Source organism: Mesorhizobium sp. B3-2-1, from assembly GCF_006439515.1.
Taxonomy (GTDB): domain Bacteria; phylum Pseudomonadota; class Alphaproteobacteria; order Rhizobiales; family Rhizobiaceae; genus Mesorhizobium.
On record NZ_VFTI01000012.1, the window covers coordinates 56,292 to 112,106 of the forward strand.

57 protein-coding genes (2 of these 57 running past the window's edge) are annotated in these 55,815 nt (G+C 64.3%); 31 read left to right on the forward strand and 26 right to left on the reverse strand.

The features are described from left to right. From FJW08_RS14500 to FJW08_RS14535, 7 genes are all read left to right on the forward strand, one after another. Positions 1 to 340: the final stretch of an ABC transporter permease gene (locus tag FJW08_RS14500; RefSeq protein ID WP_140811138.1), read on the forward strand. 455 nt of this gene lie to the left of the window's left edge; 340 of the gene's 795 nt are visible here — the last part of the coding sequence; its start codon lies off the left edge, out of view; it ends in the stop codon at positions 338 to 340. Further along, complete coding sequence (locus tag FJW08_RS14505; RefSeq protein WP_140811139.1) at positions 337 to 1,422, forward strand: ABC transporter ATP-binding protein; 1,086 nt, start codon at positions 337 to 339, stop codon at positions 1,420 to 1,422. The genes FJW08_RS14500 and FJW08_RS14505 overlap by 4 nt, the downstream gene beginning before the upstream one ends. 16 nt (positions 1,423 to 1,438) lie before the next feature. Then, positions 1,439 to 2,713 (forward strand): glycosyltransferase, encoded by a 1,275-nt coding sequence (locus FJW08_RS14510; protein ID WP_140811140.1) that lies wholly within the window; start codon positions 1,439 to 1,441, stop codon positions 2,711 to 2,713. Between the two features lie 232 nt (positions 2,714 to 2,945). Then, a complete protein-coding gene (locus FJW08_RS14520) occupies positions 2,946 to 3,296 on the forward strand; it encodes a cupin domain-containing protein (protein WP_140761563.1) in 351 nt (116 codons plus the stop codon). 28 nt (positions 3,297 to 3,324) lie between these two features. Then, the gene (locus FJW08_RS14525; RefSeq protein ID WP_140811141.1) at positions 3,325 to 3,666 is read left to right on the forward strand and encodes a cupin domain-containing protein; all 342 of its coding nucleotides are present in this window, start codon (positions 3,325 to 3,327) and stop codon (positions 3,664 to 3,666) included. Positions 3,667 to 3,688: 22 nt separating this feature from the next. Next, positions 3,689 to 4,033: a cupin domain-containing protein gene (locus tag FJW08_RS14530; protein ID WP_140811142.1), complete on the forward strand. Its 345-nt coding sequence runs from the start codon at positions 3,689 to 3,691 to the stop codon at positions 4,031 to 4,033. Between the two features lie 20 nt (positions 4,034 to 4,053). Then, entirely contained in the window at positions 4,054 to 5,562 is a 1,509-nt protein-coding gene (locus tag FJW08_RS14535) for an aldehyde dehydrogenase family protein (RefSeq protein WP_140811143.1), read from the forward strand. Between the two features lie 139 nt (positions 5,563 to 5,701). On the opposite strand, the gene FJW08_RS14540 is transcribed toward FJW08_RS14535, so the two are convergent. The 6 genes from FJW08_RS14540 to FJW08_RS14565 form a co-directional block, all read right to left on the reverse strand. Continuing rightward, the gene (locus FJW08_RS14540; protein WP_140811144.1) at positions 5,702 to 6,505 is read right to left on the reverse strand and encodes a hypothetical protein; all 804 of its coding nucleotides are present in this window, start codon (positions 6,503 to 6,505) and stop codon (positions 5,702 to 5,704) included. 285 nt (positions 6,506 to 6,790) lie between these two features. Next, positions 6,791 to 7,552 carry a glucose 1-dehydrogenase gene (locus tag FJW08_RS14545; RefSeq protein ID WP_140811145.1) on the reverse strand — a complete coding sequence of 254 codons (762 nt, stop codon included), beginning with the start codon at positions 7,550 to 7,552 and terminating at the stop codon, positions 6,791 to 6,793. A gap of 10 nt (positions 7,553 to 7,562) precedes the next feature. Continuing rightward, positions 7,563 to 8,375: an ABC transporter permease gene (locus FJW08_RS14550; RefSeq protein ID WP_140811146.1), complete on the reverse strand. Its 813-nt coding sequence runs from the start codon at positions 8,373 to 8,375 to the stop codon at positions 7,563 to 7,565. Then, on the reverse strand, positions 8,375 to 9,238 hold the full coding sequence (locus FJW08_RS14555; protein WP_140811147.1) for an ABC transporter permease: 864 nt from the start codon (positions 9,236 to 9,238) through the stop codon (positions 8,375 to 8,377). The genes FJW08_RS14550 and FJW08_RS14555 overlap by 1 nt, the downstream gene beginning before the upstream one ends. Positions 9,239 to 9,301: 63 nt before the next feature. Continuing rightward, complete coding sequence (locus FJW08_RS14560) at positions 9,302 to 10,465, reverse strand: spermidine/putrescine ABC transporter substrate-binding protein (protein ID WP_140811148.1); 1,164 nt, start codon at positions 10,463 to 10,465, stop codon at positions 9,302 to 9,304. Beyond that, on the reverse strand, positions 10,446 to 11,582 hold the full coding sequence (locus FJW08_RS14565; RefSeq protein ID WP_140811149.1) for an ABC transporter ATP-binding protein: 1,137 nt from the start codon (positions 11,580 to 11,582) through the stop codon (positions 10,446 to 10,448). The genes FJW08_RS14560 and FJW08_RS14565 overlap by 20 nt, the downstream gene beginning before the upstream one ends. Positions 11,583 to 11,695: 113 nt before the next feature. Between FJW08_RS14565 and FJW08_RS14570 the strand changes: the two genes are divergently transcribed. The 5 genes from FJW08_RS14570 (at position 11,696) to FJW08_RS14590 (ending at position 15,658) form a co-directional block, all read left to right on the forward strand. After that, entirely contained in the window at positions 11,696 to 12,511 is an 816-nt protein-coding gene (locus tag FJW08_RS14570) for a LuxR C-terminal-related transcriptional regulator (RefSeq protein ID WP_140811151.1), read from the forward strand. A 258-nt stretch (positions 12,512 to 12,769) separates the two neighbouring features. Then, complete coding sequence (locus FJW08_RS14575; RefSeq protein ID WP_140761542.1) at positions 12,770 to 13,651, forward strand: zinc ABC transporter substrate-binding protein; 882 nt, start codon at positions 12,770 to 12,772, stop codon at positions 13,649 to 13,651. A 10-nt stretch (positions 13,652 to 13,661) separates the two neighbouring features. Further along, entirely contained in the window at positions 13,662 to 14,456 is a 795-nt protein-coding gene (locus FJW08_RS14580) for an ABC transporter ATP-binding protein (RefSeq protein ID WP_140811152.1), read from the forward strand. Beyond that, positions 14,440 to 15,264 (forward strand): metal ABC transporter permease, encoded by an 825-nt coding sequence (locus FJW08_RS14585; protein WP_210241192.1) that lies wholly within the window; start codon positions 14,440 to 14,442, stop codon positions 15,262 to 15,264. The genes FJW08_RS14580 and FJW08_RS14585 overlap by 17 nt, the downstream gene beginning before the upstream one ends. Continuing rightward, on the forward strand, positions 15,251 to 15,658 hold the full coding sequence (locus tag FJW08_RS14590; protein WP_140811153.1) for a Fur family transcriptional regulator: 408 nt from the start codon (positions 15,251 to 15,253) through the stop codon (positions 15,656 to 15,658). Before FJW08_RS14585 ends, FJW08_RS14590 begins: the two co-directional genes overlap by 14 nt. 5 nt (positions 15,659 to 15,663) lie before the next feature. On the opposite strand, the gene FJW08_RS14595 is transcribed toward FJW08_RS14590, so the two are convergent. The 5 genes from FJW08_RS14595 to FJW08_RS14615 all read right to left on the reverse strand — a co-directional run bounded on the left by FJW08_RS14595 (position 15,664) and on the right by FJW08_RS14615 (position 22,368). Continuing rightward, positions 15,664 to 17,736, reverse strand: a complete 2,073-nt coding sequence (locus FJW08_RS14595; RefSeq protein ID WP_140811154.1) for a 3-hydroxyacyl-CoA dehydrogenase NAD-binding domain-containing protein — start codon at positions 17,734 to 17,736, stop codon at positions 15,664 to 15,666. A 119-nt stretch (positions 17,737 to 17,855) separates the two neighbouring features. Next, on the reverse strand, positions 17,856 to 18,803 hold the full coding sequence (locus tag FJW08_RS14600; protein WP_140811155.1) for an ABC transporter permease: 948 nt from the start codon (positions 18,801 to 18,803) through the stop codon (positions 17,856 to 17,858). A 3-nt stretch (positions 18,804 to 18,806) separates the two neighbouring features. Further along, positions 18,807 to 19,787: an ABC transporter permease gene (locus tag FJW08_RS14605; protein ID WP_181178714.1), complete on the reverse strand. Its 981-nt coding sequence runs from the start codon at positions 19,785 to 19,787 to the stop codon at positions 18,807 to 18,809. 1 nt (position 19,788) lies between these two features. Next, complete coding sequence (locus FJW08_RS14610; RefSeq protein ID WP_246682350.1) at positions 19,789 to 21,306, reverse strand: sugar ABC transporter ATP-binding protein; 1,518 nt, start codon at positions 21,304 to 21,306, stop codon at positions 19,789 to 19,791. A 48-nt stretch (positions 21,307 to 21,354) separates the two neighbouring features. Next, the gene (locus tag FJW08_RS14615) at positions 21,355 to 22,368 is read right to left on the reverse strand and encodes an ABC transporter substrate-binding protein (protein ID WP_140811156.1); all 1,014 of its coding nucleotides are present in this window, start codon (positions 22,366 to 22,368) and stop codon (positions 21,355 to 21,357) included. A 204-nt stretch (positions 22,369 to 22,572) separates the two neighbouring features. Between FJW08_RS14615 and FJW08_RS14620 the strand changes: the two genes are divergently transcribed. From FJW08_RS14620 to FJW08_RS14655, 8 genes are all read left to right on the forward strand, one after another. Beyond that, positions 22,573 to 24,999, forward strand: coding sequence for a glucan 1,4-alpha-glucosidase (locus FJW08_RS14620; protein WP_140811261.1), 2,427 nt, complete (start codon positions 22,573 to 22,575; stop codon positions 24,997 to 24,999). A 48-nt stretch (positions 25,000 to 25,047) separates the two neighbouring features. Beyond that, entirely contained in the window at positions 25,048 to 26,064 is a 1,017-nt protein-coding gene (gnd, locus tag FJW08_RS14625) for a phosphogluconate dehydrogenase (NAD(+)-dependent, decarboxylating) (protein ID WP_140811158.1), read from the forward strand. A 22-nt stretch (positions 26,065 to 26,086) separates the two neighbouring features. Next, positions 26,087 to 27,463 carry a glucose-6-phosphate dehydrogenase gene (gene zwf / locus FJW08_RS14630; protein WP_140811159.1) on the forward strand — a complete coding sequence of 459 codons (1,377 nt, stop codon included), beginning with the start codon at positions 26,087 to 26,089 and terminating at the stop codon, positions 27,461 to 27,463. Between the two features lie 14 nt (positions 27,464 to 27,477). Beyond that, positions 27,478 to 28,182, forward strand: a complete 705-nt coding sequence (locus FJW08_RS14635; protein ID WP_140811160.1) for an ROK family protein — start codon at positions 27,478 to 27,480, stop codon at positions 28,180 to 28,182. Positions 28,183 to 28,389: 207 nt separating this feature from the next. Next, a complete protein-coding gene (locus tag FJW08_RS14640; RefSeq protein ID WP_140811161.1) occupies positions 28,390 to 28,854 on the forward strand; it encodes a MucR family transcriptional regulator in 465 nt (154 codons plus the stop codon). A gap of 225 nt (positions 28,855 to 29,079) precedes the next feature. Beyond that, positions 29,080 to 30,180 carry an aminotransferase class I/II-fold pyridoxal phosphate-dependent enzyme gene (locus tag FJW08_RS14645; protein WP_140811162.1) on the forward strand — a complete coding sequence of 367 codons (1,101 nt, stop codon included), beginning with the start codon at positions 29,080 to 29,082 and terminating at the stop codon, positions 30,178 to 30,180. A 151-nt stretch (positions 30,181 to 30,331) separates the two neighbouring features. Then, on the forward strand, positions 30,332 to 31,570 hold the full coding sequence (locus tag FJW08_RS14650; RefSeq protein WP_140811163.1) for an MFS transporter: 1,239 nt from the start codon (positions 30,332 to 30,334) through the stop codon (positions 31,568 to 31,570). Positions 31,571 to 31,641: 71 nt separating this feature from the next. Then, positions 31,642 to 31,872, forward strand: coding sequence for a hypothetical protein (locus FJW08_RS14655; RefSeq protein ID WP_140811165.1), 231 nt, complete (start codon positions 31,642 to 31,644; stop codon positions 31,870 to 31,872). A gap of 61 nt (positions 31,873 to 31,933) precedes the next feature. Here FJW08_RS14655 and FJW08_RS14660 read toward each other — a convergent pair whose 3' ends face one another. The 6 genes from FJW08_RS14660 to hemC form a co-directional block, all read right to left on the reverse strand. Then, on the reverse strand, positions 31,934 to 32,650 hold the full coding sequence (locus FJW08_RS14660) for a glutamine amidotransferase (RefSeq protein WP_140763352.1): 717 nt from the start codon (positions 32,648 to 32,650) through the stop codon (positions 31,934 to 31,936). 15 nt (positions 32,651 to 32,665) lie between these two features. Continuing rightward, positions 32,666 to 33,145: a TerB family tellurite resistance protein gene (locus FJW08_RS14665; RefSeq protein WP_140811167.1), complete on the reverse strand. Its 480-nt coding sequence runs from the start codon at positions 33,143 to 33,145 to the stop codon at positions 32,666 to 32,668. A 54-nt stretch (positions 33,146 to 33,199) separates the two neighbouring features. Further along, on the reverse strand, positions 33,200 to 34,792 hold the full coding sequence (locus FJW08_RS14670; RefSeq protein ID WP_140811168.1) for a heme biosynthesis protein HemY: 1,593 nt from the start codon (positions 34,790 to 34,792) through the stop codon (positions 33,200 to 33,202). A 10-nt stretch (positions 34,793 to 34,802) separates the two neighbouring features. Beyond that, positions 34,803 to 36,272 carry a COG4223 family protein gene (locus FJW08_RS14675; RefSeq protein ID WP_140811169.1) on the reverse strand — a complete coding sequence of 490 codons (1,470 nt, stop codon included), beginning with the start codon at positions 36,270 to 36,272 and terminating at the stop codon, positions 34,803 to 34,805. Between the two features lie 109 nt (positions 36,273 to 36,381). Then, positions 36,382 to 37,098 (reverse strand): uroporphyrinogen-III synthase, encoded by a 717-nt coding sequence (locus FJW08_RS14680; RefSeq protein ID WP_140811170.1) that lies wholly within the window; start codon positions 37,096 to 37,098, stop codon positions 36,382 to 36,384. Between the two features lie 2 nt (positions 37,099 to 37,100). After that, positions 37,101 to 38,039, reverse strand: a complete 939-nt coding sequence (gene hemC, locus FJW08_RS14685; RefSeq protein ID WP_140811172.1) for a hydroxymethylbilane synthase — start codon at positions 38,037 to 38,039, stop codon at positions 37,101 to 37,103. 103 nt (positions 38,040 to 38,142) lie between these two features. Here hemC and tsaD point away from each other — a divergent pair, with 103 nt between their 5' ends. Genes tsaD through FJW08_RS14720 form a run of 7 tightly spaced genes read left to right on the forward strand, consistent with a single transcriptional unit; the run spans position 38,143 to position 42,927 of the window. Further along, positions 38,143 to 39,228, forward strand: a complete 1,086-nt coding sequence (gene tsaD, locus FJW08_RS14690; protein WP_181182926.1) for a tRNA (adenosine(37)-N6)-threonylcarbamoyltransferase complex transferase subunit TsaD — start codon at positions 38,143 to 38,145, stop codon at positions 39,226 to 39,228. Continuing rightward, positions 39,225 to 40,247 carry an NAD(P)H-dependent glycerol-3-phosphate dehydrogenase gene (locus tag FJW08_RS14695; protein WP_140763330.1) on the forward strand — a complete coding sequence of 341 codons (1,023 nt, stop codon included), beginning with the start codon at positions 39,225 to 39,227 and terminating at the stop codon, positions 40,245 to 40,247. The genes tsaD and FJW08_RS14695 overlap by 4 nt, the downstream gene beginning before the upstream one ends. A 38-nt stretch (positions 40,248 to 40,285) precedes the next feature. After that, on the forward strand, positions 40,286 to 40,582 hold the full coding sequence (locus tag FJW08_RS14700) for a YciI-like protein (protein ID WP_140811174.1): 297 nt from the start codon (positions 40,286 to 40,288) through the stop codon (positions 40,580 to 40,582). Positions 40,583 to 40,622: 40 nt separating this feature from the next. After that, positions 40,623 to 41,048, forward strand: a complete 426-nt coding sequence (locus FJW08_RS14705; protein WP_140811175.1) for an EVE domain-containing protein — start codon at positions 40,623 to 40,625, stop codon at positions 41,046 to 41,048. Further along, a complete protein-coding gene (locus FJW08_RS14710) occupies positions 41,045 to 41,716 on the forward strand; it encodes a methyltransferase (protein ID WP_140811176.1) in 672 nt (223 codons plus the stop codon). The genes FJW08_RS14705 and FJW08_RS14710 overlap by 4 nt, the downstream gene beginning before the upstream one ends. Positions 41,717 to 41,751: 35 nt before the next feature. Continuing rightward, positions 41,752 to 42,168, forward strand: coding sequence for a DUF1761 domain-containing protein (locus FJW08_RS14715; protein WP_140811178.1), 417 nt, complete (start codon positions 41,752 to 41,754; stop codon positions 42,166 to 42,168). Between the two features lie 15 nt (positions 42,169 to 42,183). After that, a complete protein-coding gene (locus tag FJW08_RS14720; protein ID WP_140811179.1) occupies positions 42,184 to 42,927 on the forward strand; it encodes a glycosyltransferase family 25 protein in 744 nt (247 codons plus the stop codon). A gap of 63 nt (positions 42,928 to 42,990) precedes the next feature. On the opposite strand, the gene gcvA is transcribed toward FJW08_RS14720, so the two are convergent. Further along, the gene (gene gcvA, locus FJW08_RS14725) at positions 42,991 to 43,923 is read right to left on the reverse strand and encodes a transcriptional regulator GcvA (RefSeq protein WP_140763313.1); all 933 of its coding nucleotides are present in this window, start codon (positions 43,921 to 43,923) and stop codon (positions 42,991 to 42,993) included. A 166-nt stretch (positions 43,924 to 44,089) separates the two neighbouring features. On the opposite strand from gcvA, the gene FJW08_RS14730 reads away from it, so the two are divergent. Next, positions 44,090 to 44,332: a hypothetical protein gene (locus tag FJW08_RS14730; RefSeq protein ID WP_140811181.1), complete on the forward strand. Its 243-nt coding sequence runs from the start codon at positions 44,090 to 44,092 to the stop codon at positions 44,330 to 44,332. Positions 44,333 to 44,423: 91 nt separating this feature from the next. Here the strand turns inward: FJW08_RS14730 and FJW08_RS14735 are convergent, their stop codons facing one another. Next, entirely contained in the window at positions 44,424 to 44,960 is a 537-nt protein-coding gene (locus FJW08_RS14735; RefSeq protein ID WP_181182927.1) for a L,D-transpeptidase, read from the reverse strand. A 144-nt stretch (positions 44,961 to 45,104) separates the two neighbouring features. Between FJW08_RS14735 and FJW08_RS14740 the strand changes: the two genes are divergently transcribed. Together FJW08_RS14740 and FJW08_RS14745 are read left to right on the forward strand one after the other, a co-directional pair. Continuing rightward, positions 45,105 to 45,788 carry a response regulator transcription factor gene (locus FJW08_RS14740; protein ID WP_027145512.1) on the forward strand — a complete coding sequence of 228 codons (684 nt, stop codon included), beginning with the start codon at positions 45,105 to 45,107 and terminating at the stop codon, positions 45,786 to 45,788. 121 nt (positions 45,789 to 45,909) lie between these two features. Then, positions 45,910 to 46,365 (forward strand): cyclic nucleotide-binding domain-containing protein, encoded by a 456-nt coding sequence (locus FJW08_RS14745; protein ID WP_140763306.1) that lies wholly within the window; start codon positions 45,910 to 45,912, stop codon positions 46,363 to 46,365. 232 nt (positions 46,366 to 46,597) lie between these two features. Here FJW08_RS14745 and FJW08_RS14755 read toward each other — a convergent pair whose 3' ends face one another. From FJW08_RS14755 to tesB, 7 genes are all read right to left on the reverse strand, one after another. Further along, a complete protein-coding gene (locus tag FJW08_RS14755) occupies positions 46,598 to 47,404 on the reverse strand; it encodes an exodeoxyribonuclease III (protein ID WP_140811185.1) in 807 nt (268 codons plus the stop codon). Positions 47,405 to 47,477: 73 nt separating this feature from the next. Next, positions 47,478 to 48,158, reverse strand: coding sequence for an outer membrane lipoprotein carrier protein LolA (locus FJW08_RS14760; RefSeq protein WP_140763300.1), 681 nt, complete (start codon positions 48,156 to 48,158; stop codon positions 47,478 to 47,480). A 134-nt stretch (positions 48,159 to 48,292) separates the two neighbouring features. Beyond that, positions 48,293 to 50,950 carry a DNA translocase FtsK gene (locus FJW08_RS14765; protein ID WP_140811187.1) on the reverse strand — a complete coding sequence of 886 codons (2,658 nt, stop codon included), beginning with the start codon at positions 50,948 to 50,950 and terminating at the stop codon, positions 48,293 to 48,295. Positions 50,951 to 51,158: 208 nt separating this feature from the next. Next, positions 51,159 to 51,434 (reverse strand): hypothetical protein, encoded by a 276-nt coding sequence (locus FJW08_RS14770; protein WP_140763295.1) that lies wholly within the window; start codon positions 51,432 to 51,434, stop codon positions 51,159 to 51,161. A gap of 330 nt (positions 51,435 to 51,764) precedes the next feature. Next, positions 51,765 to 53,120: an ammonium transporter gene (locus FJW08_RS14775; protein ID WP_140763292.1), complete on the reverse strand. Its 1,356-nt coding sequence runs from the start codon at positions 53,118 to 53,120 to the stop codon at positions 51,765 to 51,767. 31 nt (positions 53,121 to 53,151) lie between these two features. After that, positions 53,152 to 53,490, reverse strand: a complete 339-nt coding sequence (locus tag FJW08_RS14780; RefSeq protein ID WP_127280023.1) for a P-II family nitrogen regulator — start codon at positions 53,488 to 53,490, stop codon at positions 53,152 to 53,154. Positions 53,491 to 53,790: 300 nt separating this feature from the next. Beyond that, positions 53,791 to 54,651 carry an acyl-CoA thioesterase II gene (tesB, locus tag FJW08_RS14785; RefSeq protein ID WP_140811189.1) on the reverse strand — a complete coding sequence of 287 codons (861 nt, stop codon included), beginning with the start codon at positions 54,649 to 54,651 and terminating at the stop codon, positions 53,791 to 53,793. A 99-nt stretch (positions 54,652 to 54,750) separates the two neighbouring features. Here tesB and FJW08_RS14790 point away from each other — a divergent pair, with 99 nt between their 5' ends. Further along, on the forward strand, positions 54,751 to 55,815 hold the 5' portion of the coding sequence (locus tag FJW08_RS14790) for a ubiquinone biosynthesis hydroxylase (protein WP_140811191.1). It continues 195 nt past the right edge of the window; the window shows 1,065 of its 1,260 coding nt (coding positions 1-1,065); the start codon lies at positions 54,751 to 54,753; the stop codon falls past the right edge of the window.

Below are 55,815 nucleotides of genomic sequence, written 5' to 3' on the forward strand. Positions count from 1 at the left end.
TGCCCGGCTGAAAAGCTTCGACTGGTCGATCATCGAGGCCTCCACCGACCTCGGCGCCTCCCCGTTCACCACCTTCCGGCGGGTGACACTGCCGGTGATCCTGCCGGCTGTCATCGCCGGCGCGCTGCTCGCCTTCACGCTCTCGGTCGACGAGTTTATCATCGCCTTCTTCACATCAGGCGCCGGCCGCGCCTCGACGACGCTGCCGATGCAGATCTACGCCATGATCCGCTTCGGCATCACGCCGGAGATCAACGCGCTGGCAACCATCGTCATGGCGGTCTCGATCACCGCGCTGACCCTGTCCCAGCGGCTCAACCGGGGAATGATCGGCCAATGAGCGAACCCCGCACGCTGCTGGCCATCGATCATGTGTCGAAGAATTTCGGCCGGGTCACCGCCGTCGACGGCGTCTCGCTCGACATCAGGGAGAACGAGTTCTTTGCTTTGCTCGGCCCTTCGGGCTGCGGCAAGACCACGCTGCTGCGCATGCTGGCCGGCTTCGAGACGCCGAACGACGGGCGCATCCTGCTTGACGGCAAGGACATCGCCAGGACCCCGCCCAACAGGCGGCCGGTCAATTTGATGTTCCAGTCCTACGCGCTGTTCCCGCATATGAGCGTGCGGGCGAATGTCTCCTATGGGCTGGAGATGGAGCATTTGCCCGCTGCCGAAATCCGCTCGCGCGTCGATGCCATACTGGCGACAACTGAACTCGTCGCCTTCGCCGATCGCAAGCCGGAGCATTTGTCGGGCGGCCAGAAGCAGCGCGTGGCACTCGCCCGCGCGCTGGTCAAACGGCCCCGCCTGCTGCTGCTCGACGAGCCGCTCGGCGCGCTCGACAAGAAACTGCGCGGCGCCATGCAGCTGGAACTGAAACGCCTGCAGCACGAGGTCGGCATCACCTTCGTCATCGTCACCCATGACCAGGAGGAATCGCTTGTCATGGCCGACCGCATGGCGGTGCTCAGGGATGGCAAGCTGCTGCAATGCGACACGCCGCATGCGGTCTACGAACATCCGGCCGACCGTTTTGTCGCCGACTTCATCGGCGTGATGAATTTTGTCCCAGGCAAGGCGTCAGCCGATGGCGTCGTGGCGGTGAATGGCGCGCGCATTGCCGGCAAGGTTCCCACCGCGCTCACGCCGGGAGCATCGGCAGTGGCGTCGGTCAGGCCCGAACGCGTCCGGCTGTTCCCAGAGGTGTTCCCAGAGGCGCAAACCGCCAACCGCACCACGGGCGTGGTCGAGGCACTGGCCTATCAGGGGCTCGACCTGCAGCTGCATGTCCGCACGCCGCTATCGCCCAAACCGTTCCTGGTGCGTGTAACCGCCGACGCCGCAGACCGTCGGCCGGTCGCATCCGGCGACCACGTCGAACTCGGCTGGGACGCCGCCGATGTCAGAATTTTCGCAGAGTGAGTGGAGGAATAGCCTGATGGCGCAGAAGACGATCGCGTTTTTTCCCGAAGCCGCCTACGGCCCAGCGCTGAATTCCGTCGGCATCGCGCAAGCCGTGGAAGCGCGCGGACACAAAGCGGTGTTCCTGTCCGACCCGGGCTTCGTCGATGTCTACAAGGGCTATGGCTTCGAGGCACATCCGGTGAACCTCTCCGAACCAATGCCACCCGAGCAGATGGCCAAGTTCTGGGAAGATTTCATCAACGGCCACATCCCGAACTTCCGCAAATCGCCCTACGACCAGGTCGACAATTACGTCAAGGATTGCTGGACGGCGATCGTCGACAGTGCCAAATGGGCGCAGAAGGATCTGCCGCGCGTGCTTTCCGCCATAAAGCCGGATGTGATCTGCGTCGACAACGTCATCCTGTTCCCGGCGATCAAGCAGTTCGGCAAGCCCTGGGTGCGCGTCATCTCCTGCTCGGAAAACGAGATCGAGGACGAGGGCATCCCGCCGCATCTCTCCGGTTGCGGCGAAAACGACCACGCCGGACACCGGCGCTACCGCGACCATTTCAACGCGGTGATCAAGCCGATCCATGACGACTTCAATGCGTTCCTCACCACCAACGATGAGGCAGCCTATCCGATCGGCCAGTTCTTCGAGCCCTCGCCGTACTTGAATCTGCTGCTTTATCCCGAGGCGGCGAAGTTCAAGCGCACCCACCCGCTCGACCCGGCAAAATTCCAGTACCTCGAAGGCTGCGTGCGGCAGGAAAAGCCCTACACCGTCCCGACCTTCACAGAGAATAATGACGGTCCGCTGCTCTATGTCTCCTTCGGCAGCCTGGGCGCCGGCGACGTCGAGCTTTTGAAGCGCATCATCGCGACGCTGGGCAAGACCCGCTACCGCGCGCTGGTCAATGTCGGCGCCTACAAGGATCAGTACACCGACGTGCCCGGCAACGTCATCGTCGACGGCTGGTTCCCGCAGCCTTCCGTGATCCCGCAGGTCGATGCGGTCATCCACCATGGCGGCAACAACTCGTTCACCGAGTGCCTCTATTTCGGCAAGCCGGCCATCATCATGCCCTATGTCTGGGACGGCCACGACAACGCCACCCGCGTCGAGGAAACCGGCCACGGCTTCGGCATGCCGCGCTATGATTGGACGGATGCCGAGCTCGTTGCCAAGATCGAAGCCTGCCTGACCGATGCCAAGATGAAGGCGAGGCTGGCGAAGACGTCGGCACAGATGCAGGCGCAGAATGGGCCTGAGAAGGCGGCGGGTTTGTTGGAGGGGTTGCTGTGATTGGAATTGCAATGCCGAGCCCAGGCGCCCCCCTCTGTCCTGCCGGACATCTCCCCCTCAAGGGGGGAGATTGGCAGCTTAGCGGCCGGTTCTCCCTTGGCGATCTTGGTGATTGGCGAAAACCGGGACGACATCCGATCTCCCCCCTTGAGGGGGAGATGTCCGGCAGGACAGAGGGGGGCCTCGTAGAGCAGCAACGAATCCAGGGGGAGCACAACTATGGAGCCCGCTCATGACCTCCTCCGCCCCGCACCTCCGCCAAGCCTCGACCCGCACCGATCTCGTCGACTGGGGCACTCAACCTGACGCCCTGTCCGGCACCTCCCACTCCACCGGCAAGCTCGTGCACAAAGGTCCCAACAATCAGCCGGAATCCGGCATATGGGTCTGCACGCCAGGCCGCTGGCGCCTCTCGATCCCGCGCGACGAACTGTGCCACTTCGTCGCCGGCCGTGCGACCTACCGGTCGGATGTCGGCGAGGTGATAGAAGTCTCCAGGGGAAGCGTGGTCATGTTTCACGCCGACTGGACGGGCGAATGCACCGTGCATGAGACCATGCGCAACGTCTACATGCTGGCCTGAGCAAGAATCAGCCGCATGGGAGCAAGATATGTCGACACCGCATTGGCCTGATGCCTCGACCGTGGAGCTGGAGGATTGGGCCGCGGGCGCCAACACGCTCGCCGGCGCGCCGCGGGCCTCAGGCAAGACCCTCTCGAAAAATCCTGACGGATCGAGCGAGTGCGGCCTGTGGTCGTGCACGCCGGGCACCCGCAAGGTGACCTTTGCCGCCGACGAGTTCTGTCATTTCCTGTCGGGGCGCGGCAGTTATGTCAGGGACGATGGCGAAGACATTCCGGTTGGAGCCGGCACGCTCGTCTTCTTCCCCGCCGGCTGGACCGGCATCTCCATCATCACGCAAACGCTGACCAAGGCCTTCATGTGCCGGTGAGCACTTTACCAGGGAAATCCAAATGACCACGCCGATCATGCAATCGCCGCTTGCCGTCACGGACCTCGTCGACTGGGGCGTCATCCCGACGATGATCGAGGGTGAGTCCCATACGTCGGGCAAGCTGCTCTACAAGGGGCCGGAAGGACGTTCCGAATGCGGCCTCTGGGTCTGCACGCCAGGCAAGTGGCACTGCCACGTCACCCGCGACGAATTCTGCCACTTCCTCGAAGGCCGCTGCACCTATGTGCATGAATCCGGTGAGGTCATCGAGATCGAGCCGGACACGGCGGCCTTCTTTCCGCAGGACTGGAAAGGCGTCTGCACCGTTCATGAGACCATCAAGAAGGTCTACATGATCCGCTGAGCGGTTCTGAGAGGATGTCCATGCATTTCTCCCCTGACCGGCCGACTTTCTTCGTCAACCCGGACTACCGCCCGATGACCGGTGCGAACAGGCCGGTCATCGATCCGGCGACGCTGGAAACCGTCGGCGCGATTGCGGCGGCCAGCGACGGCGAGATCGACGCCGTGCTCACCGCCGCGACCAAGGCGCAGCTTGCCTGGAAAAAGCTCGATGCCAAGAGCCGGGCAAAACATCTGCACGCCGTCGCCAATGCCATCGAGGCGGCGGACCTCACGCGTTGCGCCGAACTGATGGTGCGCGAGATGGGCAAGCCTTATCCCGAAGCCATAGGCGAGATCGCCAATTGCGCGCCGATCTTCCGCTACTATGCCGAGATGGCGCGCGACGATGCCGGTAAGGTCGCCGGCACGACGCAGGCCGGTTCGTTCCAATATGCGCGCTACGAGCCCTACGGCGTCTCCGTCCATATCATGCCCTACAATTTCCCGATCCTGCTGATGTGCTGGACCGTCGCCGCCTCGCTCGCCGCCGGCAATGCCTGCATCGTCAAGCCGGCCGAAGCGACGACGCTGTCGACGCTGGAGTACATGACCGTCTTCCGCGCGCTGCCGAAAGGCTTGGTCTCCTGCCTGCCCGGCGGCGCGGCAACCGCGCAGGCGCTGATCGCCTCCGAGCGCACGCACGCGGTTGCCTTCACCGGCTCGGTCGCCGCCGGCAAGGCGGTTGCGGTGGCCTGCGCCGAACGCATGAAGCCCTGCGTCATCGAGGCCGGCGGCAGCGATCCGCTGATCATCAGCGAACACGCCCCGCTGGAGGTCGCGGCTGCCGGCAGCGTCACCGCCGCCTTCCACCTCACCGGCCAGGTTTGCACCTCGGCCGAGCGCTTCTTCGTCGTCGATGCCGTGCATGACCGCTTCGTCGAATTGTTTGCCGAAAGGACGCGCGCTCTGCGCATCGGCAACGGCATGCACAAGACCGAGATCGGCCCGCTGGTCAGCGAGGCGGCTCGCGCCAAGGTCATGCGCCTTGTCGACGATGCCATTGCCAATGGTGCCAAGGCCGTCACTGGCGGCCGCATCCCGCCGGCGCACAACACTGGATGGTTCTACGAGCCGACCATCCTGACCGGCGTAAACCCCGACATGGCGATCGCGCGCGAAGAGTGTTTCGGGCCGGTCGCCGCGATCTGCCGGGTGAAGGATTTCGACGAGGCGATCCAGCTCGCCAATGACAGCCCGTTCGGCCTTGGTGCCTCGGTGTTCACGACGAATCTGGCTGAAGCGCATGAGGCGGCCGAACGGCTCGAGGCCGGCATGGTCTGGGTCAACAACCCGCTGATCGACAATGACGCCCTGCCCTTCGGCGGCTGGAAGGCGTCAGGCCTCGGCCGCGAACTCGGCCGCCAGGGGCTCGACGCCTTCCGCCGCTCGAAGATGGTCATCATCGACCACAGGCCGGCAATCCAGGACTGGTGGTATCCCTACCCCGACAGCTGGTTCCGCGAGACCGGCGGTCGCAAACACGTATGAAAAATGGCGCGCGGCAACACCACGCGCTTGTTGTTTCTCAATCCCTTCGACCAGTGGCGCGAGCAGGAAAAGCGATGCCGCCGGACAACGTCCAGCGGCACCTCCTTTGACTGGCTACCGCCTTTTCAGCGACGAACCGCTACGGCGTCGTTCCCGCCTGAAGCTTGGCCGCCGTCTGGTCGATCTTGTCGGCAAGGACGCCTTGGGCCCAGGCCGTGACCTCGGCATCGACAGGCTTGTTGGCCATGTCCGTCAGCGCCGCGTCGAGCGCTGCCGGGTCGGTACCGACCGCCGCCGCGGTTGCAGCGTCCGCCGCCTGCTTAGCCGCCGCATTGTCGGCGTCGACCACCGCCTGCTGGGCGGTGATGTCAGCCTGCAGCGCCGCCGGTTGCTGTTCGGGTGGCAGGGCGTCGATCTCGGCCTGCGACAGCGACGCCAGCGCGGCCAGCTGCGAATTCAGTGCATCCAGCTGGGCCTGGGCGGCGGCGGCAGTGGCGGCGGCCGCGGCAGCAGCTGCCTGCGCATTTTTGGCTGTCGCCGATTGCGTTACGAATGCCTGAATGGCGGCGAACTTCTTGCTCTTGGAGTTCATATAGGCGTTGATGTTGCGCTGCAGCGAGTTCAGCCGGCCGAGTTTGGCGTGGATGTTCTTCTCCTTCGATACGGACGAGACCGTTGTGGTCGTATCGACCGTGGTATCGGTGGTTGTGTCCGTCTCCGACTTGGCCGCATGTCCCGGCGCCGTCGACGACTTGCCGTGCGAAGCGCCGCTGTTGCCGCCACCATTCCCGTGAGTTCCGCTATTGCCGTTGCCCCCGCCATTGCCGTTGCCGCCGCCGTTGCCATTACCGCCGCCATTGCCGTGCCCATTGCCGGCGAGCGCCGGAGACGCCAGAAGCGCCAATGCGGCCAGCGCCGCGAACAGTGTTTTCCGGTTTGTCATGGTAATCTCCTCGGGAATCGCGTTCTCGCCCACCGCTGAACCATCTCGGTATGAGAAATCGCTAATTATACCCGGTAAACTTTAGACAAACTCGGTCGCAATGCGAGAGCAGGCGCCGCCAAAAACTCGTATCCACTTGAAAAGAAAGGGAAATTACCGCCTTGGCCCTGCCATGGCACTGAAGTCCCATGCCAACCAGACCATGGTCCTGTGCCGTCCGGCACCACGCGAAACCGCAGCAAAAAGGGGCTGAAATGGAAAGGTCGATAGATGAAAGCGGAGGTCTCAGCCGATACTTTCGCCGCCATCGATCACCAGCGCCTGCCCGGTCATGAAGGACGAACGGTCCGACACCAGGAACAGGATCGCCTCGGCGATCTCTTCAGCCACGGCCCAGCGCCCCATCGGGATCTTGGTGCGGACATAGGTTTCGATCGCCTCGCGTCCGCCCATCTGGGCGATGAACGGTTCGTTGAACGGCGTGTCGACCCAGCCCGGGCAGAGCGCGTTGACGCGTACATTGTGCCGGGCATAGTCGAGCGACATCTGCCTGGTCATCGCCACCACGGCATGTTTGGACGTCGCATAGGCGATCATTTCGCGGTCGTAGAACACACCTGAATTCGAAGCCGTGTTGAGGATGACGCCGCCCCCTTGCGCGATCATAGACGGCATGACGATCCTCGCCGCGAGGAACTGCGCCCGCACATTGACCCGCCAGGAGGCGTCCATGCCGTCGGTTTCGACCTCGGTCAGCGTGCCGCCGACTTGGATGCCGGCATGATTGTGCAGGATGTCGATGCGCCCATGCTTTTCCAGCGTGCCGGTAATGAGTTGCTCGACAGCCGCGTCCTCTCCGACATCGGTGGCGATGGCCTCGGCCAGACCGCCCAATGCCCGGATCTCTGAAGCTGTTGCCTCGCCGGCGGCCGCATCCCGGTCGGCGATGACGACCATCGCGCCTTCCCGACCCATGATCATGGCGCCGGCACGTCCGATGCCGGAGCCGGCGCCTGTCACCACGGCGATGCGGTCTTTGAGGATCATGGAGCGGCTTTCAGTTTGATGGCTTGCGCTGGCGCAGCTGCCATTGGGCAAGCACCACGAGCAGGACGGAAGCAACGAGCACGATCGTCGCGATGGCGTTGATCTCCGGCGTCACGCCGCGCCGGATGGAGGCAAAGACATAGATCGGCAGCGTCGTCTGCGCGCCGGCGACGAAGAAGGCAACGATGAAGTCGTCGAAAGAGAAGGTGAAGGCGAGCAGGAAGCCGGCGATCACCGCTGGCATGATCTGCGGCAGGACGATCGAACGAAAGGTCGTCAGCGGCGTGGCGTAGAGGTCGCTGGAAGCCTCGACGAGATTGCGGTCGAGGCTGCCCAGCCGCGTGCCGACGATCACCGTCACCAGCGCCATCGAGAACAGGCCATGCGCGGCGATGATCGAGCCGTAGCCGAGCGACAGGCGCGGCGGCTGGTCGCCGGGCCAGATCGAGGCGAGGAATGGATTGACGACGGCGAACAGCTGGACGAGCGCGACCAGCGTCGAGATGCCGATGACGACGCCCGGAACGACGATCGCCGCACCAAGCAACCCGTCGAAGATGGCACGGGTTCTGATGCCGACACGCGCCAAGCCAAGGGCCGCCGCGGTGCCGAACACCGCCGCCAGCAGGGCGCTGGTGGTGGCGATGAACAGGCTGTTCTTCAGCGCCTCGACCAGGAACGGGTTGGACAGCGCCTTCCCGTACCATTGCACCGAGAAGCCGGTGAACTCGCTGGCATGGTGGCCGGCATTGAAGGAGAACAGCACGACCAGCACGATCGGCAGATAAAGGAACGCGAAGATGGCGATGACGAAGGCGCGCATCAGATCAGGTCCACCCGGCGGGCGCCCGCAACCCGGTTCGAAATGCGGTTGGCGGCAATCAGCACCACCACCGAAACCAGCACCAGCGTGATTGCGATGGCCGAGCCGAACGGCCAGTTGCGCGACTGCAGGAACAGGTCCACCAGCGCATTGCCGATGAAGAATACCTTGCCGCCGCCAAGCAGCGTTGGGATCAAATATTCGCCAAGCAGCAGGATCATGACCAGCGAGAAGCCGGTCATCACGCCCGGCAGCGACAGTTTCAAGGTCACGCCCAGAAAGGTTGACAATGGCGTCGCACCGAGATCGGCGGAGGCTTCCAGCAGCCTTCGGTCGAGCCGCTCGAGGCTGACATAGATCGGCAGGATCATCAGCGGCAGATAGCCGTAGATGATGCCGAGCAGGACGGCGCCCGGCGTGTTGATCAGCCTGACATCCTCGATGCCGACAAAGGCGAGCAGCGCCGGTATGCCGCGTCCGCCCAGAATGTACATCCAGGCATAGGTGCGCATCAGAAGGCTGGTCCAGAACGGAATGACGACCAGCGCGAGCAGGATCAGCCGCCAGCGCTGCGGCGCCTGCAAGGCAAGGTAATAAGCGACCGGATAGGCGACGAGCAGGCAGGCGAGCGCTCCCACCGGCGCCAGCACCATCGTGTTCCAGAACGCGGTCGCCCGCGCCGGAAGATTGGCGTATTGCGCCAGTGTGAAGGCCGCCTGGTAGCCGCCCTCGGGCGCCCGCTCGCCGACGCTGAACACGGCAATGGCGATGAACGGCAGCACCAGGAACACCACCAGCCATACTGTCGCCGGAGCGAGCAGCAAGGCGGTCAGGAAATTACGCCGAAATCTGTTGCCGTGCATTGAAACCGTCCCGGTGCCGGCGGACACGAGCCCGCCGGTCGATTGTCTTTGTCCAGGCCAGTCTCAAGCCGATTTGAAGCGCGCCATCAGTTCAGCGCGGCCGGGGTCGGTCAGCGTCGCCGCCGCGCCGAATTCGAGTGGCGTCAACAGGTCCGCCGCCGGGTAGAGGATCGGATTGTCGAGCACTTCCTTGGGCAGCAGCTTGTTGACGCGCGCGTCGGTGGAAGGTGCGCCATTGGCCAGGTGCTCCTTCACCGCGACCTGCGGGTTCATCAGATAGTTGAGCAAGGCATAGCCGGCGGGCTTGTTCGGCGCGTCCTTCGGGATGGCATAAAAATCGGTCCAGATCTCGCCGCCTTCCTTGCCCAGCACATAGGCGATCTCGGGGATGTCGCGATGCAGCTGCGCGCCGTCATTGGTCCAGCACATGGTCATCCAGGCGTCGCCCGCGCGCATGCCCGGCTGGTAGTCGGACGAGACGGCGAACAGATGCGGCTTGACCTTCAGCAGCAATTCCTCCGCCTTGGCGAGCTCATCCTGCTTCAGCGAATTGAACGAATAGCCGTAATATTTCAGCGCGCTGCCGATGGTCGTGAGCTGGTAGTCATGCACCATGGTGCGGCCATCGCCTTCGGCCATGGCGGTATCCCAGAACTCCTTCCAGCTCGTCATCGGCTTGCTGAGCTTCTTGGTGTTGACGGCAAAGCCTGTCGTGCCCCAGTTCTTCGGCACGGCGTAGATCACCTTGTCGATCGTGCCCTCCGAGGTGAAGCGCGGATCTTCCTGGGTGCCGTCGAAATTCGGCAGCTTCGCCATCTCCAGCGGCTCGATGATGCCGAGCTTCTTGTAGGTCGAGATCGTATAATTGGTCGGCACGAACAGGCTCCAACCCGAGGCGCCGGCCTGCAGCTTGGCCAGCATCTCCTCATTGGAGCCGAACACGTTGACCTCGACCGCGACGCCGGTGTCCTTCTTGAAGTTCTCGAAGGTCTGCGGGTCATGGTAATTCGGCCAGGTGGCGATCGACATGCGGTCGCCAAGGCTCTCGGCGGCAAAGGCCGGCGTCGGCATGATGCCGATCTCGCGCGCCATCACCGCCGTGGCGATACCGAGGCCGGTGAGACCGAGGAAGTCGCGGCGGCCGATCGAGCCGCGCTTCAAACGCATCAGCTGGTCGACGAAATTCTCGGAGCTTATCGGCAGTCCGTCACGATATGATTTCGACATGTTTGTTTACCCTCTGGTTGGTCCCGTTGTTCTTGGTTTCCGAAAACGCCAGCGGCGTTCCGGAGGCATAGCCGATGGCGACGGGTTCACCCGGCTTGAAGAGATTGCCGTTGCCGATCAGATGGTCGGCCTTGGCGAGTAATGTTCCGATGCCCTGGACCTCGATCGCGTATTCCGCCGTCGATCCCAGGAAAATCCGATTGCGGACGACGCCCTTGAGCGGACCGCTCTCAGGAGCGCCAAGGCTGAGTGATTCAGGACGCAGGCTGACCGAGACGACCTCGCCTTGCTGCAGGGTGGTGCGCTTGCGCGCCGCAATGACGGTGCCGTCCGCCAGCGCCACGTCCACCAGCTCGCCCGTATGCCCCGCGACCTTGCCGGCAAGCAGATTGGTCTTGCCGACGAAATCGGCCACGAACAGATCAGCCGGCTCGTCATAGATCTCGCTCGGCTGGCCGAGCTGGACGATGCGGCCGCCATTCATGACGCAGACGAAATCGCTCATCGACAGCGCTTCCTCCTGGTCGTGGGTGACCAGCACGAAGGTGATGCCGATCTCGCGCTGCAGGTTCTGCAGCTCGATCTGCATGTCGGTGCGCAGCTTCTTGTCGAGCGCCGCCAGCGGCTCGTCGAGCAACAGCACCGCCGGCTTGTTGACCAGCGCCCGCGCCAGCGCCACACGCTGCTGTTGGCCGCCGGACAGTTCGTGGATCTTGCGGTCGCCATAGCCGGCGAGCCGCACCATTTCGAGCGCTTCGCCGGCCCGCCGGCCTATCTCGCGCGACGACAGCCGTGGCCTCGCCTGGCGCAGCCCGTAGGAAACATTAGCTTCCACGTCGAGATGCGGAAACAGCGCGTATTGCTGGAACACCATGTTGACCGGCCGCCGGTAGGGCGGCGTGCCGGCCATGTCCTGGCCGCGGATGAACACCTGGCCTTCGCTCGGCTGCTCGAAACCGCCGATCATGCGCAGGCAGGTCGTCTTGCCGCAGCCGGAAGGTCCGAGCAGCGCAACGAAGGCGGAAGGCGGTATGGCAAGATCTATGCCGCTGACGGCGGTCACCGCGCCATAGCGCTTGGTGACGCCGCGAAACTCGATGTCGGGCACTGCGGTCAAGGCTGCGGGCTCCAGGACGATGCGATTTCAAGACGCTAGCAGAGCCAATGGCAGCTAGTATATACCTCGCAGGTGGTATATCTGATCTATTTTCTCGTTTAAGGGGGTATGGGTTGAGCGCTTCCCGCAACGACGAATACAGCCGGCTCGCCACCCTTGTCGCGGCGACGCGGGAGACGAGCGGCGACCTGTTCGGCCAAGCGATGGTCGATTGGCTGCGGCAGCATGTCGGCTTCGACCACTGCGTGATCTTCGGCTATCGCGGCGCCTCACGACCGCCACTGCTGTTCGAGACCTTCACACCGGCCGAAAGCCACGTCTTCGTCGCGCTCTACCAGGAAGGGCCTTACCTGCTCGACCCGTTCCACCACGCGGCGGTCGAGCGCAAGGAAGGCTTCTGGCGCATGCGGGAACTCGCGCCTGATCGTTTCTACGCCAGCGAATATTTTCGCTCCTACTACAGCCAGACCAAACTGGCCGAGGAGGTCGGCTTCTTCGTGCCGCTGCCTGGCAAGGACGCGCTGGTGCTGTCGCTGATGCGGCTCAGCGCTTCCGGCCCGTTCGGCACCGCCGATGCCAGGCTGCTGCGCGACATGGCGCCGGCGGTGATCAGCTTCATCCGATTGCGCTGGCCTGCCCTCCCCGCCGACGAACCGGCCGAGACGAAGCAGGACGCGGAAATAGCCGCGGTCAACGAATTCGACCGCGCCCATATCTGGAAAAGCCTGTCGCTGACGCCGCGCGAAAAGCACGTCGTCGACCTGGTGCTGCAGGGCCATTCGACGGAATCGATCGCCAGGGCGATGCGCATCGTGCCGGGAACCGTGAAGGTCCATCGCCGCAACATCTACCGCAAGCTCAAGATCAAGTCGCAGGCCGGCCTCTTCGCCCGCTTCGTCGAGATCATCGACGCGCGGATAAGGAATTGAAGGGGCGAATGCGTCCGTGCTGACGGACCGCATGCTTCGGCGACGGGCGGAGACATCGATCGCTTCGGCCAATCCCGAATGGCTTTGCCATGCTGACCGAGGTCACGGTTTTGTGTCCGCCAAACATGGCTGCATCGGAAAGTGCCATTGATCGTCTCGGATTTCTACCGTAAACGTTATACTGTAACGGATATGCCACAACGTGACACGCGTGGCGGTGTATTGAGTCCGCCCCCGACTTTCCAAAGGAGACCAAGGATGCGTTCCCTTCCCTTCCTGGCCGCGCTGCTGGTTGCGGCGCCGCTGCTGACCGGCACCATTGCCCGGGCAGAAGACAAGCTGAACATCGTTGCCGCCGAGAATTTCTATGGCGATCTTGCTCGTCAGATCGGCGGCAGCCATGTCGCCGTCACCAGCATCCTGTCCAATCCCGACGACGATCCGCATCTCTTCGAGACCAGCCCGTCGACGGCGCGCACCATCGCCGATGCCAAGGTCATCATCTATAACGGCGCCGACTACGACCCATGGATGGACAAGCTGCTCGCCGCATCGAGCAAGCCGGACCGCACGGCCATCGTCGCCGCCGACCTGATCGGCAAGAAGTCAGGCGACAACCCGCATCTCTGGTACAACCCGACGACGCTGCCGGCGGTCGCCAAGACGCTCGCCGCCGAGCTGTCGAAGCGCGATCCCGCCAACGCGGCGCATTACGAGGCCAATCTCAAGCAATTCCAGGCCTCGCTCGACGGCATCGACAAGGAAATCGCAGCCGTCAAGAAAGCCTATGCCGGCACCGAGGTGACCGCCACCGAGCCTGTGTTCGGCTACATGGCCGAGGCGCTCGGCCTCAAGATGCTGAACTATGATTTCCAGGTCACGGTGATGAACGACGCCGAGCCAAGCGCGACACAGGTCGCGGCATTCGAAAACAGCCTGAAGGATGGTTCGGCCAAGATCCTGTTCTACAATTCGCAGGTGACCGATCCGGCGACGACCCGGCTTCTCGACCTCGCCAAGCAGAACAAGGTCACCGTTATCGGCGTCACCGAAACGGAGCCCGCCGGCAAGACGATCCAGAGCTGGTTCGGCGGCCAGATCGACGCGGTCCAGAAGGCGCTCGCAGCCCGCACACAATGAACGTGACCGAATGAATGCAATTGAGTTCGCCAAGGTCACGCTGACCTATGGGGGACGCCGGGTTTTGTCCGACGTCTCCTTTTCGATTCCGCAAGGCGCCTTTGTCGGCTTGCTCGGCGCCAATGGCGCCGGCAAGACGACGATGCTGCGCGCCATCCTCGGCCTCATCAAGCCGGCCGGCGGCGCCATTTCGGTGCTCGGCAAACCGCCGACGCGCGGCAACGCTGATATCGGCTACATGCCGCAGGCGCGGCGTGCCCTGACCCAGACGGGGATCAGCGGCCTGGATTTCGTCCTCATCGCGGCCGGCGGCCACCGCTGGGGTTGGCCGGTTGCTTCCGCCACCGAGAAGGAAGCCGCCTGGAAAGCGCTCGAAGCCGTCGGAGCGAGCGACCTCGCCCGGCGTCCGCTGGCAGAGCTCTCCGGCGGCGAGCGCCAGCGCATCCTGATCGCCCAGTCGCTGATCGGCGACCCCAAGCTCCTGCTGCTCGACGAGCCGCTGATCAGCCTCGACGCGGCGCACCAGCGGACGATCATCGACCTCGTGCACGAGATCGGCGAGCGGCTCGGCATCGCGGTGCTGTTCTGCTCGCACGAGATCAACCCGCTCCTGCGCGCCGTCGATCGCGTGCTCTACCTCGGCAACGGCAAGGCCGCGATCGGAAGTGTCGACGAGGTCATCAGCGGGCCGGTGCTGTCGGAACTCTACAGCACGTCGATCAATGTCGTGCGGGTCGCCGGGCGCATCTTCGTGATGGCTGACGATGTGGAACTGGAAGGCGAGGCGCATGTCCACGATCTTTGACTATGAATTCATGCGCAACGCCTTCTATGCCTGCACGGTGGTCGGCATCGTCGCCGGCGCGGTCGGCTATTTCCTGGTGCTCAGGGGCCAGACCTTCGCCGGCCATGCGCTCGCTCATGTCGGCTTCCCCGGCGCCACCGGCGCCGGCCTCATCGGGCTGTCGCCGTTCTTCGGCCTGACCGTGTTCACCGTCGTCGCCGGCATCGGTATCGGCTTGCTTGGCGAGCGCGCGCATCGCGACGTCGCCATCGGCATCGTGCTGACGCTGTCGCTCGGCCTCGGCCTTCTGTTCCTGCATTTCTACACCGCCTTCGCCTCGCAGGCGACCAACGTGCTGTTCGGCAATGTTCTGGGCATCAGCCTGCGCACCGTCATCGTGCTCGCGGCGCTGGCGGTAGCGATCCTGGTCGCTTTGGTGCTGATCGCCCGGCCGCTGCTGTTCGCCAGCCTGCAGCCGGAACTCGCCGAGGCAAGGGGCGTGCCCCTCAACCTCGTCTCGACCCTTTTCATGGTGCTCGTCGCCTTCGCCACTTCGGAAGCTGTACAAATCGTCGGCGTGCTGCTTGTCTTCGCGTTGATGGTGGCTCCCGCCGCGACCGCGCTTCGACTGACGCAAGGGGTACTCGCCGGCATAACGATCTCGATGGCATTGGCCGTCACCATCGCCTGGATCAGCCTGTCGCTTGCCTACCTGACCGACTGGCCGACGAGTTTCTGGATCACCGCGCTGGGTACATCAGCCTATCTGGTCAGCGGCATCGCGCAACGCACGATGGCCCGACGCCCGGTCGCCGATGACAGATCCTGAACTCACCCGGAACCAGAAGCTGGTGCTGGCGGCCATTTCACGCGCCGGCAGGCCGGTCAGCGCCTACGACATTCTGAGCGATATCAGGCCGCATGGCATCAAATCACCGGTACAGGTCTACCGGGCGGTCAAGAAGCTCATCGAGAATGGCGCGGTTCACAAGGTCGAAAGCCTCAATGCTTTCGTGCCCTGCGCCGGTCGGCATGCCCATGGTCCGAGAACCACGATCCTGGCGGTCTGTGAACAATGCGGCCGGGTCACCGAATTCAGCGACGACATCACCGACCGCCGGCTCGCCGAATGGGCCGCGCGCGAACGCTTTGACATCGAGGCGACGAGCATAGAGGTCAACGGCCGCTGCGCCGACTGCATGCTCGAACGGGATCGGGGATAGCTCGGTCAGCCCGTCGCGTCGGTATCCCACGAGCCCGTCTCGGCCATGCGCCGAAGCAGCGGGGCCGGCTTGAAGACATCCTTGCCGGTCTGCCGATACCAATGCTCGAGCCGCTCGACGATCCTGGCCCCGCCTTCGAGGCCGGCCCAGAACATCGGACCACCCTTGCCGACGGGAAAACCGTAGCCATTGACCCAGACGACATCGATGTCGGAGGCACGGGCCGCGATCCCTTCCTCCAGGATCTTCGCCCCCTCGTTGATCAGGGGATAGAGTGTGCGTTCGATGATCTCGTCGGCGCCTATCGTGCGCGGCGCGATGCCCCTCTCGGCGGCCTTGTCGCGGATCAGCGCCTCGACCTCGGGATCGGGTACCGGCGTGCGCGAACCGTTCTCGTAGAGATAGAAGCCACGGCTGGTCTTCTGGCCGAAACGGCCCTGTTCGCACAGCGTGTCGGCGATGACGGCCGTCAAGCCGCGCGCCTTGCGGTTGCGCCAGCCGATGTCGAGGCCGGCCAGGTCGCCCATCTGGAACGGCCCCATCGGCCAGCCGAAATCGGTGAACGCCTTGTCGATCTGGCTGGGTGTCGCGCCTTCCAGCAGCAACGCTTCCGATTCAGAGCCGCGCGCGGCCAGCATGCGGTTGCCGACGAAGCCGTGGCAGACGCCGACGACGACAGCCACCTTGCCGATCCGCCGGGCGAGGTCGACCACGGTCGCCAGCGCATCGGGCGCCGTCTTCTCGGCGCGCACGATCTCCAGCAGCTTCATGACGTTGGCCGGCGAGAAGAAATGCAGGCCGAGCACATCTTGCGGCCGCGAGGTCGAGGCGGCGATCTCGTCGACGTCGAGATAGGATGTGTTGGTGGCAAGGATAGCGCCTGGTTTCGCCACTGCGTCGAGCTTGCCGAAGATTTCTTTCTTGACCGCCATGTCCTCGAACGCCGCCTCGACGATCAGCTCGCAATCGGCGAGGTCGGCGTGGTCGATCGAGCCTTTGAATTGGCCGAGCCGCTGCCGCTTGACGTCTTCGCTCAAGGAGCCGCGTGTGACCGAGACGGTGTAATTCTTCTCGATCGTGGCCAGCCCCCGCTGCAACGCTTCCTGGCTGGTTTCAAGCAAGGTGACGGGAAAGCCGCCATTGACGAAAGCCATGGCGATGCCACCGCCCATCGTGCCGGCGCCGATGACGCCGACGCGGGCGATCCTGCGCTTGATGATATCCTTGCCGGGAAGTTTTGTCGCCTCGCGTTCGGCGAAGAACAGGTGCCGCTGCGCGCGCGACTGGTCGCTGGCGACGAGTTTGACGAACAGCGCCCGCTCGGCCGCCAGCGCCTCGTCGAAGGGCAGCGTGACGGCATTGCGCACCGCCTGGGCACAGGCGATCGGCGCGTCGAGGCCGCGCGCCTTCCTGACCAAATCCGTCGCCTCGGCATCGAAGGCCGCCAGGTCGGCTTCCCTAAGTCCCTCATCGCGATCGCGCACCGGCGTGAAGGGACCACCCTTGCGGGCCATTTCGCGGGCGAAATTCACCGCGTGGGTGGTCAGATCGCCTTCGAAAACGGCATCCACCAGGCCGGCGCCGTGTGCCTCATCGGCACCGATCGGTGCGCCTGAAACGATCATCTTCAGGGCCTTGGCTGCGCCCACCAGGCGCGGCAGCCGCACAGTGCCGCCGCCACCGGGCAGGATACCGAGCTTCACTTCGGGAAGGCCGAGTCTGGCGCCGGCATCGGCAACGCGGAAATGGCAGCCGAGCGCCAGTTCCAGCCCGCCGCCGAACGCGGTGCCGTGGATGGCGGCGACGGTCGGCTTGGCGATGGCTTCGAGCACCGCCACGATGGCGCGCAATTCCGGCTGCTGTACCGGCTTGCCGAACTCGGTGATGTCGGCGCCGGCAACGAAGGTCCGCCCGGCGCAAGCAATGACGATTGCCGCGACCGATGTGTCATCGCGCAGAGCGACCAGCGCCTGCATCAGCGGCTCGCGGACGTGAAAACTCAGCGCGTTGACCGGAGGATTGTCGATGATGACGATGGCGACGCCACCTTCGTTCGCGACACTGACAGAACTGGACAAGCGGAGCCTCCCGAGACCGACTGACATCGCGGACCGGTTTACTAGGCCACGTTACAAATGGGAACCGGCTGGTCCAATTGTTGGCCCGACAGGCAGCGGGCGCGTCGTAGACGTTGCGGTCAGCGCACCGCCTTCTCACCACCGGCCGCCGTGATCACCCCTACGATGATCAGCCCCGTCAGCAAGAGCCGCACGCCGGCGCTGACGCCGAATGTGTTGAGCATGGTCAAAAGCAGCACCAGGAACAGCGCCGCACCCCAGACGCCGGGCACATTGGCCTTGCCGCCGGCCACCGACGTGCCGCCGATGACGACGACGGCGATCGAAGCGAGCAGGTATTCGTTGCCGATATCGACATTGGCGCCGCGGAAATAGCCTGCGAGCAGCGCGCCGTCGATGCCACCCAGCGTCCCCGACAGCGTGTAGGTGAGGAAGCGGATGCGCCCGACCTTGACGCCGGCGAGCCAGGCGGCGCGGATGTTCTGGCCGATCGCCAGCACCGAGCGGCCATAGATCATGCGCTGCAGGGCGATGGCCGCGCCGATGGTGAACAGCACGGTGAGGATCGCCAGCACGGGAATGCCCAGCACCTGCCAGTTGGTGAAATCGGCGAAGCCCGGCGGCGGCTTGATCTGCAGCCCGCGCCCATAACTGATATCGACCGACTGGATGATGAAGCTCGCCGACAGCGTCGCGATGATCGGCGGAATGCGCAGCGCCCAGATCAGCAGATAGTTGATGGCGCCGATCGCGGCACCGCAGGCGAGCGCCGCCAGCAATCCGACCACGATCATGGCATCGCTGCCGCCCATCACCTTCATCGCAACCGCGCTTGCCAGGCCGATATTGGCTGGCAACGACAGGTCGACATTACCGGGTCCGAGCGTGATGACGAACATCTGGCCGACGCCGACGATGACGGTGAACACGGCAAGCGACAATGCGGCCGTGACCATGCCGCCGCCGCCATAGCCGCCGGTGAAGGCGATCGTCGCCAGCCACACCAGCAGCGCGCCGACAAACGACCAGATCCAGGGTTTTGTGAGCAGCGTTTTCAGCGAAGCCATCGCTCACCTTTCCCTGCGGCTGATCAGCACCCGCGCCGCCAGCACGATGATCAGGATGGCGCCGTTGGCCGCCACCTGCCAGTCGGGCGGAATGTGCATGAAGGTGAGTAGCGGCGAGGCGGCCAGCGCCAGCGTCAGCGCGCCAATGACAGCGCCGATCGGCGAGACCCGGCCGCCGACGAACTCGCCGCCACCGAGGATGACGCCGGCGATGGCCAGCAGCGTGTAACCATTGCCGATATTGGCATCCGCGGAGGTGGTGATGCCGATCAGCGCCATGCCCGACAGCACGCCGAAGAGGCCGGCAAGCGCAAACAGCACGATCTTGGTCTTGAGCAGCGACCAGCCGGCCCGCCGCAGCGCCGCCGGATTGCCGCCGGAGCCGCGCAGGATCACGCCGTACGAGGTGCGCATCAGGCCGAAATGCACGACCGCCGCAATCAGCAGCGCGGCGATGATCGGGAACGGAATGAAGGGCGGCTTGAAGGACATGATCGCCAGCAGCCAGTCGGGCGCCTTGCCGCCGGGTTTGGGCAGGACGAGGATGGCCAGCCCCTGCCAGACGAAACTCATGCCGAGCGTCACCACGATGGAAGGCAGGTTGCGCAGATGGATCAGCGCGCCGAGCAGCGCATAGATGCCGATCGACCCGAGCAGTATCGCGACGCCGATAAGCGGTGCGTCCTTCAGCCATGTCGCGGTGACGCAGCCGACAAAGCCGACAAAGGTGCCGATCGAGAGGTCGAGCTCGTTGCCGGCGATGACGAACATCTGCGCGATTGTCGCCAGCGCGATCGGAATCGCCAGGTTCAGCATCAGGCTGAAGCCGAAATAGCTGATGGCGCGCGGGTTGAGCCAGGCGATTGCCGCCAACACCAGCGCCAGCGAAAGCGCCGGCAGCAGGCCGCGCAACAGCCGGGCCCGCGCCGCCGCGTTGCGTGCCGCCGATCCCTTGAAGCCATTGTCGATCGGCGTCGCCGTCATCTCAGGCCGCATCGCCGAAGGAGGACTGGATGATCTTCTCTTCCGTCAGCTCGTCGCGCGTCAGGTTGGCGACGATGCGGCCGTTCTTGAAGACATAGATGTGGTCGCAATTGTCGAGCTCTTCGGTTTCGGTCGTGTACCAGAGGAAGGTGCGGCCGCGGCCCGCCTCCTCGCGCACGAGGTCGTAGACCTCCAGCTTGGTGCCGATGTCGACGCCGCGCATCGGATCGTCCATCAGCACGATTTCGGCATCGGAGCCCAGCGCACGGGCAAACAGGGCCTTCTGCTGGTTGCCGCCCGATAGCGAGAAGATGTTGTTGTTCATGTCGGGCGTGCGGATGCCGATCTTCTTCTTCCAGGCATCGGCGAGCTCCGCCTCGCGGCGCGGCGAGATCAGCAACCCGTTACGCAGACGCGCCAGCGAACGGATGCCGATATTCTGTGCAATCGACCATTGCGGGAAAATACCGTCCGACTGGCGGTCCCCCGCCACCAGCGCCACCGGCGCCGTGACCTCGATGCCGGCCTTGGCGCGTGCGGCGGCGTCGAAGATCCGCAGCAGCAAGTCGGTCTGTCCGTGGCCGGCCAGCCCGGCAAGGCCGATGATCTCGCCCCCGCAGGCGACAAGGTCCTTGCCGTCGGTCTGCCCGGCGGGCCGCGCCCGGACGCGCAGCGGTCTGGCGCCTGGCTTGGCGGCAGCGGCCTGTGCGGCGGTCTTCTCGCGCGCCGCCGCCCCACCCATCACCGTCACCAGCCGGTCGCGATCGAAGGCACCAGCCGCGTCCGACGCCACCATCTTGCCGTCGCGCATCACCACGATCCGGTCAGCGTTCCGCAACACTTCACCCAGCACGTGTGAGATCAGGATGCAGCTTTTCCCGCCGGCGACGAAGCGGCGCACGAAGGCCAGCAGCTGGCCGGCCGTGTGCGCGTCGAGCGACGAAGTCGGCTCGTCGAGGATGACCAGGTCGAGCCGGTCCTGCGTCACGGTAAAGGCGCGCGCCACCTCGACCATCTGCCGCCGGCCGATCGACAGATCGCCGACAATGTCCCAGGCCGAGATGCCATGGTCCGGGAAGATCTCATCGAGCTTGGCGGCGATCAGCTCGGCGGCCTTGCGCCGCCAGCCGAAGCCGGAGAGCGACGCATGGTTGATGCGCGTGTTCTCGGCGACGCTGAGATTGGGACACAGCGACAGTTCCTGGAACACGCAGCGTATGCCGAGCTGCTGTGCCCGCGATACGGAATAATTGTCCTCGATGCCGCCATGCACGCCGATCGTCCCGCTGTCGGGCTTCGAGGTGCCGGCCACCATGTGCATCAGCGTCGACTTGCCGGCGCCGTTATGGCCAACGAGGCCGACGCATTCGCCGGGTCCGACATGGAAATCCACCCCGCCCAGCGCGCGAACGGCGCCGAAATGTTTTTCGGCACCGTTCAGTCTTACGATGTCAATATTGGCGGCGCCGAAATGTTTTTCGGCGCCGCCAAGTCTGATGTCCGTGTTGCCTGCGGCCATGCTCAACGATATCCGCTCAGTGATGCCCGGGCAACGCGTGTGCGACGTTCACTTGATGTTGGCTTTGATCGCCGCGATGGCATCTTCCTGCGTGTATTCGTGGGTGGCGACACCACCCTCCTTGATCTTCGGCAGGGCCGCCTCGAAATCGTCCTGGGTGAAGGCGAGATACGGCACCAGCAGGTCGTGCGGGATGTCCTTGCGGCCATCGAGCACCTGCTGCGCCACCCAGAAGGCGAGCGTCGACACGCCGGGCGCGATCGAGGCCGACCAGGTCTGGTAGCCGTCCTTCTCCTTCTGTTCCTTCCACCACTTCAATTCGTCCTGCCGGTTGCCCATAATGATGGTCGGCCGCGGCTTGTTGGCGGCGGCGAAGGCTTGCGCGGCGCCATAGCCGTCGCCGCCCTGGTCGACGACGCCGACGACGTCGGGCAGCGACGGCAGGATGGTCGCGACCGCTTTCTGCGCTGTGGTCTGGTCCCAGTCGCCGGTGACCGAGCCGACGATCTTGAACTCGGGATGCGCGGCCACACCCTCGAGGATGCCGGCATGGATGGCGTCGTCGATCGAGGTTCCGGCCAGGCCCCGGATTTCAAGCAGATTGCCGCCCTTGGGCTGGAACTTGGCCATATGCTCGACTTCCTGCTTGCCCATGTCCTTGAAGTCGACGACCACGCGGTAGGCGCAAGGCTCGGTCACCGTGCCGTCGAAGGAAACGACGGTGATGCCGGCGTCGCAGGCCTGCTTGATGGCGCCGTTGAGCGCATCCGGCGAGGCGGCGTTGATGACGATGGCGTCATAGCCCTGCAGGATCAGGTTTTGTACCTGCGCTGCCTGCGTCGGCACCTCCTTGTCGGCGGTGGTGAAGACATCGGCCGCGGCGACGATCTTGTCGTCGACCGCCTTCTTGGTGACGATGGCGTAGCTGTCGAGCATCGCCTGCCGCCACGAATTGCCGGCGTAATTGTTCGAGAATGCGATTTTCTTGCCGCTGGTGTCGGCGAGTGCCGTGCCGGCTGCGAGCACTGCTGCGAAGGTGCCCAGAACGAACAGTTTCTTCATGTCATACTCCTCCCGAGTGTTGCTGGTCTGCTACTGATGAGCGTCGCGATTGCGTACCTGTTTTTTATCTATTATCAGACAAAAGTGCAGCAGGGCCGGCGGGCTGTCAACTGCAATCCGCGAAAGGCCGGCGATCAACTTGCGGTGCAATGATTGAAAGCGCTTCGGTGAATGGGCTAGGCATGGCTCATGAGGCTGAAAAGCATGGCGGTGACGCCGATCGTTCCCCCTGGAGCCCCGGGAATTCCGGCGCGCTGGACGTCGAGCGCCAAAAGCGGCGTCGGAACTTCTCTCTCGTCGGCCGGCCCTGTCTGGTTCACGATCAGCCACGGCATCCTGAATGAGATCTATTATCCCGGCGTCGACAGCGCCTGCACGCGCGACCTCGGCCTGATCGTCACCGGCAAGGATGGATATTTCTCCGAGGAAAAACGCGATGCCACGCACGGCATCGAGCCGTTCGAGGACGGCGTGCCCGCCTACAGGCTGGCCAATACGGCTGATGACGGCGCCTACCGGATCGAGAAGCGCATTCTGGCCGATCCGGCTCGCCCGACCTTGCTGCAGGAGATCACCTTCACCCCGCTCGAGGGCGTTCCGGCCGATTACCGCGTCTACGCGCTTCTGGCGCCGCATCTGGTCAATGCCGGCATGGGCAACACCGCCTGGGTCGGCGAATACCAGGGAAAGCCCGTCCTTTTTGCCTCGGGGCGCGGCACCTACCTGGCGCTGGCCTCGTCGCTGCCCTGGCGGGATTGTTCGGCCGGCTATGTCGGCGTCTCCGATGGTTGGCAGCAATTGAACCATGCCGGCAAGCTCGATCCGGCATGCTGTCGCGCCGAGGACGGCAATGTCGCGCTGACCGGCGAGATCGGCTTCACCGCCACCAACACAAAAGCCGTGCTGGCGCTGGGTTTTGGGACGACGCCGGACGAAGCAGCCGAAAACGCCTTCGCCAGCCTGAAGCGGGGATTTGAACCGGCGGCGAAATCCTATGTCGAAAAATGGCGCGAATGGCAGGCCGGGCTGCTGCCACTGGACCGCGACCGGACGCCCGGAGTGCCGGGAGTGAACGGCTACCGCGTCTCCACCGCGGTGCTGGCCACCCACCGGTCATCGGTCATGCCGGGCGCGGCGGTGGCCAGCCTGTCGATCCCGTGGGGGTTCGACAAGGGCGACGATGATCTCGGGGGCTATCACCTGGTCTGGCCACGCGACCTGGTCGAAACGGCGGGCGGCTTTCTCGCCGCCGGCGATGCCGCTTCGGCCCTTTGGATCCTGGAATACCTCCGCTCCATTCAGCAGCCGGACGGCCATTGGCCGCAGAACGCCTGGCTCGACGGCACGGCCTATTGGCCCGGCATCCAGATGGACGAATGCGCCTTCCCCCTGCTGCTGGCCGATGCCCTGCATCGCGCTGGCCACTTGCCGAGTGCCAGGCTCAAGACCTTCCTGCAGATGATCGAGAGTGCCGCTTCTTATGTCGTGCGCAATGGACCCGTCACCGGCGAGGACCGCTGGGAAGAAGACGCCGGTTACAGCCCGTTCACGCTGGCCGTCGAGATAGCCGCACTGCTGGCCGCGGCCGACCTGCTCGATGCCTGCGGCAAGCAGGCCGCGGCAAGCTATCTGCGCGAGACCGCCGACTGCTGGAACGACCAGGTCGAGCGCTGGACCTATGTCACCGGCACCGCCCTCTGCAAGGCCGCCGGCGTCGCCGGCTACTACGTCCGCATCGCGCCGCCGGACAGCGCCGATGCCAGCTCGCCGAAGGACGGCTACGTGCCGATCAAGAATCGCCCACCCGGCGACACGGACCGACCGGCCGAGGAAATCGTCAGCCCCGACGCGCTGGCGCTGGTGCGCTTTGGCCTGAGGGCCGCCGACGATCCGCGCATCGTCGACACGATCAAGGTCATCGACGCGCATTTGCGCAGCGAGCTGCCGCAAGGGCCGCTCTGGTACCGCTATGACAGCGACGGCTATGGCGAGCATGAGGATGGCGCGCCTTTCGACGGCACCGGTCAGGGCCGGCCCTGGCCCCTGCTCGCCGGCGAACGCGCCCATTACGAGCTCGCGGCCGGGCGCAAGGACAAGGCGGCCAGCCTGCTCGACACGCTGGAACGCTCGGCCGGAACCGGCGGCCTGCTGCCGGAACAGGTCTGGGACGGCGCCGATATTCCGGGCCGCGAGCTGCTGCATGGCAAGCCGTCGGGCAGCGCCATGCCGCTGGTCTGGGCGCATTCCGAACATGTCAAGCTGCTGCGCTCCCTGCGCGACGGCGCCGTCTTCGACATGCCGCCGCAAGGCGTGAAGCGCTACATCGAGGACAAGACCGTGTCGCCCTTCAGGACATGGCGCTTCAACAACAAGATCCGCACGCTGCCCGAGGGCAAGACATTGCGCGTCGAGCTTCTGGCGGCAGCCACCGTCCACTGGAGCGCCGACAACTGGGCAACCGCCCACGATAGCCAGACGGCGGAAAACGCTTTCGACATCCACCTTGTCGATCTGCCCACGGCCAACCTCCCCAGCGGACGCACGCTGATCTTCACTTTTTTCTGGCCCGGAACCGGCGATTGGGAGAATGTCGACTTCTCCGTCATGTCAGGCGCTCAGGACAGCCAGTAGATCCTTCCTCGACAAACCCAGCAAATCTCTAGGAAACAGGACGAAACCATGCAGATCGGAATGATGGGACTGGGCCGGATGGGCGCCAACATGGTGCGGCGCCTGATGCGCGACGGCCACGAATGCGTCGTCTACGACATCAACCCGGCCAGCGTCGCCGCGCTGGTGAGCGACGGCGCGCTGGGGGCGGCTTCGATGGCGGAATTCGTCGGCAAGCTCGCCAAGCCGCGCTGCGTGTGGCTGATGCTGCCGGCGGCGATCACCGGCAAGATCATCGATCAGGTCGCGGCGCTGATGGAGCCCGGCGACATCGTCATCGACGGCGGCAATTCCTATTATCACGCCGCCGTCGACGAGGCCGCGAAACTGGCTGGCAAGGGCATCCATCTTGTCGATGTCGGCACCAGCGGCGGTGTCTGGGGGCTGGAACGCGGCTACTGCCTGATGATCGGCGGCCCCGACGTGGCGGTGCAGCACCTCGATTCGGTCTTTGCCACGCTGGCGCCTGGTCTCGATACCGGCGCGCCTACCCCGGACAAGACCGCGGGCACGGCGCCCTATGGCTACCTGCATTGCGGACCGAGCGGCGCCGGCCACTTCGTCAAGATGGTGCACAACGGCATCGAATACGGCGTCATGGCCGCCTATGCCGAAGGCATGAACATCCTGAAGTCGGCCAATGCCGGCAAGCGGCAACGGACGGCGGACGCCGAGACAAGCCCGCTTGAAAACCCGCAATACTACCAGTTCGATGTCGACCTTCCGCAGGTGGCCGAGGTGTGGCGGCACGGCAGCGTCATCGGCTCCTGGCTGCTCGATCTCACCGCCAGCGCGCTTAAGAGCGATCCGGGCCTGGCGCAATTCGGCGGCCGGGTCTCGGATTCCGGCGAGGGTCGCTGGACGCTCAAGGCGGCGATCGACACCGGCGTGCCGGCGCCCGTCCTGTCCTCGGCCCTGTTCGACCGCTTCTCCTCGCAAGGCGAATCCGAATTCTCCGACAAGCTGTTGTCCGCCATGCGCTATGCCTTCGGCGGCCACATCGAAAAACCGAAGGACGGCAAGTGACGGCGACAGGGGAGACGCACGCATGAGCCAGGAACGGTCCGACACGCTGGTGCTCTTCGGAGCGACCGGCGACCTCGCCCACAAGAAGATATTTCCAGCGCTTTACCAGATGGTCGCCAAGGGCACGCTCACCGAACCAGTGATCGGCGTCGCCTTCGACGCCTGGGATTTGAAGCAGTTGCAGGACCGCGCCCGCGACGGCATCGTCAACGCGCTCGGCAAGGTCGACGAGAAGGTGTTCGCCAAGCTGGCGTCGCTGCTGCGCTATGTCAGCGGCGACTATCGCGATCCGGCCACTTTCGAGAAGCTGAAGACCGCGCTCGGCAGCGCCCAACGGCCGCTGCACTACATGGCGGTGCCGCCGACCATGTTCGAGACTGTCGTGCAAGGGCTGGAGCAGTCGGGCACCACGCATGGCGCGCGGCTGATGGTGGAAAAGCCCTTCGGCCACGATCTGCAATCGGCGCGCTGGCTGAACCGGGTGCTGCACTTGGTGTTCGACGAACAGTCGATCTTCCGCATCGACCACTATCTCGGCAAGGAAGCGATCCAGAACCTGCTTTATTTCCGCTTCGCCAATTCCCTGCTCGAGCCGATCTGGAACCGCAATTACGTCGAGAGCGTGCAGATCACCATGGCCGAGGATTTCGGCATCGAAGGGCGGGGGCGGTTCTACGACGATGTCGGTTGCATCCGGGACGTCATCGAGAACCATCTGCTCAACATCCTGCTGCTCCTGGCCATGGAGCCACCGGTCGGCCGCTCCGCCGACGACCTGATCGACGAGAAGGTGCAGGTGCTGCGCGCCATCCGCACCTTGACCAAGAACGATGTCGTGCGCGGCCAGTTCACAGGCTATCTGGCCGAGCCCGGTGTGGCGCCGAACTCGCCGGTCGAGACCTTCGCGGCGGTGCGCTTCTTCGTCGACACCTGGCGCTGGCAGGACGTGCCGTTCTTCATCCGCGCCGGCAAGAACATGCCGGTGCATGTCACCGAGGTGGTGGTGCGGCTGAAGCGGCCGCCGCTGGACGTCTTCGACCCGATCAAGCCCGCCGACCAGAATTACGTCCGTTTCCGCATCGACCCGCAGGTGATGATCGCCATCGGCGCCCAGCGCAAGGCGCCCGGCGACGACATGATCGGCGAGCAGGTGGAACTCGCCGCGCTCGACGATTCGAAGGGCGACATGCCGCCCTATGAGCGGCTGATCGGCGACGCCATGAACGGCAATGGCCAGCTCTTCACCCGCCAGGACGCGGCCGAACTGGCCTGGCGCATCGTCGGTCCGGTGCTCGGCGATACCACGCCGCCGCATCTTTACGAGCCGAAGACATGGGGGCCGATGGACGCCATGGCCGGCTTCGGACCGCCCAATGGCTGGATCGACCCGGTAACATGAGCGGAGGGGACCAGATGGCCAAGGTGAATAAGCAGGCTGCGTCGAACACTGGGCAGGTCGTCCTTTCGATCGACATCGGCGGGTCGCACGTTAAGATCCTGACCAGCGACGGTGGCACCGAGCGCCGGACGGATTCCGGGCCTGACCTGACGCCACGGCAGATGATCGACAAGGTGAAAAAGCTCGCCGAGGGACTGTCCTATGACGTCATCTCGATGGGTTATCCGGGCCCGGTGCGTCACAACAAGCCGGTGCTCGACCCGATGAATCTCGGCAAGGGCTGGGTCGGCTTCGATTTCACCGCTGAGTTCGGCAAGCCGGTCAAGGTGGTCAACGACGCGCTGATGCAGGCCCTCGGCAGCTATGAGGGCGGGCGCATGCTGTTCCTCGGCCTCGGAACCGGCCTCGGTGCGGCGATGATCCTCGATAATGTCGGCCAGCCGATGGAACTCGCCCATCTCCCCTATAGAAAAGGCCAGAGTTTCGAGGACTATGTCGGCGAACGCGGCCTGGAAAAGCGCGGCAAGAAGAAGTGGCGCGGCTATGTCTTCGACGTCGTCAACCGGCTGCGCGCCGCCCTGCAGCCAGACTATGTCGTCATCGGCGGCGGCAATGTCGACAAGCTCGACGAATTGCCCGCCAACTGCAGGCGCGGTGACAACACACGCGCTTTCGAAGGCGGATTTCGTCTGTGGCGCGACAAGGCCCTGATCGTCTGATATTATTACAGTTTAGTATAGTTGTTCAAAATGGCGTGTGATGTCGCGCCGATAGATTGCATTGTGCAGGTTTGCCGACTAGGAAGTCAGCCCCACTACATCGCGTCGCGCGCGACGCACAAAGACGACGCACTTTAATTTTGCGCATCATCCTTTTTGAAAACGGCCCCATTTTCGAGGTCATGCGCCATGGATGGAGGAAATAGATTGACCGACGAAAACAGCCACGCCAGCAAGACCCTCGACCTTCTCGAACTGACAGCCCACATCGTATCGGCCTATGTCGAGAAGAATCGCCTGCCCGCGTCCGGCCTTCCCGAGCTGATCGCCAGCGTCAGCGCCTCGATCAGTGGGCTCGGCCAGCCGGTCGCTCCGGTGGCGGCACCGCTGGTCCCGGCCGTCAACCCGAAGAAGTCGGTGACGCCGGATTTCATCATCTGCCTCGAGGACGGCAAGAAGTTCAAATCGCTGAAGCGTCACCTCGGCGTGCATTTCGGCCTGTCGCCGGATGCCTACCGCGCCAAATGGGGCCTGCCGTCGGACTATCCGATGGTTGCCCCCAACTACGCCGCTTCGCGCTCGGAACTGGCGAAGTCGATCGGGCTCGGCCGCAAGGCCGTCGCCCCCCCGCCTGCCAAGGGCAAAGGCCGAAAGGCCAAAGTCCCGGCCTGAGCAATTCAGTCCTGAGCCAATACTTGGGACGACTGGAACAGAAGCCTGCCGGCGAAACTGCCTTGGCAGGCTTCATGTTTTTGTGGCTTGGATGAACCGGACAAGCTTTGAGCAATTCCAGGAAAAGTGTGAAACGGTTTTCCGTCCGGAATTGCGTCTAGACAAAGGGGATGGAGCTGTTTGCCGTTTCCGTGAAACGGTGAACCGCTCCGGGGGGGGGAAGCCATGAACTACACCAGGATGGTGATCGAGAAAGAGGCGCCGGAGGAATACGGCTATGACCGTATCCGCTACAATCTCTCCGAAAGCTCGATTGCCGACCAGAAGCTCTCCGACATCGGCCTCTCGCTGCCCGACCTGACGCTCTTTTACGGCGAACATCGCGGCGACAAGGCGCTGCGCGACCTGATCGCAGCACATGATGCCGGCATCTCGCCCGACGATGTGCTAGTCACCGCCGGTGCAGCCGGCGCGCTGTTCATCATCTCGACCTCGCTGCTGTCGGCCAGCGATCACCTCGTCGTCATCAGGCCCAACTACGCCACCAACATCGAAACGCCGCGGGCGATCGGCTGCGCCATCAGCTTCGTCGACCTCGCCTTCGAGGAAGGCTTTGCCGTCGATATTGAGCGCGTCAAGGCAGCGATGCGGCCGAATACGAAGTTGATCAGCGTCACTTGCCCGCACAATCCAACCGGCACCATGATGAGCCGTGCCGAACTCGACGCGCTGGTGGCGCTCGCCGAGGCCAGCGGCTGCCATCTGCTGGTCGACGAAACCTATCGCGACCTCTCCTATGGCAGGCGCCTGCCTTCGGCGGCCTCGCTGAGCAAAAAGGCCATCAGCGTCTCGTCGCTGTCCAAGGCCTTCGGCATTCCCGGCATCCGCATCGGCTGGCTGACTGCAAGGGATGCCGCCCTCCAGGAAAAATTCCTCGCCGCCAAGGAGCAGATCGGCATCTGTGGCAGCGTCATCGACGAAGGCATAGCGCGCGGCGTGCTGGAGCGCCGGGACGTGTTTCTGGCAAAGCTGCTGCCCGAGATGGCCAAGCGCCGTGATATCGTCCAGGCTTGGATCGACCGCGAGCCGCTGGTCGACTGGGTGCGGCCTGAGGGCGGTGTCGTCGGTTTCCCGCGCCTCGATGTCGAGCCCGGCTTCGACCTCGACCGGTTCTATGTCAGGCTGCTGAAAGACCACGGCACCTATGTCGGGCCTGGCCACTGGTTCGAGATGGAAAAGCGCTTCTTCCGCGTCGGCTTCGGCTGGCCGACGGAGGCCGAGTTGAAAGGCGGATTGGACGCGATTTCGGCCGCGCTGCGGCAGTAACTTCCGCGTGCTACCGAGAGCGCGGCTCGAAAGTCCCTTGATCCAGACCTGATTTTGAAGCATATGCGCGCCGAACTTTACCAAGTTCCATTGGTCGGACCAGCGCCCATTCGGGAAGTGCCCCGCCGGCATAGCAACGGGGCCTCACTCCATGAAACCTGAACAAACTTTACCGGAGCAGCGCTATGCGGCTTTCCGGCACAAAGCCTTCCTCAGCTACTGGACAGCGCGCTTTCTCACCACCTTCGCGACGATGATCGTTTCCGTCGCCGTCGGCTGGCAGATCTATGATCTGACGCGCGATCCGTTCGACCTCGGCATTGTCGGCATCGTCCAGTTCCTGCCTTCGCTGTTGCTGGTGCTGGTCACTGGCGTCGTCGCCGACCGCTTCGGCCGCCGCCTGATCATGGCGCTGGCAACGGTGGTCGAGGCAGGCTGTGCGCTCGTTCTCCTGTACTTCACGCTGCGCGGCCTCGTCAGTCCGCTGCCGATCTTCGCCGTTCTGGCGCTGTTCGGCATGGCGCGCGCCTTTTACGGACCGGCCTCGTCGTCGCTGTTCGCCAATCTGGTGCCGCCTGAAGATTTCGGCAACGCGATTGCGTGGAACTCGTCCGCCTGGCAGACGGCGACGATCATCGGTCCGGTCGCGGGCGGCCTGCTCTATGGCGTCTCGGCCGAAGCCGCATACGCTGTCGCCTCTGTGCTGATGCTGGTGGCCGGTCTGCTGATCTTCACCATTCCCAAACCCGCCCAGCAAAGCGCCACCGACAAGCCGACGATGGAAACACTGTTTGCCGGCTTCCGCTACATCTGGAGCGAGAAGATCGTGCTCGGCGCCATCTCGCTCGATCTCTTCGCCGTGCTCCTGTCCGGCGCCTCGGCACTGCTGCCGGTCTATGCGCGCGACATCCTGCAACTCGGCCCCTGGGGCCTCGGCCTGCTGCGCTCTGCACCGGGCATCGGCGCCGTCTGCGTCGCGGTCTGGCTCGCCGGGCACCCGATCCGCGACCGTGCCGGCAAGATCATGCTGAGCTTCGTCGCGGCGTTCGGCGCCTTCACCGTGCTGTTCGGTCTGTCGACCCTCACCTGGCTGTCGATCGTTGCTCTGGTCTTCCTCGGCGCCACCGACATGTTCAGCGTCTACATCAGGGAAACGCTGATCCAGTTGTGGACGCCGGACGAAGTGCGCGGCCGCGTCAACGCCGTCAACCAGGTCTTCGTCGGCGCCTCCAACGAAGTCGGCGAATTCCGCGCCGGCACCATGGCGGCGCTGATCGGCACGGTTCCGGCGGTCGTCATCGGCGGCGTCGGCGCCATCGCGGTTGCCGGCCTGTGGGCCTACCTGTTCCCGCAACTGCGCAGGGTTCGCCACCTCAATGGGCGAAACTGACGGCTTCATCGGTATCGGCGGAGCCGCGAATCTGTGCTAAGCCGCCGCCCAATCAACCAAGGACGACACTCATGAGCGAACCGACCGTGGCCGAGGCGACCGAGAATATCTATGCATCGCTCCGGGCGGACAATGCTGACATCGACGCACATATCGCGACGCTCAAGGCAGCGCTGGCACGAGAGGGGATAAAACAGGCGGTGTTCGATCCCACCAAATTGGCGCAGAACAACCGCTCGGGCCGCAAGTTGATGCAGGCCTACTTTCGGCAGCGCGGCGTGAGCGTGAGCTTTTCGGACTAGTTTTTACGCTCCGAAAGCCGACGTTCGGCCAGATTTGGCCATTCCGACCACTGGTCCGACTCTACCGCGCCACCGGCCCGCCAAAAATCATCCGCAAGAATTCGTCCAGCCAGCGCTTCAGGTGCATATCCCAGATCAACCGGCCGCCGAGATGGTCGCGGCCGGGCTGGGCGCCGGGGAGTTCGAAGCGATGGGCGCCGCGCACCACCCAGCGTTGCATCATCACCCGGGTGAGTTCGCCATGGAACTGGATGCCCCAGGCATTGTCGCCATAGCGGAAGGCCTGGTTGGGATAGGTCTCGTTCGTGGCCAGCAGCATCGCGTCGCCCGGCAGCGAAAAGCCCTCGCGATGGAACTGGTAGACCATTTCGGGCCAATGCATCAGTTTCTTGCCGGCCTCGGTCGCCTTCAGCGGATACCACCCGATCTCGACCAGTCCTTCACCATGGCCCTCGACCTTGCCGCCGAGATGGTTGGCCAGCATCTGCGCGCCCAGGCAGATGCCGAGCAGCGGCCGGTTTTCCCTGAGCGGAATTTCCAGCCATTTGGTCTCGCGGCGGACGAACTCGTCCTCGTCATTGGCGCTCATCGGCCCGCCGAACACCACCGCGCCGGCATGACCATCCAGCGTTTCCGGCAAGGCGTCGCCGAGCGGAGGGCGGCGGATGTCGAGATCGAAGCCTTCTTCCAGCAGCATGTGGCCGACGCGCCCGGGGCTCGAATTCTCCTGATGTAGAATGATCAGGATCTTTGGCTTCGGGCTCGTTCTGGGCGGCATGGAAAGGCGAAAATCCTACTCGTCGCTCGATGTTCCGGTGGCGCCCGGTACCTCGGCCGCAGCCTTGCGGCGCGCCTCGACCCGGTCGCGGCGCTCGACGCCGATCAGTTCGGCGACCCGCCACACCGTGTTGTCCTCGAGCTCATGCAGCTCGCCATCGGCATAGACGATCTCCCACATCAGGCCGATGAAGGCCTTGCGCCCCTCCGCGTCGAGATGGCGCTTGAGCACGCTGGTGAAGGCGTAGAGGTCGATCGCCTCGTTGTCGGCGCGCTCGCCGGCAGCGGCGAGCGCTTCGAGTTCGGCACCGTTGATCGAATAGCTCTGCGCCAGCACCGCCTTGAACCGCTCCCATTCGACGTCCTGGCGCACGCCATCGGCATTCATCACATGGTAGAGCAGCGCCGAAGCCGCGACGCGCGGATCGTCCGTGCTGGTGTGGCTGCCGGAGCCGGCCGGCAAATCCCTGAGAAACGACAGAACGCGCTCGAACATCAATTCATTCCCAAAACGGCCCGATGGCCAAGTCAAATCACCCGATGACCAAAATCAAAACAGCCGGAACCGGCGTGGCGACTTTTCCGCCTCGTCGTCCGGATCGACGCCTGGATCGTCCGGCAGGCGCGCCAGTTCTTCCGCCGGCTCGACGGCCTCGGCATCGGCCGGCACCGCGGCAAAGGCGGCGGCCGTGACCGGGGTGACATGATCCTCGCGGCTCTCGGCACCCCTGCTCGTCGCCTCGTTGCCCGGGGCGGCATGATCGATCACGTCGACCGGCTTTTCCGGCCTGCCCGGCGCCTCGATGGCCACTACCGGGGCATCCAGCTCATCGCGGCTGTCGATCAGTTGGCCAAGCCGCTCCATCGGCGCGCGCCATTCGAAGGCGTCGAGCCGGCCGGTGACCGGCGAGACCGGCGCCCAGCGCTCGGAGACGACGCCGTCGGCGACCCAGGCTGGATCGCGCTGCGCCCGCACCGCCTTGGAGAGCAGCTGCCGCACCTTGCCCTGGTCGCCGGTCTCGGCCTCCTCGATGTCGGCCAGGAGCAGATAGGCGCCCTCGCGGCGGTCAATGCGGATCGCGGCTTCGGCCTCGCGGCGAGCGGTCGACAAATCCTGTGCGTCGAGCGCGGCACGCGCCACCGTCATCGACGATTCGGCGTGGTTCTTCTTCATCTCCTGCAGCTTCTTTGCCCGGTTGAGCCGATCAAGCACGGCGTCACCCGGCCTTGCATGGGTGTAGAGCTCGGCAATTTCGGGATGCGGCTCGGCCTTCCATGCTGCTTCGAGGATCTTCGAGCCCTTGCGCACGTCGTTCTGCTTGAACAGCGCCGCCGCGGCGGCAATTGCGGCGGGGGCGAAGTCCGGCTGCAGTCTGTTGGCCTCGACCGCCGCTGTCCTGGCGGCCGCGGGATCGCTGTCGGCGAGCGACTGCGCCTTGGCGGTCAACAGCACCGCGCGGCGGCGGTTGGCGGCGTCGCGCTCGATCTGCCGCGTCGACTTCTGCGCGTCTACCAGCTTCAGCGCGCCGTCCCAGTCGCCGCGCGCGGTCAGCTCCTCCAGCGTCGATTCGGCCGCCCAGGCCAGTTGCGGCGCCACTGCGGCGGCGCGGCCGGCATAGTGCCGGGCGGCATTGCGGTCGCCCAGCCGCTCGGCTTCCAGATAAAGCCCGCGCAGGCCAAGCAGCCGCATTTCGGGGTCGTCGAGCATGCTCTCGAACTTTTGGCGCGCGCCGTCATGATCGCCTTCTAGCAGCGATGCCTGCGCTTCGAGCAGATGGATCAGCGGCTCCTGGTCGGAACGGATCAGCTTGGCCGCTTCCTTGGTTTTCTTACGGGCGAGCGCCCCGTCGCCGGCGCCGGCGGCGATCATGCCGGTCGACAGCGCCTGATAGCCCCGGTCGCGGCGGCGCACGCGGAAATAGCGCGAGATGGTGTAAGGGCTGTTCCACAGCGACTTGATGAGCCACCAGACGATCATCACCGCCGCGACGACGGCGACGACAGCCACCGCCGCCACCATCAGGCTGACCTGGTACTGGTAGCCATTGAAGGTGACGACCATGTCGCCGGGCCGGTCGGCCAGCCAGGCAAAGCCCAGCCCGAGCGCGAAGACGACGATGAGGAAGGCGAGCAGGCGGATCATCGTGTTGTCCTCATGCCTTCATCGCGCCGGAGATCAACGCGTCGACCTGGGTTTCGACCTCGATGCGCGCCTTCAGTTTGCCGGCAAAGTCGGCGCCCGCGGCCTTCACGGCTTGCGGCAGCCTGTCATATTCGCTGAGTGCCTTGGCATAGTCGCCCTGGGTGACCGCAACCTCCATGCGCGCCACGGTTTCTGGTGCCCCGGTGCCTTCGACGGCACCGATCGGCCGGACCTTGACCAGCGATTCGGCGCTCGACATCAGGTTCTGCAGAAAGCCGGCATTATGGTCGTCCGGCGTGGCCGCTGCCACCATGGCGTTCGCGGCGGCATCCATCTGCGAGGCAATCTCGGTGCGGGTCGGCACGCCCTTTTCGGCATAGGGGCGCAATGTCGCGAGCTGCGGCGCATCAGGCGAAATCGCGGCCAGCGTATCGAGTTCGGCCGAAAACGGCGCGCCACGGTCGAGCGCGGACTTCAGCGCCGAAGCCGCGATGGCGAGCGCGATCTTCGGCTGCGATGCCTGCGCATCGACCTTGCCGGAAAGCTGCGACACCGACTGCTCCAGCGCGGAGAGACGGCCCTCCTGCGCCTTCGCTGCCTCGCCTGTCGACTTCACCAGCGCATCGAGAGCCGCCATTTTTTCGTTGAGTGGACCGAGATCGACGGGCGCCGCGCTGCCGGCCTTGCCGAGGGCCGCCACCGTGGTTTCGATCTGCTTGACCTTGTCTCCCAGTGCGGCGAGCCCGGCATTGTCGCCGGCGCCGCCCTGTTCGACCGTCGATTTCAGCGCCGCGACATCGCTCTTGACCTGGTCCAGCGCCGACGACAGGCCATCGACCTTGGCCGATGCACCATTGTTGTTGCCGGCTTGCCTCATGTCCGCGATTTCGCTCTTCAGCGAGGCGATCTCGCCATTGACGCCATCGAGCGAGGCGCCGGGAGCGGAGCCCGGCGCGCCGAGCAGACCGGCAAATTGCAGGCCACCGGCGCCGACCAGCGCGATGACGCCGCCGATGATGCCGGCGGCGATGCCGTTGAGGCCGCCCCGCTTCGGCTGTGCTGTCATCGGTTCGCTCCTCGCGTCGGTTTTTCCGGGAGCCGCCTTGGTCTCGGCGGTTTTGGCGGTTGCATCCTCAAAATTGTAGTCGGAAGCCGTGGCGCGGTTGGGGGGTGTATCCGAACCGGGATAAGGCATTTCCGGCTCAGCGGATTTGGCCTCGGGCGCATCTGTCCCGGCCTGCCCCGCGGCGGCATCGTCATGCTCCCAGGGTTCTAGGTCGGTCTGATCGGCATGCACCGGCTCTTCCGGAGCCTCCGGCTGCGAGGCGTTCGCTGCTTCCTCGGCCTTCGCCTCGTCGGTCTGGGCGGTATCCTTGGCGGCATCCTCGTCGACGACGCGTGAGACGGCGCCCGGATCGAGATCGATGGTCACCGGCTCGCGGCGGCTCTTCGAGTGTCGCATCTTCGGCGTCTTGACCATGCATGGGCTCCGCAAAATTCGCTTCGTCTCAACGCCCGGCGGCGCGTGATGGTTCAGAAGGGTCTAGCACATCACCAAGCGGTGAAAAGGGGCGGTGTGATGACGCGGGTCAGGGCCGTTCCCGCAAAAGTGCCAGCAGCGCCTCCTCGTCGGGTCGTACGGCGACGCGGATTGCCTTGCCGGCGTTGTCGCCGAAGGCGGCGGCGATGCGCGCGGAAAGGACAAAAACCCGTGTCTTTTCAAAGGCCTTTTGCAGGGCAGGCCGGCTGGTCAGGACCCGCATCGCGGCAGCCGCTTTGGCCGAATAGAGCAGCACCACGTCGACGGCTTGGCCTGATATCAGCGAAAGGATCGCTTCGTCCGAATGGCTTACCGCAAGCGTGTCGTAAGTCTCGACGGCATGGACCCCGACATGAGCTGCTTCCAGCTTCTGTTCGAAGGCGGGAAACCGCACGCGCCCACAAAGATAGACGATCGTTTTACCGGAAAACGCGATCGCCATGCCGTCGGCCAGCGCCTCGGCATCGCCAGGCCCCTCGACGACCGACAGAAAGCCGGCTTTGCGCGCGGCCTCCGCGGTCCTCCTGCCGACAGCATGGCAAGGCAGGTTGGAAAGCGCCGCTATCACATCTCTCGGGGCATGGCGCACGGCATTGGCGCTGGTGATGGCGACGGCCGCCACGTCGTCCGGAACTGCCTTGGCATCGACCGGCAGTACCATCGTCTCCGTCAATGGCAGGAGAAGAGGCTCGAAACCCATATCTTCCAGCTTTCGCGCCGTGCGCGACGCACCGGGCTCCGGTCTGGTGACCAGGACGCGGAGCATTTTCAGAGCCAGCCGTCGAAGAACTTTTCGCCGGCCCTGGCGCGAACTGTCCGCGCGGCGTTCGCGCCTATTTCCGCCGCGTCCGCGGCCTCGCCTTCCAGCCGGACGTCATGCCATTCCGTGCCGTCGGGCGAGATGATCAGTCCGGCAAAGGACAGTTTGCCGCCCGATACGGTCGCATGGCCGGCGATCGGTGTGCGGCACGAACCGTCGAGCGCGGCGAGAAACGCGCGCTCGCAGGCCAAGGCCTGGCCCGTCGGCACATGATGGATCGCCGCAAGCATGTTCTCGATTTCACGGTCGCCGACCCGCGTCTCGATGCCGATCGCGCCTTGTCCCGGCGCCGGTGGAAAATCCTCCAGCGGCATCAGGTCGGTGATCACGCCTTCGAGCCCGAGCCGCTTCAGCCCTGCATGGGCGAGGATGGTACCCTCGGCGATGCCTTCATCCAGCTTGCGCAGCCTCGTCTGCACATTGCCGCGGAACATCACCACCTCGAAATCCGGCCGCATCCGGCGGATCAGCGCCTGGCGGCGGAGCGATGAGGATCCGACCTTGGCGCCATGCGGCAGATCGGCGATCCGCTTGACCGCCTTGCCTATGAAAGCGTCGCGCGCGTCCTCGCGCGGCAGGAAAGTGGAGAGCTCCAGTCCATCGGGAAGCACCGTCGGCATGTCCTTCGACGAATGCACGGCGATGTCGATACGCCCGTCGAGCAGCGCTTCCTCGATTTCCTTGGTGAACAGGCCCTTGCCGCCGGCCTCCGACAATGGCCGGTCCTGGATACGGTCGCCGCTGGTCGAGATGGGCACCACTTCGAAAGCCTGCTCGGGAAGCCCATGCGCTTTCATCAGCCGCACACGCGTCTCATGCGCCTGGGCGAGCGCCAGCGGACTGCCGCGCGTTCCGATTTTCCGTGTTTCGATTTTCAAAGTTTGCATGGCGCGCGGTCCGTGATAACCCCCGAGCGAAATCGAGGTCTTGCCGGCCTTTTCCTAATGGGGAATAGCCCCATAGACAATCTCTTGGGATAGCGACGAATTGATCCGCGTTCTGGGCATCGAGACGAGTTGCGACGAGACCGCCGCCAGCGTCGTGGCGCTGGAGGGCAATGCCGCGCCGAAAATCCTGTCCAATATCGTGCTCTCCCAGATCGAGGAGCATGCCGCCTTCGGCGGTGTCGTGCCCGAGATCGCCGCGCGCGCCCATGTCGAGGCGCTGGACGGCATCGTCGAGGCGGCGCTCGCCGATTCAGGCGTGGCTCTGGGCGATATCGACGCGATCGCCGCCACTGCCGGGCCAGGCCTCGTCGGCGGCCTGATCGTCGGCCTGATGACGGCCAAGGCGATCGCGGCCGCGGCGAACAAGCCGCTGATCGCCGTCAATCACCTCGAAGGCCACGCCTTGACCGCGCGGCTGACCGACAGCCTGGAATTCCCCTATCTCTTGCTGCTGGTTTCCGGCGGCCACACGCAGGTTCTCGCCGTGCGCGGCGTCGGCGACTACCAGCGCTGGGCCACAACCATCGACGACGCGCTCGGCGAAGCCTTCGACAAGACGGCCAAGATGCTCGGCCTGCCCTATCCTGGCGGTCCCAACGTCGAGAAGGCGGCGCTGTCGGGCAATGCCTCGCGCTTTGCCTTCCCACGGCCGATGAAAGGCTCGGCGCAGCCCGATTTCTCCTTCTCCGGCCTGAAGACCGCCGTGCGCCAGGCGGCGACCGCGATCGAGCCCTTGAGCGACCAGGATGTCGCCGACATCTGCGCCTCGTTCCAGGCGGCCGTCGCCGATGCGCTGGCCGACCGCGTTTCCCGCGCGCTGGCACGATTCAGCCAAACATTCCCTGGCACGAAGAACCCGGCGCTGGTCGTCGCCGGCGGCGTCGCCGCCAACCGCGCCATCAAGGCGACGCTCGAGCGACTCTGTACTGAGGCCGGTTTCACCTTCGTCGCGCCGCCGCTGAAATTGTGCACCGACAATGCCGCGATGATTGCCTGGGCCGGCATCGAGCGGCTGCGCGAAGGCATGGCGCAGGAGAACGGCTTCGATTTCGTGCCGCGCTCGCGCTGGCCGCTGGACAGCGTCTCGACGCCAATGGTCGGCTCGGGCCGGCGCGGAGCCAAGGCATGACCGGTCGAGCCACGAAGAGCGAGGGCCTGGGCAAAAGCGGTTGGCATGTCACCGTGCTCGGCGGTGGCGCCTGGGGCACGGCCCTGGCGCTGGCCATGCTGCGCGCAGGCCACTCGGTACGGCTGTTCGCGCGCGACTCTGAAACCGTGGCCTCGATCGGTCGTGGCGAGAACCCGCGCTATCTCCCGGGCATCGCAATCGAGCCCGGCATCGAGGCGACGAGCGACATCGAGGCAGCGCTCACTGGGGCCGATTGCGTGCTGGCGGTGACGCCGGCGCAGGCGTTGCGAGCGACACTGGCGGCCGCGAAAGATTATATGCCGGCCGGCATTCCGCTCGTGCTCTGCGCCAAGGGCATCGAGCGCGACACCGGCGCCTTGCTGTCGGCAATCGCTACGGAAATCCTGCCGCAAAACCCGGTCGCCGCCCTGTCCGGGCCGAGCTTCGCCAGCGATGTCGCCCGCGGCCTGCCGACGGCGGTGGTGGTGGCCGCCGGCGACGAGGCGCTTGCGGCCAACCTTGCCGCCCGTTTTTCGGCTGAAAATCTGCGTTGCTATTCGAGCGACGACCTGATCGGCGTCGAAATCGGCGGCGCCTTGAAGAACGTCTTCGCCATCGCCGCCGGTGCCGTCACCGGGGCCGGGCTCGGCGCCAGCGCCCAGGCCGCCATGGTCACGCGCGGCTTCGTCGAGTTGCGCCGCATCGGTGCCGCCTTCGGCGCCAGGCCCGAGACCCTCATGGGGCTTTCCGGCCTTGGCGACCTGCTGCTCACCTGCTCGTCGACGCAATCGCGCAATTTCGCCTATGGGCTGGCGCTGGGGCAAGGCAAGGCGCTTTCCGGGCTACCGCTGGCCGAGGGCGTGCCGACCGCGGCCATCGCCGCCCGCATCGCCGCCGAGCGCAACATCGATGCGCCGATCATCGCCGCCGTGGCCGCCATACTGGACGGCACCATCACCATCGGCCAGGCCGTGACGGCCCTGATGACGCGGCCGCTGAAGACCGAAACCAATGATTGATCCCCACACTCTGATCCAACCGCCCGAGGAGAATGACCATGCTGTTTGCTCTGATTTGCAAGGACAAGCCCGGGAGCCTGCAGGTGCGCCTCGACACGCGCCCCGAGCACGTCGCCTTTCTCGACGGGCTGAACGGCGACAAGAAATTGGCCTTCGCCGGTCCGTTCCTCGACGCCGACGGCAAGTCCGATGGCAGCCTCGTGGTGGTCGAGGCGCCCGATCTGGCGGGCGCGCAGGCTCTGTCGGCCGCCGACCCCTATGCCAAGGCCGGCCTTTTCGAAAGCGTCGAAATCCGCCAGTGGAACTGGACGTTCAACAAGCCGGCGGCTAGTTAATTTCCGGTCGCCGGCGACTGGGCCGCAAGGAGGAGAGAGAATGAACTACTGGCTGTTCAAATCCGAACCCTCGGTCTTCTCCTTCGAGGCGTTGAAGGCCAAGGGCAAGGCAGGCACGCAATGGGACGGCGTGCGCAACTACGCCGCCCGCAACAACATGAAGGCCATGCAGATCGGCGATCTCGGCTTCTTCTACCATTCCAACGAGGGGCTGAACGTGGTCGGCATCGCCGAGGTCTGCGCGCTCGCTCATCCCGACACCACGTCGGATGATCCGCGCTGGGAGTGCGTCGATATCCGCGCCGTCAGGGACATGCCGAACCCGCCGACGCTGGAAGAAGTCAAGGCCAACCCAAAACTGGCCGAGATGGCGCTGGTGCGGCTCGGACGGCTTTCCGTGCAGCCGGTGACCCCGGCCGAATGGAAGGAAGTCTGCCGTATGGGCGGCCTGACGCCTGCTCCGTGACGGCGCTCACCCCCGACAGCGCCAGGCAGTTCATCCTCGACAATACGGCGCTGATGGCGCCGCCGCATGTACCTGAGATTCTTCTCCACCTCGCCGACGAAGCGCATGATCTTTGGCAGCGGACCGAGGACGAACTGGTCGAGATCGGCCTGCCGCCACCTTTCTGGGCTTTCGCCTGGGCCGGCGGCCAGGGCCTCGCCCGTCATGTCATCGACAATCCCGAAACGGTGCGGGGCAAGCGCGTGCTCGACTTCGCCTCGGGCTCCGGCCTCGTCGCCATCGCCGCCGCCAAGGCCGGTGCCGCGGACGTGACGGCGGCCGACATCGACCCGTTCTGCGCCACCGCGATCCGGCTCAACAGCGAGGCCAATGGCGTCGGGATCGAATTCCACGGCACGGACTGTATCGGCACCGACGCGGGTTGGGACGTGGTCCTGGCTGGCGACGTCTTTTACGACAAACCCTTCGCCGACCGGCTTATGCCATGGTTTTCGGCGCTCAAACGGAGTGGCGCCGACATCCTGATCGGCGATCCCGGCCGGTCCTATCTGCCGCGATCCGGGCTGGAGCCGCTTGGCGTCTACCAGGTGCCGGTGACAAGGGCGCTCGAGGATGCCGAAGTCAAGCGTACGACCGTCTGGCGGCTGCTTGACGCCATCGCCGAATAGGCGCTTCCATAAACCGCATCTGGAGGGGGAAGCTCATGGATTTTTCAGCAGTGAACTGGATCGCGGTGGTTGCCGCCGCCGTCGTCGCATGGCTGTTCGGTGCCGCCTGGTACATGGCGTTGAGCAAGCCCTGGCTGAAGGCCGTCAAGCTCGATCCGGCGACGATGAAGAAATCGCCGCTGCCCTTCGTCATCTCCTTCATCGCCGAGCTGCTGATGGCCACCATCATGGCCCTGGTCGTCGGCGCGATGACGGGTGGTGAGCCGACCTGGCTGGCGGGGTTGATCTTCGGCTTCGTGCTTTGGCTGGGTTTCGTCGCCACGACGCTGTCGGTCAACCATCGCTACGAGAATTTCGGCTGGGACCTGACCCTCATCGACGGCGGCCATTGGCTGGGCGTGCTGCTGATCATCGGCGCGGTGATCGGCTGGTTCGGCGCCGCGGCGAGCTGAGATAGCGATTTGACGATGACGGATGAATCCGCCTTTCCGCGCGACCTGGTGTTCAGCCGGGTCTGTCATGTCAAAAAAGGCTATGACGACCGGCGCCGGCATATCGTGCGCGAGTTCGAGCGGCGCGGCGTGCCGGTCACCTTCTACACCGACTGGGACCAGCCGGATATCACCCCGGAGATTCGTGCTGAACTGGTCGCTCCCGATTTTGTCCACCCGGCGCAGGTCTCGCTGGCGCTGAAGCATGTCGGGATCTGGCGCGATTTCCTCGAAACCGACCTGCCCTATTGCCTAGTGTTCGAGGATGACGTGTTCCTCGCGCGCGACTTCATCCCCAAATTCCGGCAAGGGCTGGCCGAACTCGGCAGCCCGATGCGCAAGGCCGTCATCTATCTCGGCAATGGCAGCAACTACTACACGCCGAGCTGGAAATTGCGCAGGGGTCAGAGGCTCTACCCGGCACTCCATGCCAGGTGCGCGGATTCCTACCTCATCACCCGTCCGGTCGCCGAAGCCCGTTGTGCCTGGATCGATCAGCACAAGATATACACCGTGATCGATCACCAGATCGAGCAAATGGACGAAAAACTGGGCATTGAGATGCTGTGGTTCGAGCGACCAATTGTCGAGCAAGGCAGCGAAAACGGCGCTTTCCAGACTTCCGTCGCCGGCAAAAAGCAGCCGCTTCTGTACAAGAAGCTGAAATGGAACGTGAAGAAATACCGACGCATGATCTTCGGCCACAACGCCCGGTCCTGAGTGCAGAGCAATTCCAGGAAAAGTGCGTAGCGCTTTCCCTAGGGAATTGCATGAAACAAGAGATCAGACCTTGTCCGTCGTCCGCGTCCTGGCAACTTCCTCCAGGATCCATTCGCGGAAGGCGACGATACGGGGATCGTCGCCCGTGGCCTGGGGATAGACCAGGAAATAGGCGAATTCCGGCGCAACCCTGATGCTGAACTCGAAGGGCCGCACCAGCCGGCCCTCGGACAGGTCGTTTGCCACCATGGCGAGATCGGCGAGCGCGACGGCATTGCCGTCCAGCGCTGCCTGGACAGCATCCGTGGACGTGCCGAAGACGACGGTGCGGCTGTCGTCGAAATCGTTGATGCCGGCCGCCGCCATCCACATGCGCCAGTTTGGCCATGTCACGCCCTGGCGGGCCCATTCGATATGGGCAAGCGTGTGGTTGAACAGGTCGCGCGGCTCGCGCAGGGGCGGCCCCGATGCCAGGAGGCCCGGGCTGCACACCGGAATGATGATGTTGTCGAACAGGCGATGCGCGCAGAGTCCTGGATATTTGCCGGCGCCGAAGCGGATGCCGACATCGACGTCGTCGAGATCGAAATCGCGCAAGCCGTAGGCGATGTCGAACCTGAGTTCGATGCCCGGCCGCTGTTGGCGGAAATTCTCGACGCGCCGCATCAGCCATTTCGCCGCGAACTGCGCGTCCAGCGTCACCTTCAAGAATTCCGTCCCGCGCGCCATCTTGCGCGCCCGCATCACGGCCCGGCCAAGCAGGTCGAGCGTGTCGGTCGCCGCCTCGTACAGCACCGTGCCCGCCTCCGTCAGCCGGATGGTGCGGCTGGTGCGGGTGAAAAGCACGATGCCGAGCTGATCCTCGATTTCCTTGATCTGGTGGCTGACGGCGGCAGGTGTCAGGCCCAGCTCGTCGGCGGCTCGGGTGAAATTGAGGTGCCGGGCCGCCGCCTCCAGCGTCCTGAGCGCCCGCGTTCCCGGCAAGAGCGCTGCCATCAGCGCACGGCCCGATCGAAGTGATCCATGGAGCCCTCAATCCTCAAATAAAACTTGATGATGAGAAAAAACTACTCGTTTCCCATTTGTTTTTCAATCCGGCATGATTTGCAGCATCAAAACACCATCAAACCGGATTTGATGTCCGGAGAATACGGATCACATCATGTCTCACATCGTTCTCCACCCTGCATATATCGCCCGGCCGAGCTGGCTGTCGGCTGTTCGTGACTGGCTGCGGCAGGCCAGGGTCGCGGTCAATCTTGGCCACCAGAACGTCGAGGACCTGTCCGATCGCCAGTTGCGCGATATCGGCGCCCACCGCAAGGATATCGCCCGCGCCATGGACCGCGAGACCGGCCGGCTGGGCCTTCTCGACATCGGCTGGCAGAGGAACAGGAAGGGATAGGGGAGTAGGGAATAGGGGAGTAGGATTGGTGATGCAGCCTGAACGTGTCTGCTACTGAAGCCTTCCCCTATTCCCCTATTCCCCTATTCCCCTATCTCACCACCCTCACCACCGTCCGGTCCGACAGCAGCGGCAAAAGCCGCGCCATCGTGCGCGCGGTGACCGCCACGCAACCTTCCGTCGGCGTGAAGCCGGGACGCGCCAGGTGGAAGAAGATGGCGCTGCCGCGCCCGCGACGGCGCGGCGCGATATTCCAGTCGAGCACCAGGCAGGCGTCATAGAGCCTGTCGTCGCGCCGCATGCGTTCATGGCTGGCGCCATAGGGTATCTTGACCGGCCTGTTGTAGTTGCGGTCGTCAGATACCTCGCACCAGCCGAGATCAGGCCCGATCAGCGCCATCCCCAGCCGCGTCCTGCGGCCGGCGGCAAACTGATCCCCGCGAAAATAGCCCGCCAGGATGCGCATCGAAGCGAGCGGCGTGGCGCCGTCACCCTCGCGCTTGCCGGAAGAGATGCCGCCGCGTCCCAGCGCGCACGCAAACACCGTTTTGCCGGCCTGCAACAAGCCCTGGCTTGGGTGGCCGGGCCTCGTCCGCACGGTCAGCACGCGCAGCTGTTTTGCCAAAATTGCGCCGGCTGCATTGCGATCGCGTTTTTTCTTGTATGATCGTGCCACGGAACAAATCACTGTGATCGGCTATTGTGCCGGCAAGCTTCCGCATAAATACGCAGCGGTCAACTGAATTCACTTTTCAAAACAACGGATTGATCCATGACTTCACGCACCATCCTGATCGTCGACGACGATGACGACCTGCGCGGCACACTGGTCGAGCAACTGTCCCTCTACGAGGAATTCGACGTGCTGCAGGAATCGACTGCGGCAAAAGGCGTCACGGCGGCGCGCGGCGGGCTCATCGATCTACTCATCATGGATGTCGGCTTGCCCGACATGGATGGCCGGGAAGCCGTGAAGATCCTGCGCAAGGGCGGCTACAAGGCGCCCATCATCATGCTGACCGGCCACGACACCGATTCGGACACGATTCTGGGTCTCGAGGCCGGCGCCAACGACTATGTGACCAAGCCGTTCCGTTTCGCGGTGCTGCTTGCCCGCATCCGGGCGCAGCTGCGCCAGCACGAGCAGAGCGAGGACGCGACCTTCTCGGTAGGCCCCTACACCTTCAAGCCCAGCCAGAAACTGCTCATCGACCCGCGCGGCGGCAAGGTGCGGCTGACGGAAAAGGAGGCCTCGATCATCAAGTATCTCTATCGCGCCGACCAGAAGGTGGTGACGCGTGACGTGCTGCTGGAGGAAGTGTGGGGATACAATTCCGGCGTCACCACGCACACGCTGGAAACCCATGTCTACCGTCTGCGCCAGAAGATCGAGCGCGATCCTTCCAATGCCGAAATTCTTGTGACAGAAAGCGGCGGCTACAAGCTGGTTCCTTAAACATTTCACTATCCAATGAGCGGTCTGGACGGGGCCGCTTTCGGGTACGATCCTGTTGGAGGGGGATTCAGGGCCGTACCGCAGAGGAGGGATTGGACTGACCGTTCGGGGACACAGCTAGATGGCGCTGGATGACGACATCCGCATCCTGTCCGCCGTGAGGCTTTTCGAAGGCTTCACGCAGGAACAGCTGCGCCTGCTCGCCTTCGGCGCCGAGACCACTCTCGTGCAGGCGGACCACAAGCTTTATCGCGAGGACGACGTGGCCGACTCGGCCTATGTCGTGGTCAGCGGGCGTATCGTGCTCTATCGCGAGCAGAATGGCGAGCGCGTCCCGATCGGCAAAGTCGGCCCCGGCACGATGCTCAGCGAACTGGCGCTGATCGCCGACACCAACCGGCTGACCAGCGCCTCGGCCGAAATCGACTCGGAAGTGATAAGGCTGAGCCGCAAGATGTTCCGGCGCATCCTGGAGGAGTATCCGGAACTGGCGGTGAAACTGCACCAGCGCATCTCCGAGGAATTCCACGAAATGATCCGCCGCATCGAGGAACTGGCCCCGCGGTTTTCGGGGTGAAGCCTTTGCCGCGATAGAACTCGAAGCTTGGCGGGACAGCGCCCCCCTCTGTCCTGCCGGACATCTCCCCCACAAGGGGGGAGATCAGCGGCCTTGGCGCTCCGCTCGATCTTGCAACATCAGTGATTGGCGAAAGCTTCGAAACATGCAATCTCCCCCTCGGGGGGATGTCCGGCAGGACAGAGGGGGGCGCGAAGGATCGCGACAGAACGCCTTTTTATCGACGAATCTGTTAATCCAGATCGAACCTGGCAATCACCGGCACATGGTCCGACGGCCGGTCCCAACCGCGCGCCGCCTTCAGGATTTCGTAGCCGGCAAAATCAGGCACCAGGTTTGGCGACGACCAGACATGGTCGAGCCGCCGGCCGCGATTGGACGCCTCCCAATCCTGCGCCCGATAGCTCCACCAAGTGTAGAGCTTCTGTTCCGATGGCACGTTGAGCCGCATCAGGTCGACCCAGCCGCCGGCGAGCCGCATCGCCTCGAAGTTTTCGGTCTCGACCGGCGTGTGGCTGACCACGTTGAGCAGTTGCTTGTGCGACCAGACGTCATGCTCCAGCGGCGCGATGTTGAGGTCGCCGACCAGCACCGAGGCCGACACCTCGCCATGCTCCGCCCGGATGGCGTTCATCTCGGCGACGAAATCGAGCTTGTGCCTGAACTTCCTGTTGATCTCGGGATCCGGCTCGTCGCCGCCTGCGGGCACGTAGAAATTGTGCAGCAGGATCGTCTTGCCGCCGGCCCGCACCGTCACCGACAGATGCCGGCTGTCCTCGATATCGCAGAAACGGCGCTTTTCGACTACCTCGATCGGCCGCCTCGCCACCGTCGCCACGCCGTGATAGCCCTTCTGGCCATGGAAGGCGATGTAGGGATAGCCGATCTTGCGGAACGCCTTTTCAGGAAACAGCTCGTCCGGGACCTTGGTCTCCTGCAGGCAGAGCACATCGGGCGCGTATTCATCGAGCAGGCGTTCGATGATCGGCATGCGCAGGCGCACGGAGTTGATGTTCCAGGTGGCGATGGAAAAGGGCATGCGGCAAGGTCCGGCGATAGATCGCCGAACTACTGCCAGCCGCACACCGGAAAAACAAGCGAGGCGACGAAGACTACCGTGTCTTGGTGTTCAGTTCGCGGTTGGCCGTATAGTCGATGGCGAAGGTGTCGGGCGCGAAACTGACCCCTTCCTTGGTGTTGAAGATCATCACCGTCGTGTCCTTGCCCTGCGCGTCGGTAATCGTCCACTGCCGCAGATCATAGGTTTTCGGGTCGAACATCATGGTGATTCGCGCATTGCCGAAAACCGACTTGTCGGAGAGCTGGATGGTGGTGAGGTCGTCTTCTTCCTTGACGCTCTTGACGCGGTCGCCGGAGAGGTCGATCCGGTCGTCTAGCAGCAGCTTCAGCGGCGTCTTCGAAAGCGGATAGAGGTCCGACGTGTTTAGCTTCTTGTTGAGGATGACAACCGACCTGCCGTCGGAAATCACTCGGAAATCCGAAGCCCCGTCGTAGTTGAAGCGGATCTTGCCCGGCCGTTCCAGGAAGAATTTGCCGCCGGTCTGCTCGCCCTTGGGGCCGAACTGGACGAATTCGCCGCTCATCGATTTGACCGCCGAGAAATGGTCGGCGATCTTTTGCGCCGCCGCAGGCACGGCCGCCTGCGCCGAGGCCAGCAGCTCGAATCCGGGCACCACGTTGAGCGCGGCGGCACCCGCGAACACCAGGCCGAGGCCAAGCAACTGGCGGCGGGTCGGGGCAAGATCGCTGAGTGCTGAAAGATCGTTTTTCATATCGGTCACTCTCGTCTGATTCCTGATCTGGTCGCTGTCGTGAACCCCCAGTTGGGCTGAAGTTTGGCGAGGCGATGGCTGCTCAGCCGGTTGAACGCGCCAGAAGGTTCGAAGTTGCCGCGAACTCTCCACTGTCAGAATTTGTCGTCTTCGGTCGGCACCAGGATTTCGCGTTTTCCGGCATGGTTGGCCGGGCCGACAATGCCTTCCTTTTCCATCTTCTCGATGATCGAGGCGGCCCTGTTATAGCCGATGCCCAGACGCCGCTGAATGTAGCTGGTCGAGGCCTTGCCATCGCGCAGCACCACTGAGACCGCCTGGTCGTAGGGATCGTCGGAATCCTCGAAATTGCCACCGCCTCCGCCACCGGAACCGCCCTTGCCGGACGGCTCGTCGTCGTCCTCGCCGTCATCCTCGGTAATGGCGTCGAGATATTCCGGCACGCCCTGCAGCTTCAGGTGCCCGACGATCTTCTCGACCTCGTCGTCGGAGACGAACGGCCCGTGCACGCGCTGGATGCGGCCGCCGCCGGCCATGTAGAGCATGTCGCCCATGCCGAGCAGCTGCTCGGCGCCCTGCTCGCCCAAAATGGTGCGGCTGTCGATCTTGGACGTCACCTGGAAGGAGATGCGGGTCGGGAAATTGGCCTTGATGGTGCCGGTGATGACGTCGACCGAAGGACGTTGCGTCGCCATGATGACATGGATGCCGGCGGCACGCGCCATCTGCGCCAGGCGCTGGACGGCGCCTTCGATGTCCTTGCCGGCGACCATCATCAGGTCGGCCATTTCGTCGATGATGACGACGATATAGGGCATCGGCTCGAGATCGAGATTCTCGGTCTCGTAGATCGCCTCGCCGGTCTGGCGGTCGAAGCCGGTCTGCACGGTGCGCGAGATCTTTTCGCCCTTCTTCTCGGCCTGTTGCACGCGCGCGTTGAAACCGTCGATGTTGCGCACGCCGACCTTGGACATCTTGCGGTAGCGGTCCTCCATCTCGCGCACGGTCCATTTCAGCGCCACCACCGCCTTCTTCGGGTCGGTCACGACCGGCGTCAAGAGATGCGGAATGCCGTCATAGACGGAAAGTTCGAGCATTTTCGGGTCGATCATGATCAGCCGGCATTCCTGCGGCGTCAGCCGGTAGAGCAGCGACAGGATCATGGTGTTGATGGCGACCGACTTGCCCGAACCGGTGGTGCCGGCGACCAGCACGTGCGGCATCTTGGCGATGTCGACGATGACGGCCTCGCCATTGATGGTCTTGCCCAGCGCCAGCGCCAGCTTGGCCTTGGTCGTCTCGAAATCGCGGCTGGCCATGATCTCTCTGAGATAAACCGTCTCGCGCTTGGCATTGGGCAGTTCGATGCCGATGGCGTTGCGGCCGGGTACGACGGCGACGCGGCAGGCAATCGCGCTCATCGAGCGCGCGATGTCGTCGGACAGGCCGATGACGCGCGACGACTTGATGCCCGGCGCGGGTTCGAGCTCGTAAAGGGTGACGACCGGACCCGGGCGAACAGCAATGATCTCGCCCTTGACCCCGAAATCCTCCAGCACGCCTTCGAGCAGGCGCGCGTTCTGTTCCAGCGCATCCTTCGAGAGACTTGGGTCGCGCGCGACGTTCTTCGGTTCGGACAGGAAATGCAGTGACGGCATTTCGAACGTGTCCGAGCCGATCAGCGAGGTCTGCGCCTCGCGCTGGACGCGGGCGCCCGGCACGGGTCGCGCCGCCGGCGCCTCGACCCGGGTGGCGGCATCGGAACGGAACTGCTGGACCTTGGCCGCGGGGGCCCGCCGCTGGGCAACCGGCTCGTCGTCGAAATCCATGTCGTCATCGTCGCGGCCGAAGACATCGTCGTCGGCCGGATCGACAGAAACGCCGCGGTCGTTGACCATGGCGGCGAAGAATTCCGGTTCGACACGGGCGCGGCCGTCCTGGCTCATGCGGGATTCTGCGAATTCGGCCGATTCGACCCGTTCGGCGGCACGGCGCCAGGCGCTGGCGCGCGGCTCCATCTCCGGTTCGAACTCGTCGCGCTCCTGCCTGCGGCGCACCGCGCGGCGATGCATCCAGGCGCGGAACGAAAGCCACCAATGTGTAATTGCGCCGAGCGCCAGCATGCCCTCGTCGCCCTCGTCCTCGTCATTGTCGAACAGGAACTCGTCCTCGCGCGGGTCCGCGGCAGCCGGTTCTTCCATCACGGCGAAGCCGTTCTTGCGCCCGATCAGCGCCGCGCCATAGGCGAACAGCCAGAGCGCGGGTGCAGCCAGCAATATGGCGAGCACGCTGGCGATCAGCCCGGTCGGATAGCCGCCGATGAGGACGCCGGGAATCTTGAGCACCATGTCGCCGAAGACGCCGCCGAGGCCGGTGGGCAGCGGCCAGGTCTTGGGCGGAACGATGCAGCCCGCGATCGCGGCTGCGAGCAGCGCGAAACCGAACCAGAACAGCCCGCGCTTGGGCAGCCTGTCGACGCCCCGCGCCGAAAACAGGAGATAGCCCCAGACGACGGCCGGAACCAGCGCGGCGACCGCGGCAAGGCCGAAGAACTGCATGGCGAGGTCGGAGAAGACCGCGCCGGCATAACCCATGGCGTTGGTGACGATGTTGGCGGTGGCGTGCGAGAAGCTCGGGTCGGCGACATTCCAGGTCGCGAGGCTTGCGACGGCGAAGGCGGTGAACACAAACAGGCCGGCGCCGACCAGACGGCCGACCTGGCGCCGCGCGAATGCCTGGATGCCGTGCCCCGTATCGGTCAGCGCGAGCGGTGCTGAAGCCCCTGAACGCATGCTCTTCCCCGTCAGTGATTGCCTGGCCCGAGCACATGACGCACTCCGGCAGATTCGGATGCCAGACTAGGCGTGGGAAGGTTAAGGGCGCATTAACTATAAGTCTGCCGGCGACCGTCCTTTTGACGTCGAGACCTGCCAGTGCTCGCACCACATGAAAATGGCGGGCGCCCTGGCCCGCCATCCATTCGTTGGGTCGGGCAGCGTGTTACTTGCTGCCGCCGAGCATCTTCACATTGGCGCAGAACTCGGCGTGCGGCTTGCTCATCGCCGCATCCTGGCATTCCTTCATCATGGCGTCCTGCTTCTCCTTCGGCATGGCCATGAAGGCAGCCTTGAATTCCGCCATCGGTTTCATGGTTTTCATACTGGAATCGGTGAAGAACGGCGCCATGTTGTCCGGCTCGTCCAATGCGCCGGCAAATGCAAAGCCGCTGACCATGGAAAGCGCGAGTGCCCCGAGGCAGATATTCTTGAGGTTCATGTGAAAATTCCTTCCCTGTGTTCAAAAACGCGAGCGTCAGACCGACGGTCGCCTCCACAGTTCGGAGACAGGGCGGTCGATGTTTCCTCGAGAATTTTTTTCACGCGAACGTGATTGCGCGAAGTTGATCTTCACCAGAACGAATTTCCAAAAAAAGAGGCCCGGAGCGATCCGGGCCTCAAGGCGTGAGGCCCTTTGGAGGACGTCACGACGGGATGCTTTTCAAAGCAATTCCAGGAAAAGTGCTTTGGCGGTTTTCCGTCCGGAATTGCGTGGGAGATATGGGGCCGGCGGGAGGAGGGTTCCGCCGGCCCCATTGGCAAGGATGCCTTACGGCACCACTTCGCCATGCTGAGAGATGTCGAGGCCTTCGACCTCTTCCTGGGTCGACGGACGCAGGCCGACCAGCGCCTTGACGACATAGAGGATGACGAAGGTCGCAACCGCCGTCCAAACAATGGTGACGGCGACACCGTAGATCTGCTTGCCGAGCGAAGCGCCCGACGAAAGGCTGTTGATCGCCGGGTCGGCAAGCACGCCGGTCAGCAGGGCGCCGACCACGCCGCCGACGCCATGCACGCCGAAGGCATCGAGCGAGTCGTCATAGCCGAACATGTGCTTCACCTTGACCGCCGAGAGGTAGCAGACGACGCCGGCGACGATACCGACGATGAAGGCTCCGGTCGGGTTGACGAAACCGGAAGCCGGTGTCACCGCGACGAGGCCGGCGACGGCGCCCGAGATGATGCCGAGCACGGAAGGCTTCTTGGCGATGATCCATTCGGCGAACATCCAGGCCAGTGCCGCGGCGGCTGTGGCAACCTGGGTGTTGAGCATGGCGGCACCGGCAAGGCCGTCGGCCGCCAGTTCCGAACCGGCGTTGAAGCCGAACCAGCCGACCCACAGCAGCGATGCGCCGATGACCGAATAGACAAGGTTATGTGGCGCCATGTTGGTGGTGCCATAGCCTTCGCGCTTGCCAAGCACCAGCGCGCAGACGAGGCCCGCGACACCGGCATTGATGTGGACGACCGTGCCGCCGGCGAAGTCGAGAACGCCAGCCGTACCGAGGAAGCCGCCACCCCAGACCCAATGCGCGATCGGCACGTAGACAATCAGCAGCCACAGCGCCATGAAGATCAGCAGTGCCGAGAACTTGAAGCGTTCGGCGAAGGCGCCGGCAATCAGCGCCGGCGTGATGATGGCGAAGGTCATCTGGAACATAGAGAAGACGAATTCAGGGATGTTGGCCACACCCGGCAACCACAGGCTGGCGGTGGTGATGCCGTGGTGGAAGAATTTCGAGGCGCCGCCGAGATAGGCATTCATGCCACCGCCGTCGGAGAAGGCCAGCGAATAGCCGAACATGAACCACAGCACCGTCACCAGGCAGGTGATGGCGAAGCTCTGCATGATGGTGGCGAGCACGTTCTTCTTGCGCACCATGCCGCCGTAGAACAGCGCCAGGCCCGGGATGGTCATCATCAGCACCAGCGCCGTCGAGGTCAGCATCCAGGCGGTGTTGCCGGTGTCGAGCACCGGGGCCGGAGTGGCAGCCGGCGCGGCAGCCGCGGCAGCGGGTGCGGCTTCCTGCGCGAAGGCGGCGACGCTGCCCAATGCTGCGAGAGCGAGCGAGCCCAGAAGGGCCGCCCTTCCCGTCGTCTTCAAGGTGGAAGGAATATTCATTGAACTCTCCATTGGAATACGTGTTCGCCGCTCAGAGCGCGTCGGTGTCTGTTTCGCCGGTACGGATGCGCACCGCCTGGTCGATGCCGAAGACGAAGATCTTGCCGTCGCCGATCTGGCCGGTCTTGGCTGCGGCGGTGATGGCTTCGACGGCCTTGTCGACCATGTCCGCCGCGACCGCGACTTCGATCTTGATCTTCGGCAGGAAGGAGACCGCGTATTCCGCCCCGCGATAGATTTCCGTATGTCCCTTCTGACGCCCGTAGCCTTTGACTTCGGTGACGGTCAGGCCCTGGATGCCGACGGCGGTGAGCGCCTCGCGCACCTCGTCCAGCTTGAACGGCTTGATGATTGCCATCACGATTTTCATAAGGTTTCACCCTTTGCTGTTGCGGTCCCCCGCGTTTGCACACCTTCACCGATCCCAAAGAGCCCGGAGAGTGCCCCCAAGGATTCAAGCTCCGTGCCAAGTGCCGAAGCAGGGTGTTAACCTATTGTAAACAAAGGGAATGAAGCGACCAGCGCCGACAGGTGCCTGCGTCTGCGCCGCACCATGTGCTAAAAAAATAGGCATTTTTACGAAATTGCCTACTTTGCCGGCTTTGAGCATGACCACAAAATATGGAACCGGCTTTCGGAAGGAATCTTGCTCAAACAAGACTCGCGATGCTCAACGCTTGAGCCGGATGAGGCCTTCCTGTGCCATCGAGGCGATCAGCGTGCCGTCACGGGCATAGAGCGTGCCACGGCTGAAACCGCGCGATCCCGAACTCGAGGGACTGTCCTGCGCATAGAGCAGCCAGCCGTCGAGCGGATGCGGCCGGTGGAACCACATCGAATGGTCGAGGCTGGCGGCCTGGATGTCTGGATCGAACAGGCCGCGCCCATGCGCGAAGGTCGAGGTGTCGAGCAGCGTCATGTCGGAGAGATAGGCGAGCAGCACCGACTGCAGCGCGCGATCGTCGGGAACGGGGCCGGCAAGGCGGATCCAGACATTCTGCCGGGGCGGCAGCTTGTCGCGGCTCTCATAGTGCTGGAGATTGACGGGCCGCAGTTCCAGCGGCCGTTCGCGGGCCCAGAAGCGGCGCACCGCCTCCGGCACCCGGTCGGCCGTTTCGAGCAGCTCGCGCTGCGTCTTCAGCCCTTCCGGCGGCGGCACGTCGTCGGGGAGCGCGAACTGGTGCTCGAGCCCCTTCTCGTCGACCTGGAACGAAGCCTCCAGCGAAAAGATCGCCTGTCCGTGCTGGATCGCCAGCACACGCCGCGTGGTGAAGGAGCCGCCGTCTCGGATGCGGTCGACCTCGTAGATGATCGGCACCTTGATGTCGCCCGGGCGCATGAAATAGCCGTGCAGCGAATGCACGAAACGGTCCGGCTCCACCGTTCGCTGCGCAGCCACCAGCGCCTGGGCGATGGTCTGGCCGCCGAACACGCGCTGCCACTCCACCTGGGGGCTGCGACCACGATACAGATTGTGTTCCAGCCTCTCGAGGTCGAGAATGCGCAGAAGCTCGTCGATCGCCGCCGTCATGTTTTGTGACCTCGCCGCAAAATTGCTATGGCGGTTTCCGACAGGAACAACGAGCCGTCAAGGGCGCAGGCCCCGGTGGGCGCGCAAGGAGCCAAGACAATGGAACGCAAGGCGGACGCCAAGACAAGGGCCGGGCTCGATGTCCTCGTCGCCGGCGCCGGCTATGTCGGGCTGGCCGCCGCGGTCTCGCTGAAGCAGGCCCGCCCGGGCCTCACCGTGGCGCTGGTCGACGCGGCGCCCGCCGGTTCCTGGCAAAAGGATGGCCGCGCCTCGGCCATCGCCGCGGCCGCCTGCCGCATGCTCGACCAGCTCGGCGTCTGGGCCGAGATCGCGCCGCGGGCGCAGGCGATCACCGAGATGATCATCACCGATTCACGCAGCGCCGATCCGGTGCGCCCGATCTTCCTGACCTTCGGCGGCGAAGTGGCGCCGGGCGAACCCTTCGCGCACATGGTCGCCAACAGGGCGTTGAACGGCGCCCTGCGATCCAAGGCCGAAAAGCTCGGCATCGACATCATCGAAGGGGTGGCGGTGCAAGGTTTTGAGACCAATGGCGCCGGCATCACGGTGCATCTTGCCGACGGCGCCACGTTGGCGGCGCGGCTGCTGGTTGCCGCCGACGGTGTCAATTCGAAACTGCGCGACATGGCCGGCATCAAGACGGTCAAATGGGAATACGGCCAGTCCGGCATCGTCTGCACCGTGACGCATGAACGCCCGCACAATGGCCGCGCCGAAGAACATTTCCTTCCCCCCGGCCCCTTCGCCACGCTGCCGCTGAAACCCGACGAGGACGGTACCAACCGCTCGTCGATCGTCTGGGTCGAACGGGCGGAAGATGCGAAAAAGCTCGTGGAAGGCGACGATCTCGTCTTCGAACATGAACTCGAACAGCGTTTTGGCCTGAAGCTCGGCGAGATTCGCGTTGCCGACAAGCCGCGCGCCTGGCCGCTCGGCCTGACCATCGCGCGCGCCTTCGTCGCGCCACGCATCGCGCTTGCCGGCGATGCCGCTCATGGCATCCATCCGATCGCCGGCCAGGGCCTCAATCTCGGCTTCAAGGATGTGGCCGCACTTGCCGAGGTGATCGTCGAGGCCGACCGGCTCGGCCAGGACATCGGCGCGCTCGACGTGCTGGAGCGCTACCAGCAATGGCGCCGTTTC

Coding starts and splice junctions, on each gene's coding strand:
- FJW08_RS14525 (WP_140811141.1), top strand. CDS start 3,325: ATGTCGACACCGCATTGGCCTGATGCCTCGACCGTGGAGCTGGAGGAT.
- FJW08_RS14510 (WP_140811140.1), top strand. CDS start 1,439: ATGGCGCAGAAGACGATCGCGTTTTTTCCCGAAGCCGCCTACGGCCCA.
- FJW08_RS14645 (WP_140811162.1), top strand. CDS start 29,080: ATGAACTACACCAGGATGGTGATCGAGAAAGAGGCGCCGGAGGAATAC.
- FJW08_RS14700 (WP_140811174.1), top strand. CDS start 40,286: ATGCTGTTTGCTCTGATTTGCAAGGACAAGCCCGGGAGCCTGCAGGTG.
- hemC (WP_140811172.1), bottom strand. CDS start 38,039: ATGCAAACTTTGAAAATCGAAACACGGAAAATCGGAACGCGCGGCAGT.
- FJW08_RS14590 (WP_140811153.1), top strand. CDS start 15,251: ATGACAGATCCTGAACTCACCCGGAACCAGAAGCTGGTGCTGGCGGCC.
- FJW08_RS14760 (WP_140763300.1), bottom strand. CDS start 48,158: ATGAAAAACGATCTTTCAGCACTCAGCGATCTTGCCCCGACCCGCCGC.
- FJW08_RS14740 (WP_027145512.1), top strand. CDS start 45,105: ATGACTTCACGCACCATCCTGATCGTCGACGACGATGACGACCTGCGC.
- FJW08_RS14705 (WP_140811175.1), top strand. CDS start 40,623: ATGAACTACTGGCTGTTCAAATCCGAACCCTCGGTCTTCTCCTTCGAG.
- FJW08_RS14545 (WP_140811145.1), bottom strand. CDS start 7,552: ATGATCCTCAAAGACCGCATCGCCGTGGTGACAGGCGCCGGCTCCGGC.
- FJW08_RS14715 (WP_140811178.1), top strand. CDS start 41,752: ATGGATTTTTCAGCAGTGAACTGGATCGCGGTGGTTGCCGCCGCCGTC.
- FJW08_RS14780 (WP_127280023.1), bottom strand. CDS start 53,490: ATGAAAATCGTGATGGCAATCATCAAGCCGTTCAAGCTGGACGAGGTG.
- FJW08_RS14555 (WP_140811147.1), bottom strand. CDS start 9,238: ATGCACGGCAACAGATTTCGGCGTAATTTCCTGACCGCCTTGCTGCTC.
- zwf (WP_140811159.1), top strand. CDS start 26,087: ATGAGCCAGGAACGGTCCGACACGCTGGTGCTCTTCGGAGCGACCGGC.
- FJW08_RS14575 (WP_140761542.1), top strand. CDS start 12,770: ATGCGTTCCCTTCCCTTCCTGGCCGCGCTGCTGGTTGCGGCGCCGCTG.
- FJW08_RS14540 (WP_140811144.1), bottom strand. CDS start 6,505: ATGACAAACCGGAAAACACTGTTCGCGGCGCTGGCCGCATTGGCGCTT.
- FJW08_RS14745 (WP_140763306.1), top strand. CDS start 45,910: ATGGCGCTGGATGACGACATCCGCATCCTGTCCGCCGTGAGGCTTTTC.
- FJW08_RS14650 (WP_140811163.1), top strand. CDS start 30,332: ATGAAACCTGAACAAACTTTACCGGAGCAGCGCTATGCGGCTTTCCGG.
- FJW08_RS14720 (WP_140811179.1), top strand. CDS start 42,184: ATGACGGATGAATCCGCCTTTCCGCGCGACCTGGTGTTCAGCCGGGTC.
- FJW08_RS14770 (WP_140763295.1), bottom strand. CDS start 51,434: ATGAACCTCAAGAATATCTGCCTCGGGGCACTCGCGCTTTCCATGGTC.
- gcvA (WP_140763313.1), bottom strand. CDS start 43,923: ATGGCAGCGCTCTTGCCGGGAACGCGGGCGCTCAGGACGCTGGAGGCG.
- FJW08_RS14775 (WP_140763292.1), bottom strand. CDS start 53,120: ATGAATATTCCTTCCACCTTGAAGACGACGGGAAGGGCGGCCCTTCTG.
- FJW08_RS14615 (WP_140811156.1), bottom strand. CDS start 22,368: ATGAAGAAACTGTTCGTTCTGGGCACCTTCGCAGCAGTGCTCGCAGCC.
- FJW08_RS14505 (WP_140811139.1), top strand. CDS start 337: ATGAGCGAACCCCGCACGCTGCTGGCCATCGATCATGTGTCGAAGAAT.
- FJW08_RS14765 (WP_140811187.1), bottom strand. CDS start 50,950: ATGCGTTCAGGGGCTTCAGCACCGCTCGCGCTGACCGATACGGGGCAC.
- FJW08_RS14675 (WP_140811169.1), bottom strand. CDS start 36,272: ATGGTCAAGACGCCGAAGATGCGACACTCGAAGAGCCGCCGCGAGCCG.
- FJW08_RS14580 (WP_140811152.1), top strand. CDS start 13,662: ATGAATGCAATTGAGTTCGCCAAGGTCACGCTGACCTATGGGGGACGC.
- FJW08_RS14600 (WP_140811155.1), bottom strand. CDS start 18,803: ATGGCTTCGCTGAAAACGCTGCTCACAAAACCCTGGATCTGGTCGTTT.
- FJW08_RS14610 (WP_246682350.1), bottom strand. CDS start 21,306: ATGGCCGCAGGCAACACGGACATCAGACTTGGCGGCGCCGAAAAACAT.
- FJW08_RS14560 (WP_140811148.1), bottom strand. CDS start 10,465: ATGTCGAAATCATATCGTGACGGACTGCCGATAAGCTCCGAGAATTTC.
- FJW08_RS14655 (WP_140811165.1), top strand. CDS start 31,642: ATGAGCGAACCGACCGTGGCCGAGGCGACCGAGAATATCTATGCATCG.
- FJW08_RS14665 (WP_140811167.1), bottom strand. CDS start 33,145: ATGTTCGAGCGCGTTCTGTCGTTTCTCAGGGATTTGCCGGCCGGCTCC.
- FJW08_RS14680 (WP_140811170.1), bottom strand. CDS start 37,098: ATGCTCCGCGTCCTGGTCACCAGACCGGAGCCCGGTGCGTCGCGCACG.
- gnd (WP_140811158.1), top strand. CDS start 25,048: ATGCAGATCGGAATGATGGGACTGGGCCGGATGGGCGCCAACATGGTG.
- tesB (WP_140811189.1), bottom strand. CDS start 54,651: ATGACGGCGGCGATCGACGAGCTTCTGCGCATTCTCGACCTCGAGAGG.
- FJW08_RS14635 (WP_140811160.1), top strand. CDS start 27,478: ATGGCCAAGGTGAATAAGCAGGCTGCGTCGAACACTGGGCAGGTCGTC.
- FJW08_RS14695 (WP_140763330.1), top strand. CDS start 39,225: ATGACCGGTCGAGCCACGAAGAGCGAGGGCCTGGGCAAAAGCGGTTGG.
- FJW08_RS14670 (WP_140811168.1), bottom strand. CDS start 34,792: ATGATCCGCCTGCTCGCCTTCCTCATCGTCGTCTTCGCGCTCGGGCTG.
- FJW08_RS14530 (WP_140811142.1), top strand. CDS start 3,689: ATGACCACGCCGATCATGCAATCGCCGCTTGCCGTCACGGACCTCGTC.
- FJW08_RS14605 (WP_181178714.1), bottom strand. CDS start 19,787: ATGACGGCGACGCCGATCGACAATGGCTTCAAGGGATCGGCGGCACGC.
- FJW08_RS14520 (WP_140761563.1), top strand. CDS start 2,946: ATGACCTCCTCCGCCCCGCACCTCCGCCAAGCCTCGACCCGCACCGAT.
- FJW08_RS14620 (WP_140811261.1), top strand. CDS start 22,573: ATGGCGGTGACGCCGATCGTTCCCCCTGGAGCCCCGGGAATTCCGGCG.
- FJW08_RS14585 (WP_210241192.1), top strand. CDS start 14,440: ATGTCCACGATCTTTGACTATGAATTCATGCGCAACGCCTTCTATGCC.
- FJW08_RS14755 (WP_140811185.1), bottom strand. CDS start 47,404: ATGCCCTTTTCCATCGCCACCTGGAACATCAACTCCGTGCGCCTGCGC.
- FJW08_RS14660 (WP_140763352.1), bottom strand. CDS start 32,650: ATGCCGCCCAGAACGAGCCCGAAGCCAAAGATCCTGATCATTCTACAT.
- FJW08_RS14535 (WP_140811143.1), top strand. CDS start 4,054: ATGCATTTCTCCCCTGACCGGCCGACTTTCTTCGTCAACCCGGACTAC.
- FJW08_RS14730 (WP_140811181.1), top strand. CDS start 44,090: ATGTCTCACATCGTTCTCCACCCTGCATATATCGCCCGGCCGAGCTGG.
- FJW08_RS14550 (WP_140811146.1), bottom strand. CDS start 8,375: ATGCGCGCCTTCGTCATCGCCATCTTCGCGTTCCTTTATCTGCCGATC.